This is a genomic window from Halorientalis marina (genome assembly GCF_023028345.1).
Lineage (GTDB): Archaea > Halobacteriota > Halobacteria > Halobacteriales > Haloarculaceae > Halorientalis > Halorientalis marina.
In genome coordinates this window covers 600,995-655,896 of sequence record NZ_CP095487.1, presented here as the reverse complement: position 1 = coordinate 655,896, position 54,902 = coordinate 600,995, and the positions used below count along the sequence as shown (strand labels likewise).

53 protein-coding genes, 2 tRNA genes and 2 pseudogenes are annotated in these 54,902 nt (G+C 65.6%); 18 read left to right on the top strand and 39 right to left on the bottom strand.

All coding sequences use genetic code 11. The features are described 5' to 3' along the window. Positions 1–10 precede the first annotated feature (10 nt). The 6 genes and pseudogenes from MUG96_RS24105 to MUG96_RS24100 all read left to right on the top strand — a co-directional run bounded on the left by MUG96_RS24105 (position 11) and on the right by MUG96_RS24100 (position 4,419). Entirely contained in the window at positions 11–133 is a 123-nt protein-coding gene (locus tag MUG96_RS24105; RefSeq protein ID WP_256465427.1) for a hypothetical protein, read from the top strand. 91 nt (positions 134–224) lie between these two features. Continuing rightward, positions 225–1,157, top strand: coding sequence for an ABC transporter ATP-binding protein (locus tag MUG96_RS03530; protein WP_246986545.1), 933 nt, complete (start codon positions 225–227; stop codon positions 1,155–1,157). A 113-nt stretch (positions 1,158–1,270) separates the two neighbouring features. Beyond that, positions 1,271–1,537, top strand: a pseudogene (locus MUG96_RS03525) (ABC transporter permease); the annotation flags it as partial. A 41-nt stretch (positions 1,538–1,578) separates the two neighbouring features. Then, the gene (locus tag MUG96_RS03520) at positions 1,579–2,352 is read left to right on the top strand and encodes an ABC transporter permease (protein ID WP_246986543.1); all 774 of its coding nucleotides are present in this window, start codon (positions 1,579–1,581) and stop codon (positions 2,350–2,352) included. 1,419 nt (positions 2,353–3,771) lie between these two features. After that, complete coding sequence (locus MUG96_RS03515) at positions 3,772–4,296, top strand: hypothetical protein (RefSeq protein WP_246986541.1); 525 nt, start codon at positions 3,772–3,774, stop codon at positions 4,294–4,296. Beyond that, positions 4,297–4,419, top strand: coding sequence for a hypothetical protein (locus MUG96_RS24100; RefSeq protein WP_256465426.1), 123 nt, complete (start codon positions 4,297–4,299; stop codon positions 4,417–4,419). 442 nt (positions 4,420–4,861) lie between these two features. Here the strand turns inward: MUG96_RS24100 and MUG96_RS03510 are convergent, their stop codons facing one another. Both MUG96_RS03510 and MUG96_RS03505 read right to left on the bottom strand, forming a co-directional pair. Then, positions 4,862–5,896 carry a tyrosine-type recombinase/integrase gene (locus tag MUG96_RS03510; RefSeq protein ID WP_246986539.1) on the bottom strand — a complete coding sequence of 345 codons (1,035 nt, stop codon included), beginning with the start codon at positions 5,894–5,896 and terminating at the stop codon, positions 4,862–4,864. 3 nt (positions 5,897–5,899) lie between these two features. Further along, complete coding sequence (locus tag MUG96_RS03505) at positions 5,900–6,421, bottom strand: hypothetical protein (RefSeq protein WP_246986537.1); 522 nt, start codon at positions 6,419–6,421, stop codon at positions 5,900–5,902. A gap of 54 nt (positions 6,422–6,475) precedes the next feature. Here MUG96_RS03505 and MUG96_RS03500 point away from each other — a divergent pair. Both MUG96_RS03500 and MUG96_RS03495 read left to right on the top strand, forming a co-directional pair. After that, a pseudogene (locus MUG96_RS03500) lies at positions 6,476–7,003 on the top strand (ABC transporter permease); the annotation flags it as partial. Positions 7,004–7,094: 91 nt separating this feature from the next. Further along, positions 7,095–7,286 (top strand): hypothetical protein, encoded by a 192-nt coding sequence (locus MUG96_RS03495; RefSeq protein ID WP_246986535.1) that lies wholly within the window; start codon positions 7,095–7,097, stop codon positions 7,284–7,286. On the opposite strand, the gene MUG96_RS03490 is transcribed toward MUG96_RS03495, so the two are convergent. Continuing rightward, positions 7,283–7,918, bottom strand: a complete 636-nt coding sequence (locus MUG96_RS03490) for a hypothetical protein (RefSeq protein ID WP_246986533.1) — start codon at positions 7,916–7,918, stop codon at positions 7,283–7,285. The genes MUG96_RS03495 and MUG96_RS03490 overlap by 4 nt on opposite strands. 104 nt (positions 7,919–8,022) lie before the next feature. Here MUG96_RS03490 and MUG96_RS03485 point away from each other — a divergent pair, with 104 nt between their 5' ends. Next, positions 8,023–9,114: an SDR family oxidoreductase gene (locus tag MUG96_RS03485; protein ID WP_246986531.1), complete on the top strand. Its 1,092-nt coding sequence runs from the start codon at positions 8,023–8,025 to the stop codon at positions 9,112–9,114. Positions 9,115–9,181: 67 nt separating this feature from the next. Here the strand turns inward: MUG96_RS03485 and MUG96_RS03480 are convergent, their stop codons facing one another. Together MUG96_RS03480 and MUG96_RS03475 are read right to left on the bottom strand one after the other, a co-directional pair. Further along, positions 9,182–10,603, bottom strand: a complete 1,422-nt coding sequence (locus tag MUG96_RS03480) for a cytochrome P450 (RefSeq protein WP_246986529.1) — start codon at positions 10,601–10,603, stop codon at positions 9,182–9,184. Positions 10,604–10,657: 54 nt separating this feature from the next. Next, positions 10,658–11,362, bottom strand: coding sequence for a hypothetical protein (locus MUG96_RS03475; RefSeq protein WP_246986527.1), 705 nt, complete (start codon positions 11,360–11,362; stop codon positions 10,658–10,660). Between the two features lie 103 nt (positions 11,363–11,465). Here MUG96_RS03475 and MUG96_RS03470 point away from each other — a divergent pair, with 103 nt between their 5' ends. Then, positions 11,466–12,572 carry a THUMP domain-containing class I SAM-dependent RNA methyltransferase gene (locus MUG96_RS03470; RefSeq protein WP_246986525.1) on the top strand — a complete coding sequence of 369 codons (1,107 nt, stop codon included), beginning with the start codon at positions 11,466–11,468 and terminating at the stop codon, positions 12,570–12,572. Between the two features lie 79 nt (positions 12,573–12,651). Here MUG96_RS03470 and MUG96_RS03465 read toward each other — a convergent pair whose 3' ends face one another. The 9 genes from MUG96_RS03465 to MUG96_RS03425 all read right to left on the bottom strand — a co-directional run bounded on the left by MUG96_RS03465 (position 12,652) and on the right by MUG96_RS03425 (position 20,814). Continuing rightward, entirely contained in the window at positions 12,652–13,941 is a 1,290-nt protein-coding gene (locus MUG96_RS03465) for an MFS transporter (RefSeq protein WP_246986523.1), read from the bottom strand. Positions 13,942–14,324: 383 nt separating this feature from the next. Next, the gene (locus MUG96_RS03460; RefSeq protein WP_246986521.1) at positions 14,325–14,873 is read right to left on the bottom strand and encodes a PIN domain-containing protein; all 549 of its coding nucleotides are present in this window, start codon (positions 14,871–14,873) and stop codon (positions 14,325–14,327) included. Next, entirely contained in the window at positions 14,866–15,495 is a 630-nt protein-coding gene (locus MUG96_RS03455; RefSeq protein WP_246986519.1) for a DUF7437 domain-containing protein, read from the bottom strand. The genes MUG96_RS03460 and MUG96_RS03455 overlap by 8 nt, the downstream gene beginning before the upstream one ends. 367 nt (positions 15,496–15,862) lie before the next feature. Next, complete coding sequence (locus MUG96_RS03450; protein ID WP_246986517.1) at positions 15,863–17,080, bottom strand: right-handed parallel beta-helix repeat-containing protein; 1,218 nt, start codon at positions 17,078–17,080, stop codon at positions 15,863–15,865. A gap of 333 nt (positions 17,081–17,413) precedes the next feature. After that, a tRNA-Ala gene (locus tag MUG96_RS03445) sits at positions 17,414–17,485 on the bottom strand. A gap of 96 nt (positions 17,486–17,581) precedes the next feature. Next, positions 17,582–17,890, bottom strand: coding sequence for a 30S ribosomal protein S10 (gene rpsJ / locus MUG96_RS03440; RefSeq protein WP_246986516.1), 309 nt, complete (start codon positions 17,888–17,890; stop codon positions 17,582–17,584). Between the two features lie 3 nt (positions 17,891–17,893). Further along, the gene (tuf, locus tag MUG96_RS03435) at positions 17,894–19,159 is read right to left on the bottom strand and encodes a translation elongation factor EF-1 subunit alpha (protein ID WP_246986514.1); all 1,266 of its coding nucleotides are present in this window, start codon (positions 19,157–19,159) and stop codon (positions 17,894–17,896) included. 168 nt (positions 19,160–19,327) lie between these two features. Then, on the bottom strand, positions 19,328–20,281 hold the full coding sequence (locus MUG96_RS03430) for a homoserine dehydrogenase (protein WP_246986512.1): 954 nt from the start codon (positions 20,279–20,281) through the stop codon (positions 19,328–19,330). Beyond that, positions 20,278–20,814: an amino acid-binding protein gene (locus tag MUG96_RS03425; RefSeq protein WP_246986510.1), complete on the bottom strand. Its 537-nt coding sequence runs from the start codon at positions 20,812–20,814 to the stop codon at positions 20,278–20,280. Before MUG96_RS03425 ends, MUG96_RS03430 begins: the two co-directional genes overlap by 4 nt. A 391-nt stretch (positions 20,815–21,205) precedes the next feature. On the opposite strand from MUG96_RS03425, the gene MUG96_RS03420 reads away from it, so the two are divergent. Then, positions 21,206–21,436 carry a hypothetical protein gene (locus tag MUG96_RS03420; RefSeq protein WP_246986508.1) on the top strand — a complete coding sequence of 77 codons (231 nt, stop codon included), beginning with the start codon at positions 21,206–21,208 and terminating at the stop codon, positions 21,434–21,436. A gap of 16 nt (positions 21,437–21,452) precedes the next feature. Here the strand turns inward: MUG96_RS03420 and MUG96_RS03415 are convergent, their stop codons facing one another. Together MUG96_RS03415 and MUG96_RS03410 are read right to left on the bottom strand one after the other, a co-directional pair. Then, positions 21,453–21,680, bottom strand: coding sequence for a hypothetical protein (locus tag MUG96_RS03415; RefSeq protein WP_246986506.1), 228 nt, complete (start codon positions 21,678–21,680; stop codon positions 21,453–21,455). Between the two features lie 193 nt (positions 21,681–21,873). Continuing rightward, entirely contained in the window at positions 21,874–24,063 is a 2,190-nt protein-coding gene (locus MUG96_RS03410; RefSeq protein WP_246986504.1) for an elongation factor EF-2, read from the bottom strand. 136 nt (positions 24,064–24,199) lie between these two features. On the opposite strand from MUG96_RS03410, the gene MUG96_RS03405 reads away from it, so the two are divergent. Further along, entirely contained in the window at positions 24,200–24,949 is a 750-nt protein-coding gene (locus MUG96_RS03405; RefSeq protein WP_246986502.1) for a DUF5781 family protein, read from the top strand. Positions 24,950–24,961: 12 nt separating this feature from the next. Here MUG96_RS03405 and MUG96_RS03400 read toward each other — a convergent pair whose 3' ends face one another. The 10 genes from MUG96_RS03400 to MUG96_RS03355 form a co-directional block, all read right to left on the bottom strand. Continuing rightward, positions 24,962–25,480: a DUF6114 domain-containing protein gene (locus MUG96_RS03400; RefSeq protein WP_246986500.1), complete on the bottom strand. Its 519-nt coding sequence runs from the start codon at positions 25,478–25,480 to the stop codon at positions 24,962–24,964. Between the two features lie 2 nt (positions 25,481–25,482). After that, the gene (locus MUG96_RS03395) at positions 25,483–26,238 is read right to left on the bottom strand and encodes a DUF6114 domain-containing protein (RefSeq protein ID WP_246986497.1); all 756 of its coding nucleotides are present in this window, start codon (positions 26,236–26,238) and stop codon (positions 25,483–25,485) included. 97 nt (positions 26,239–26,335) lie between these two features. Beyond that, positions 26,336–26,944: a hypothetical protein gene (locus tag MUG96_RS03390; protein ID WP_246986495.1), complete on the bottom strand. Its 609-nt coding sequence runs from the start codon at positions 26,942–26,944 to the stop codon at positions 26,336–26,338. Positions 26,945–27,136: 192 nt separating this feature from the next. Then, the gene (locus MUG96_RS03385; protein ID WP_246986492.1) at positions 27,137–29,323 is read right to left on the bottom strand and encodes a PKD domain-containing protein; all 2,187 of its coding nucleotides are present in this window, start codon (positions 29,321–29,323) and stop codon (positions 27,137–27,139) included. A 173-nt stretch (positions 29,324–29,496) separates the two neighbouring features. After that, on the bottom strand, positions 29,497–29,985 hold the full coding sequence (locus MUG96_RS03380) for a DUF6114 domain-containing protein (protein ID WP_246986490.1): 489 nt from the start codon (positions 29,983–29,985) through the stop codon (positions 29,497–29,499). Between the two features lie 58 nt (positions 29,986–30,043). Continuing rightward, positions 30,044–30,760 carry a DUF6230 family protein gene (locus MUG96_RS03375; RefSeq protein WP_246986488.1) on the bottom strand — a complete coding sequence of 239 codons (717 nt, stop codon included), beginning with the start codon at positions 30,758–30,760 and terminating at the stop codon, positions 30,044–30,046. A gap of 399 nt (positions 30,761–31,159) precedes the next feature. Continuing rightward, the gene (locus MUG96_RS03370) at positions 31,160–31,774 is read right to left on the bottom strand and encodes a 30S ribosomal protein S7 (RefSeq protein WP_373222085.1); all 615 of its coding nucleotides are present in this window, start codon (positions 31,772–31,774) and stop codon (positions 31,160–31,162) included. A 2-nt stretch (positions 31,775–31,776) separates the two neighbouring features. Next, a complete protein-coding gene (locus MUG96_RS03365) occupies positions 31,777–32,205 on the bottom strand; it encodes a 30S ribosomal protein S12 (RefSeq protein ID WP_246986486.1) in 429 nt (142 codons plus the stop codon). A gap of 79 nt (positions 32,206–32,284) precedes the next feature. Further along, complete coding sequence (locus MUG96_RS03360) at positions 32,285–32,548, bottom strand: hypothetical protein (protein WP_246986484.1); 264 nt, start codon at positions 32,546–32,548, stop codon at positions 32,285–32,287. Between the two features lie 152 nt (positions 32,549–32,700). After that, positions 32,701–32,907, bottom strand: a complete 207-nt coding sequence (locus MUG96_RS03355; protein WP_246986482.1) for a cold-shock protein — start codon at positions 32,905–32,907, stop codon at positions 32,701–32,703. A gap of 147 nt (positions 32,908–33,054) precedes the next feature. Here MUG96_RS03355 and MUG96_RS03350 point away from each other — a divergent pair, with 147 nt between their 5' ends. Further along, positions 33,055–33,324 (top strand): DUF7571 family protein, encoded by a 270-nt coding sequence (locus MUG96_RS03350; RefSeq protein WP_246986480.1) that lies wholly within the window; start codon positions 33,055–33,057, stop codon positions 33,322–33,324. A gap of 100 nt (positions 33,325–33,424) precedes the next feature. On the opposite strand, the gene MUG96_RS03345 is transcribed toward MUG96_RS03350, so the two are convergent. The 7 genes from MUG96_RS03345 to MUG96_RS03315 all read right to left on the bottom strand — a co-directional run bounded on the left by MUG96_RS03345 (position 33,425) and on the right by MUG96_RS03315 (position 42,303). After that, positions 33,425–33,844 (bottom strand): hypothetical protein, encoded by a 420-nt coding sequence (locus MUG96_RS03345; RefSeq protein WP_246986478.1) that lies wholly within the window; start codon positions 33,842–33,844, stop codon positions 33,425–33,427. A 187-nt stretch (positions 33,845–34,031) separates the two neighbouring features. Continuing rightward, positions 34,032–34,457, bottom strand: coding sequence for a NusA-like transcription termination signal-binding factor (locus MUG96_RS03340; protein WP_246986476.1), 426 nt, complete (start codon positions 34,455–34,457; stop codon positions 34,032–34,034). Positions 34,458–34,463: 6 nt separating this feature from the next. Next, positions 34,464–35,711, bottom strand: coding sequence for a DNA-directed RNA polymerase subunit A'' (gene rpoA2, locus MUG96_RS03335; protein ID WP_246986474.1), 1,248 nt, complete (start codon positions 35,709–35,711; stop codon positions 34,464–34,466). Between the two features lies 1 nt (position 35,712). Beyond that, on the bottom strand, positions 35,713–38,682 hold the full coding sequence (locus tag MUG96_RS03330; RefSeq protein WP_246986471.1) for a DNA-directed RNA polymerase subunit A': 2,970 nt from the start codon (positions 38,680–38,682) through the stop codon (positions 35,713–35,715). Continuing rightward, entirely contained in the window at positions 38,683–40,509 is a 1,827-nt protein-coding gene (gene rpoB / locus MUG96_RS03325) for a DNA-directed RNA polymerase subunit B (RefSeq protein WP_246986469.1), read from the bottom strand. Between the two features lies 1 nt (position 40,510). Beyond that, a complete protein-coding gene (locus MUG96_RS03320; RefSeq protein ID WP_246986467.1) occupies positions 40,511–42,076 on the bottom strand; it encodes a DNA-directed RNA polymerase subunit B'' in 1,566 nt (521 codons plus the stop codon). Beyond that, a complete protein-coding gene (locus tag MUG96_RS03315; RefSeq protein ID WP_246986465.1) occupies positions 42,076–42,303 on the bottom strand; it encodes a DNA-directed RNA polymerase subunit H in 228 nt (75 codons plus the stop codon). Before MUG96_RS03315 ends, MUG96_RS03320 begins: the two co-directional genes overlap by 1 nt. A gap of 327 nt (positions 42,304–42,630) precedes the next feature. Here MUG96_RS03315 and MUG96_RS03310 point away from each other — a divergent pair. The 5 genes from MUG96_RS03310 (at position 42,631) to MUG96_RS03290 (ending at position 45,474) form a co-directional block, all read left to right on the top strand. Beyond that, positions 42,631–42,703: transfer RNA gene (locus MUG96_RS03310), tRNA-Asp, on the top strand. A 138-nt stretch (positions 42,704–42,841) separates the two neighbouring features. Next, complete coding sequence (locus tag MUG96_RS03305; RefSeq protein ID WP_373222101.1) at positions 42,842–43,285, top strand: group I intron-associated PD-(D/E)XK endonuclease; 444 nt, start codon at positions 42,842–42,844, stop codon at positions 43,283–43,285. A 22-nt stretch (positions 43,286–43,307) separates the two neighbouring features. Further along, positions 43,308–43,964 (top strand): hypothetical protein, encoded by a 657-nt coding sequence (locus tag MUG96_RS03300; RefSeq protein ID WP_246986461.1) that lies wholly within the window; start codon positions 43,308–43,310, stop codon positions 43,962–43,964. Positions 43,965–44,108: 144 nt separating this feature from the next. After that, positions 44,109–44,417 (top strand): winged helix-turn-helix transcriptional regulator, encoded by a 309-nt coding sequence (locus MUG96_RS03295; protein ID WP_246986459.1) that lies wholly within the window; start codon positions 44,109–44,111, stop codon positions 44,415–44,417. A gap of 103 nt (positions 44,418–44,520) precedes the next feature. Continuing rightward, positions 44,521–45,474: an AAA family ATPase gene (locus tag MUG96_RS03290; RefSeq protein WP_246986457.1), complete on the top strand. Its 954-nt coding sequence runs from the start codon at positions 44,521–44,523 to the stop codon at positions 45,472–45,474. Positions 45,475–45,486: 12 nt separating this feature from the next. On the opposite strand, the gene MUG96_RS03285 is transcribed toward MUG96_RS03290, so the two are convergent. From MUG96_RS03285 to MUG96_RS03255, 6 genes are all read right to left on the bottom strand, one after another. Then, positions 45,487–47,172 (bottom strand): DUF7519 family protein, encoded by a 1,686-nt coding sequence (locus MUG96_RS03285; RefSeq protein ID WP_246986455.1) that lies wholly within the window; start codon positions 47,170–47,172, stop codon positions 45,487–45,489. Beyond that, positions 47,169–48,605 carry a DUF58 domain-containing protein gene (locus MUG96_RS03280; protein WP_246986453.1) on the bottom strand — a complete coding sequence of 479 codons (1,437 nt, stop codon included), beginning with the start codon at positions 48,603–48,605 and terminating at the stop codon, positions 47,169–47,171. Before MUG96_RS03280 ends, MUG96_RS03285 begins: the two co-directional genes overlap by 4 nt. After that, positions 48,602–49,330, bottom strand: coding sequence for a DUF7269 family protein (locus tag MUG96_RS03275; protein ID WP_246986451.1), 729 nt, complete (start codon positions 49,328–49,330; stop codon positions 48,602–48,604). The genes MUG96_RS03280 and MUG96_RS03275 overlap by 4 nt, the downstream gene beginning before the upstream one ends. After that, positions 49,327–52,491: a transglutaminase TgpA family protein gene (locus MUG96_RS24205; RefSeq protein WP_308220116.1), complete on the bottom strand. Its 3,165-nt coding sequence runs from the start codon at positions 52,489–52,491 to the stop codon at positions 49,327–49,329. Before MUG96_RS24205 ends, MUG96_RS03275 begins: the two co-directional genes overlap by 4 nt. Positions 52,492–52,674: 183 nt before the next feature. Continuing rightward, complete coding sequence (locus MUG96_RS03260; protein WP_246986449.1) at positions 52,675–53,778, bottom strand: aminotransferase class V-fold PLP-dependent enzyme; 1,104 nt, start codon at positions 53,776–53,778, stop codon at positions 52,675–52,677. Between the two features lie 77 nt (positions 53,779–53,855). After that, entirely contained in the window at positions 53,856–54,884 is a 1,029-nt protein-coding gene (locus MUG96_RS03255; protein ID WP_246986447.1) for a fumarylacetoacetate hydrolase family protein, read from the bottom strand. Positions 54,885–54,902 lie beyond the last annotated feature (18 nt).

Here is a 54,902-nt window from a genome sequence, read left to right as displayed (position 1 = left end):
TGTGCACGACATGAGCATCATCTCATATCAATGTGTCGACCGGGAAGAAAGCTTCCAGCACACGAAAATAACCGACTGCGGCGGGACGGAACCGACCACGGACCGCCGGCAGTCCGTCGCGTGGGACCCGTGACGGACAGTGAGCGTACCCGACCGTGGCCCGGAAGCGACGCTCGGCCGGCGGAGAACGTTGGGCTTACACGCCCACGTGCCGTCGTTCGGGTATGTCGCTGTCCATCCGCGCGTCGGACCTCGTGAAGGACTACGCGGACGTGCGCGCGCTCGACGGGCTGGATCTCGAAGTCGAGGCCGGGGAGTTTTTCGGCCTGCTCGGTCCGAACGGCGCGGGCAAGACGACGTTCATCAACATCCTCGTCGGCCTGGCGGAGCGCACCGCCGGCGAGGCCGAAGTCTTCGGGTACGACGTCGACGACGACTACCGCCAGGCCCGGGACGCCATCGGGCTCGCGCCACAGGAGTACAACGTCGACCGCTTTTTTCCGATCCACGAAGTGCTCGAACACAAGGCCGGCTACCACGGCATCCCGCCGGGAGAGGCCAGCCGGCGGGCACAGGAGGCGCTCGATACCGTCGGGCTCGCGGAGAAAGCAGACACCCGCTTCGACTGGCTCTCCGGCGGAATGAAACGCCGGTTCATGCTGGCTCGCGCGCTCGTCTCCGACCCCGACCTCCTGATCCTCGACGAACCGACCGCCGGCGTCGACGTGCAGCTCCGGCGAGACCTCTGGACGATCATCAACCGCATGAACGACGAGGGGACGACGATCCTGCTCACCACCCACTACATCGAGGAGGCCGAACGGCTCTGTGACCGCGTCGCCATCATGGACGAGGGCCGGAAAGTCGAGGTCGCCAGTCCCGGCGAACTGATGGACCGCGGAACCGACCGCATCACCATCGACCTGCGCGAGCCGCCGACGACCGCGCCGGACCTGTCGCTGTCGGGCGTCCACGACGTGCAACTGTCCGGCTCGCAGGTGGTCGTGACCGCCGCCCGCGGGAGCGCGCTCGTCCCCGACCTCGTCCGCGAACTCGACGAGCGAGGCTACGAGGTGGCCGAACTCGACATCGAACGCGCCTCCCTCGAAGAGGTGTTCGTCGACGTGACTCGCAAGGAAAGCGAGGTGAGTGCATGAGCGACGAGCACGGGCCAGACGACACCAGCGAGCGGCGTCCCGACGGCGGTACCGCCGCGGGCGAGACCGTCAGTGGTGCGGAGACCCCCACGGAGTCGGGCGTCCTCGACCGGCTGTTCCCGGCGGGCTTCCGGACGCTCTGTCGCCGTGAAGTGTTGCGGTTCGTCCGCCGGCCGCGCAACACCTTCCTCCCGCCGGCGATCACGAACGTCCTCTACTTCGCCGTCTTCGGCGTCATCCTCGGTGGCCGCATCGACGAGATCGCCGGCTTCTCCTATATCGTCTTCATCGTCCCCGGCCTCATCGTCCTGGGCACCATCTCCAACGCCTTCGAGAACGCCTCCTTCTCGATCTTCCACGGCCGCTGGAACGAGTACATCCTAGGACAAAGCACTCAAATTTTATTCAAATTGAGGCACCAATGAGCACCAACAGACAGTTCATACAACTGAAATCACTCGTCAAGCGTGAAATACTGAGGTACGTCAGACGGCCATACAATACGTTCCTACCCCCGATAATCACCAATTCTCTATACTTCTCTGTGTTCGGTGTAATACTTGGCAGTCGGATTGGAGAAATTGCAGGTGTGAGTTATCTTCAGTTCGTTCTACCGGGCTTGGTAGTCCTTGGCTCAATCTCAGACGCCTTTGAGAACGCTTCCTTCTCGATCTTCCACGGCCGATGGAACGAGTATATCAATGAGGTAACTACTTCTCCAATGTCTTATCAGAATATGGTGCTGGCATACACTATTTCCAGCACACTCCGGGGGTTCATTACTGCTTCATTGATTGTCGGTGTTGGATTGATATTTACCTCTATTCCAGTGTCAAATCCGTTTTATCTGGTTGCGTTCCTACTTGTGATTGGAGTCTTATTCAGCGGGTTCGGCGTGATCGGCGGGCTTTGGGCCGATGATTTCGATTATCTGACCGTGATGAACCAGTTTATTCTCCGACCGCTGGTTTTCTTCGGCGCGGTATTCTACTCGCTTGAGATACTGCCCCCGCTGTGGCGACAAGTGTCTCTGCTGAATCCGATGGTGTATATGGTTAACGGCGTTCGGTTTGGGATGATTGGAGTAACCGAAATTAATCCAAACGTCTCATTGATTGTGTTGTCCGTAGCCGCTGTTGTTGTGATGTTCGTGAACTTCCTGCTGTTCAAGCGTGGGTATGGACTAGTAGAGTAGCACATCTTCAGCGCGGGTGTGGAGTACCGTAATCTATGGGCCTGTATCCACGGCGACTGAGGGGGCGAGCGCGGTCGTGACAACGATGGTCGGGTAGGGTGGTCATACATTACGCAACTCAGCGCACAAAAAATAGCGAAATAGCGGGATTTTAGTCACCAATCCACGCCATTCCACATTCGCAGTATTAAGATTTTTGTGTCATAAATCGAGCGTTATGTTATGAACATAATGTCTGGCCTATCCACGATATTTCTATTTGCTGGGTTGGTTTGGCTATTTCTCGCCTTGTGGGTAGCGAATGATGCCAGTAAAAAAGGGAGATCTGCTTCCTTTTGGTTTGTAGTAACTCTTATTCTCGGTATAATTGGTATTCTTATATATACAATTTCTACCAGTTCCGAATCTCCCCACTCAAAAATAGAGTGCAATGAATGTGGAGCAACAAATGTGGGCAATCCGAATTTTTGTCAAAATTGTGGGTGTGAGATAGAAGTACAACCAGAAAAAGAGAATGAAACAGAGGTAGTAGAAATCGGTCCAAATGACATTGGACTCGCTTCTATCACTTGTCCACAATGTGGTGTGAAAAATTCAAAGCGAGTTAATTACTGTGGTGTGTGTAATGTCCAATTCAAGAAAGTAGAGACGTGAGAGTCCCTACAACGCCGTCCGACTGTACGACGAGCTGGAGACTGTAGCACAACGCCGACTCGATCTGTGCGCGGCAGGCTGGCGGGGGGGCGGCTGACTACTCTCCCTCCCTCCGGTCGGTCGAGAACAGCACAGCCTACCGCACAGCACTACAATTAACTCTCCTTGCGACCGGAGGGAGCGGAGAGTACAGCAATACAGAATACAGCAATTATAACAACAATAGCTAATACTGTAACTAATGCTGTGTTGTAGCTGTATAATGCCCCCACCCGTGGTGTTCGGCAGTACTGGTAGAACAAGCCCTGAGTGTTGATTTGGCTGGCGATAATTTTTGATTCTTTTTTATAGGGGGTGCCGAATCGGACACTTAAACCCGAAATTCTGCCCACGCGATACCGAGAAAACACCAATCCTTGGAGCGATTACTATCAGTAACCATCGAAGCGGAACAAGCGCGGTGCAGTCGGGGGAGTCAATGCCACGGGAGCAGAGTTCGATCTACTGCCGGAACGAAATTGAGCGCGCCTGCCGCTTCGCTACTGCCGAGGCGAGCGCAGTTGCGGCGCGGTGCGTGGCGAAAGCCCGGCGCGGTGCGTGGCCCGGAACGTGGAGGTGGGTGGGCTTGGTGCGGTAGCGGTATGACACTCGATCTATCTGCGAAGCCAGCGCGGTCGCAGTAAGAGAGAAAGCAGGACCGTGGAGGTAGATGTGCTGGGTAAAATGTCGAATAGATTGATATGCCTGTAATTAACAGTATTTTGTATGCTCGGGAACAATCTTGGTAATGAAGTGGTACAACTCATAGATGAGTGGATACCAGAAGACAAACACGAAAATGAATACGGATTTCAACAGGAATTAGAGGGTTATTTAGACATTCAACTGAATGAAAAGAGCAATTCAGGAATGCACCCCGGTCTTGGTGGTGGCACTGGTGGAGAGGTTCCGGTCTGGCGTGAACGTGGAAAATCTGACGCAGATCTCGTTGTAGATGATAGCATCGGGATCGAGATGAAAAAAGATCTCAAAAACCGGGACATAAACCGACTAAGAGGTCAAATAGAAAAATACAAAAAAGAATTCCCTGTGGTGATTGCGGTTGCTTGTGGGATCTCAGATATGAGTGGTTGGAGAGAATTACAAAATGATTATCAAGGTATGGGGGCGGTCGGAATGAGTCAAAGCGAGGTGCATTTTATACATAAGAAAAAAGATAACTTCGGAAAAGACCCATCCGAAATCAATCGGGACAACAGTGGACCCTTTGGCGGAGGAGGTCTGATTTAAATGTCAGAATTGGAAGCAGAAGGAGGATTGCCTGATTGGATCGTTGCGACACTAATGCTGATTTTCTTAATCGGTGCAGGGATAGTTCTGTATCTTGATATCGATCTCTTAGGGACTTTCTGACTGCATTTCTGAAATTTACAATCGCAATAGGGCAGTAGGATACACCAAAATATGGTCAAATATGGCCCGATTTATTCCGTTGAGTTACTGGAACGGTATTTGGCTACCCCCTACATTGCCGTTAGAGGTTCTGTATGTAGATAATCACAAGGCCTTAGAGAAAACCATAGTTTGATGGCATTGAACGCGGCGCTAACGATAGTCTTAGCGATTCGGGATTTCCGTTAAGCCGCTACTTTTCGATTTGAGTCTGTGACCAGTGGGGGTTGAACATCAATTGTTTAGCTGCACGGGATTAAGAGATCTCCCGATTCTGTCGATTTCTGTGCGCTCCGGTGTGTCAGACGTATTAGAACAGCAGTCTGTTCAATATGATAGCCGTCTAACGCCCTTAGAGTAGCGTAGAAGTCCTGTGCCAGCCTTAGGCCGCTGGCCTGACAGTCTACGTTTCGTCCGGGCTTGGATCAAAACCACGACTCGCTTCTTTGGCTTCGTCTTCCGACATATGCAGGTAGATGAGAGTCGTCTCAAGTTCTTCGTGACCGAGCAGTTTTTGCAGTTTCCGAATGTCAACTTCCTCAACCAACTGCATAGCGAAAGAGTGCCTAAGCGTATGAGCAGTGATTTTGTGTTGTTTACGCCCGTCCGAGTATTCAGCGGTTATTTCTTGAAGTCCTGCGTTATCAGCCGCTTGTTTAATCATCTGGTTGATATAGTCGCCGGAGATGTGCTTACTGTCATTGGTCGGAAAGAGATAATCAGACTCGTTGGCATAGGTCATATTGTCGCGCTCGTGATTCAGCCAGCGGTCAAGATGAAAGCCGAGATAGTCGGGATTATAGGCAACAGTCCTACCCTCGGGCGATTTCATCGGTGGAATGTAGATTGATTCGTCGTCCCGATCAATATGCCTCGGATTCCGAATTTTACACTGTGCCAGTTCTTCGCGTCGGAATCCGCAGTTGAAAAGCAACATTATGATAAGTTCGTTCCGGCGCTTGGGCTTCGGGACGTTCTTTTTCAGCTTATTGACTTCAGAGCGGTCAAGATAGGCAAATTCGTCGTCCGTGCTGTCAGACATTGCCTGCTTCTTTTTTGTGTCGCCACGTAGCCGCTTCTTGTACTTCTTTTTCAGATTATCGTATGGATTATCCGGTATATCAGGTACTTCTTCCCCTTCCTCTTCTTTTTCTTCGGCTATTGTCCCCATTGCCTGATAGAATTTGGAGATAGCGGAAACTCGTTGGCTGATTGTCGAAGGAGCCATATCGTTTCGATCTAACTGTTTGATGAAACGCCTCAAGTCGAGATTATCGGCTTCCCAAGGACTCTTATCGCGGTTATCCGAAAGCCAGTCTGCCCAATTCTCGACGTGGCGACTGTATCGGTCGAAGGTTGATTGAGAAAGCTTGTCGCTATCACTATCATCGACACTTTCGGCTTCCCATTCTTCAATGAGATATGAATCAGTAGCCATACGTTATTCCTCTCTACACCACGCTATCTGCCCCTCATCAAGCGTAAACGCTTCATTGACCGTGGCAGTTTGTGTCTGAAGTTTTAACAGAGTCTCGCTAACTCGATCTCGGTCTTCATCAATCTCCTCGGCTATCTGCTCGGCTGTCTTCCCGTCCGGCTGGTTCGCGTCAGACTCTTTGGGCAGGCAGTCGAACACTCGATTCTTCAAGTCCGCCTTGGCTTCGGCTGTTACTTCTTTTTCGACGTTTGTAAGCCGGTCGTCAAGGTCAGATACGGTGTCGTTAAGCCCCTCAAGAGCGTCAAGCACCTGATTCAGAGCCTCGGCTTGGACAGCGCCGGTATCAGATTCTTCGGCTTCAACTGCCGTCTGTGTCGCCTGTGTGTCGTCTGAAATCTCGTTATTGACTGCGTGCCGGATTAGTTCTGAGAGGCTACGAAAGGTGTCTGAGTCTTCTACTGCTTGTTTCCAGTCGTTCTTAGTTTCCGGATCGACGGTCAGATTGACGCGCTTTCGGTCGGGCACTGTGATTACACAGATACAGGCTATATGTATAAAACTTGTGTAAAACAAAGCAGGAACGAGTACATCCACGAGGTGCTGACCTCGCCGCTTCCCTACTCCTCGATGGTGCTGGCCTACGTGCTCTCCTCGGCACTCCGGGGCGTCCTCGTCGGCATCATCATCGGGCTGGTCGGGCTCGGCTTCACGCTGCTCGACCCGAGCATCCAGTCGCTGACTATCGCCCAGCCGCTCTACCTGGTGGCGTTCATGCTCGTCGTCAGCCTGCTGTTTGCCGGCTTCGGCGTCGTCGGCGGCCTCTGGGCGCGTGACTTCGACTACCTGACCGTGCTGAACCAGTTCATCGTCCGCCCGCTGGTCTTTTTCGGCGGCGTCTTCTACTCGCTCGACATCCTCCCGCCGCTGTTCCGGACGCTCTCGCTGCTCAATCCCATGGTTTACATGGTCAACGGCGTCCGCTACGGCTTCCTCGGCTACTCCGACGTGGAACCCAATGCCGCCCTGCTCGTCCTCTCGGGGCTGACCGTCGCCGTCGTCGCGCTCGACATCGTCCTCTTCCGTCGCGGTTACGGCCTGGTCGACTGAGGCCGGTGCCGGTCGCTCCGGGCCGGCCCGGACCGTGACCACGCGAGTAGCGGGGCGGGTTTGATGTGTTTCAGGTCCGTACGAGGGTGCAATGAGCGTCGTCCTGGGGTTCAACCGCCGGAACGTCGGCGCGCTGGTCGCGGTGACGCTCGTGCTGACGGTCGGGTACGTCCTCGCCTCCGACCCCGTCGTCAGGTACGGCGCGTGGCTGGTCGTGTTCGCGGTCTGGATGGCGTGGTTCGTCCTCGCCGGGATCGAGTGGCTCCACAACGCCGACTTCTAGTCCTCGACGACCACGTCCTCCGGGTCCGCGACGGTCACGGCCCCTTCGATGGCGTCGTCGGCGACGAGCAGGTCCTCGGCCGCGTCGACGTGGACCGGCGCCCGCCGGTCGACCGACGACGCCTCGACCCCGTCGGCGACGGCACCGTCGGCCGCCTGTAACACGTCCTCGACGTCGACGGCGGTCACGTCGGTCGCCACCGCGCCCTGCGAGAAGCGCACGTCCTGCGCCGAGCGGACCCGGAGGTCCGCCCGGTCGTCGACGCCGCCCTCGATGCGGACGTCCTCGACGCCCTCGGCGACGACGCGGTCGGTCTGTTTCGTCACCACGTCGTGGCGGGAGTCCTCTATTTCGAGGGTCCCGTCGACCGCGTTGGCCCGGACCAGCACGTCCTCGCAGTCCCGCACGGCCGCATCGTCGCCGTCGTCGACCACGCAGTCGCGTGCGGGGTCGGGCAGGGACGCAGCCGGGCCGCGAACGCGGAGGTCGCCGGCGTCGGAGACCGTAATCTCGCCCCCGACGGCGCTGCGCTCGACGAACACGTCGCCCGGGTCGACGAGCCGGAGGTCGGCGGCATCCGTGACGATCACGTCCGCGACGTCGTCGTACGTCGAGCGACCGAACCCGAACATCACTCCGAGTTGTATCGCCCGCGAGGTAAGCTTTGCCCGGAGGCGTTGTATTCGCCGAGTTGCGGGCGAAACCTATTCCCGTGCCCCGGTAGTCACGTGTCCCCATGACGACCGTCTTCCTGACAGGGTTCCCGGGGTTTCTCGGGTCGGGGCTGATCGAGCGCCTGCTCGACCGGTACGACGACACCACGGTGACCTGTCTCGTCCAGTCGAAGTTCCGCGAGGAGGCCGAGTCGCGAGCCGCCGACCTCGCCGACGACCCCGACCGGATCGACTTCGTCGAGGGTGACCTCACCGCCGACCGGCTCGGCCTCGCCGAGGAGGCCTACGCCGACCTGCAGGCCCAGACCGTCGAGGTGTTCCACCTCGCGGCCATCTACGACCTGGCCGTCGAGCGCGAGCCGGCCCGGCGGGTGAACGTCGCGGGGACCCGGCGGATGCTCGAGTTCGCCGCCGGCGTCGACGGCCTGGAGCGGTTCCACTACGTCTCGACGGTCGTCGTCGCGGGCACCTACGACGGCCGCTTCACCGAGGACATGCTCCAGGAGGGCCAGCAGTTCTGTAACTACTACGAGTCGACGAAACACGCCGCGGAGGTGCTCGTCCAGGAGCGGATGGACGACCTGCCGGTCACGGTCTACCGCCCGGGCGTCGCCGTCGGGGACAGCGACACCGGCGAGACCCAGAAGTACGACGGGATGTACGAGTTCGTCGAGTTGCTCGCCGACCAGGGTTCGACCGCGGTCGTCCCCACCGTCTTCGGGTCGAGCGGCGCGGAGTTCAACGTCGTCCCCCGCGATTACATCGTCGACGCCATCGGCTACCTCTCCGGCATCGACGAGTCCGAGGGAAAAGTCTACCACCTCGCGGACCCGGACCCGCCGACGACGGCCGAACTGATAACGACGCTCGGGGCGGCGATGGGGAAGACACGGACGTTCGTCCTTCCCATCGTTCCGAAGGGTATCACCGAGGGGATTCTCTCGTCGCTCGCTTACATCAGCGACGACGCCGCGGAGTTCGTGCGTGCTGGCGGGCTGACGTACTTCGACTGGCCGCCCTCCTTCGACTGCTCGAACGCCGTCGAAGACCTGGAAGGGTCGGGCATCGAGTGTCCGGACTTCGGGGACTACGCCGAGAACCTCGTCGAGTTCTACGAGGCCAATCCCGAGGTCGGCAGCGAAGCGATGCACTGAGTGCGCCGGGGCGGCGCAGGGTCCGCTGCCCGGACCCGTCGCCCGGCCCCCGCACCGCGCCGACCGGCTACCGCTCGGTGACGAGGAACTCCTGGCCGGACTCCATTCGGAGGGTCATCTGTGGCGAGGTGGGCGGTTCCGCCCCGTCGTTCTCGCCGAGCCAGTAGAGCTTGTAGTTCCGGCCGATGGTCGCCATCGTCAGTTTCGCCTCCAGCAGGGCGAACTGGCGGCCGATACAGATGCGCGGGCCGCCGCCGAAGGGGGCGTAGGCGAAGTCGGGGAGTTCCTGCCGGAGGTCGTCCTCCCACCGCGCGGGGCGGAAGGTCTCGGGGTCGTCGAAGAACCGCTCGTCACGGTGAATCTCCCGGATCGGGACGTGGACGACGTTGCCCTCGGGGATGCGGTAGCCGTCGACGGCCACGTCGGTGTCGGCTTCCCGCGGGAGCATGTACACCGGCGGGAACAGCCGGAGGGTCTCGGTGATAATCCGCTCGGTCACGTCCAGGTCGTCGAGGTCGTCCATCGTCGGCGGCCCGTCGAGGTCGTCGACCTCGTCGTGGAAGCGTTCGTACACCTCGGGATTGTTCGCGAGCGCCCAGAAGGCGAAGGTCAGGGTGGTCGTGGTCGTGTCGTGGCCGGCGAAGATGATGGTGACCATCTGGTCGCGCAGGCGCTCGTCGGAGAGCATCGCGCTGTCGGTGACGCCGGCCTCGCGCAGGCCGACGAGCAGGGAGAGCAGGTCGTCGGCCTCGGAGGGGTCGGTGATGGCCTCGCCGCGTTTCTCGTCGAGGAGTCGGCTGGCCTCCGCCTCGAGGGTCTCCTTTGCCTTCTTGAACCGGTATCGAGCGGGCGTCAGCAGCCACTCCGGGAGGGCGTAGGAGGTGGGCACGAACCAGTCGTGGAGGTGCTCGGCGGCGTCGCGGATGCGCTCGTCGCCGTCGACGGCGAGTTCGCGGCCCAGGACGGTCGCGAAGATGACGTCGAGAGTCATGTCGGTGAACGCCTGCTGAAGGACGAGGCGGTCGCCGTCGGTCCACCGGCGGGTCCGTCGGCGCACCTGCTCGACCATCCCGTCGGCGTAGCCCATCACGCTCTGTCGGGTAAAGAGGGGCTGGAGCACGTCGCGTTGCTGTTGCCACTCCTCGCCCTCGACGGTGAGCAGACCCTCACCGAAGGCGATGCGGAAGTCCTCGCTTTTCCGGAACTGGTCGCGGTCGGTCAGCAGGACGCGTTTCATGTGGTCGGGGTGAGAGAGGCCGATTACGTCCCCCTGGCTCGGCACCCGTGTTCGCACCACGTCCCGCTCGGCGAAGGCGCGCTCGATGAAATCGAGCGTGTCCCACATCTGCCGGACGAAGTGTAACTGTGACGGCCCGAGGTTCGGCGGGTACGGCGGCAAGGGCAGGTTCGAAACGTCCGTTCCCGGCCCAGTCCCGTCCGACTCCCCCGCGCTCGATCCCCCAGTCTCCTGTTCGTGCTCCGTCGCCATACCCCATCCATCGCCGGCCGCGTAAAAATAAGTCCGGGGCCTGACGCGCCCGATTTAGGTGCGCAACGCCGCAGTGACCGTTCCGAGTTGGTCGCGGCCGTGTGCGAGCAGTGCGCGCGGGAACCGCCGTCGTGAGGTCCGCAGGGCCTCCTCGAGGGCGGGCGTCGCCTCCGTCTGGACGCCCGCGCCGTGCCCCGAGAAGACACGTTCGGGTTCGAGGTCGCCGAGCGCGTCCCGCGGCGGCGACAGCCGGCGCATCGGCATGATACCCAGCCGTTCGTCGTCGACCGTGAAGTAGGGCGCGCCGCCGACCGACTCCGAGCAGACGAGCGTCTCGCCGTCGGACAGCGCCCACTCCTGCCAGAAGTCGCTGTCGCTGTGTGCGACCTCGATCAGTTCGTACGCGCCGAGGGTCGCCCCGTTCTCGATCCGGCCGACGGGGCCGTCCACGCGGTCGGCGACGCCGGTCATCCGCGCGGGGAGGTACACCGGCACGTCGTGGCGGGCCGCGACCGCCGGGGCGTCCCGGAGGTGGTGGTTCGAGAGGACGACCACACCCCGTACCTCGCCGAACTCGGCGATCAGGTCGTCGATCCCGTCGGCGTCGACCGGGTCCACCACCCAGACGCCCTCGTCGGTCGCGAGCGCGTGGCTGGCCCGCTGCATCGTCTCCTCGGGATGGGGCACCCAGCCGACGCCCCCGTCCCAGCGGTCGATCGTCGCGAACTCGCTCGCGGGTTCGGTCACCTTCGCTGGCATACGCCCACCCTGGAGCCGGACCGGTAAATCCCCACCGACGTGGGCGACGCGTCGGGACGCTCCCGACGAAAGACACAGGGGCGTCGCCGCCCCGAGTCGACCCGTGCGCCTGCTCGCCACCACGAACCGCGGGTTCGAGTCGGTCAGCGCCGGCGAGGTCCGGGAGCTGACCGGCGCGGCCGTGACAGTCGAGCGTCCCGGCCTCATCGGGTTCGACGGGGACGAGGCCGACCTCACACGGCTCCACTGCCGGGCGCGGACGCTCAACCGCGTGCTCGTGGAACTGACGGGCGGGGCCATCGAGACGCCGGCCGACGCTTACGATCAGGTGAGAGCGGTCCCCCTCGCCGAGTACGTCGACCCGGACCAGCCCATCGCGGTCCGTGGGAAGCGGATCGGCGAACACGACTTCACGAGCATGGACGTGGCCGAGCGCGTCGGGCAGGCCATCGTCGACGACCTCCGGGCGGCCACCGGGGAGCGTATCCCCGTCGACCTGGACGACCCCGAGGTCGTCTTCCGGGCCACCGTCCGCGAGGATCGGTTCCGGCTGGCAATCGACGCGACCGGTGAGACCTCGCTCCACCGGCGCCCGTACCGCGTCCGCGACCACGATGCCCCGGTGCGGCCGACGATGGCCGCCGCGCTGTGCCGGCTGGCCGGCGTCGACGCCGACACGGCCGTCCTCGACCCCATGTGTGGCTGTGGCACGATCCCCATCGAGGCCGCGCTCCTCGCCGGGAACCGCCCGCTGGCACCCGGCCGGGAGTTCGCACTGACCGACCTCCGGTTTCTCGACGACGGGGCGCTCGAACGGGAGCGGGCGGCGGTCGAGCCGCGGGAACTCGCCGCACCGATCCGCGGCCTCGATATCGAAGACAGGTGGGTCACGGCGGCCCGGGAGAACGCCCGCGAGGCCGGCGTCGCCGACGCCGTGGCCTTCGAGGCCGCCGACGCCACGACCGCCGCAGTCGACACCGAGGCCGTGATCGTCGACATGCCCTTCGGCGTCCGGACGGAACAGGAGGGGCTCGGCACGCTCTACACGGAGTTCTTCGCGAACCTGCGGGATGCGGAGTGGGACCGACTGGTCCTGTTCACGGCCCGGGAGGACCTGGTGCCGTTCGAGCCGACCCGCCGGCTCGATGTGCGTCACGGGCGGCTGGAGGTCGCCGTCCTCGTCGTCGACCGCGACGAAATCGACGGATGAGGACGACCCCGCCGCGGGCTGAGTCGTCGGTCGCGACGGTGTCGGTCGTCGGTAGTGGCGTCAGTCGTCGGTAGTGGCGTCAGTCGTCGGTAGTGGCGTCAGTCGTCCGGTAGTGGAGGTACGCGACACAGCACAGCGAGACGAGGCCGCCGGCCGCCGCGAGGCCGAACATCACCCGGTAGCCGAAGGTCGTGTACACGCGAGCACCGGCGACGGTCTCGTTTGTCCAGTAGGCGTCGAGGATGGCGCCCATGATCGTCGGGAAGACCGCCGCACCCGCGAACCCGACGGCGTTGACCGCGCCCGTCGCCACCCCGCTCGCGGCGCTCCCGTGCCGGTCTTTGATCACCGCGTACCCGAGCGCGTACGCCCCGGCGAGGAAGCTCGCGACGAAAAAGAGCACCCCGACGACGGGCAGCGGCGGCTGACCGGTGACCGCCAGTACCGCGAACGTCGCCGTGTACAGCCCCGCGCCGACCACCATCAGCTCCGTCCGCCGCTCCAACCGGTCCGAGAGCCGCCCGACGACGGGCGGGCCGACGACCAGTCCCACGCTCCCGAGTAGCGTCAGCGTCGACGCCGCCGTCACCGACCGCTCGTACACCTGCGCGACGTACGGGATGCCCCACAGTCCGATGACGGTGATGTTGATACCGGTCGAGGTGAACAGCGCGAGGCCGGCGAGCCAGGTCTCCCGCTCGGCCATGACCGTGCGGACGTTCGCCCCGACCTCGCCCAGCGACAGCGTCGGCGTCGACGGGACGTTCTCGACTGACGGCAATCCGGCGTCCGCGGGCGTGTCACGCGCCAGCAACCAGACGACGACCGCGACGACCAGCCCGAGGACACCGATCCCGAGCAGGCTCCACCGAAGGCCGAGCGTCGAGACGACGATCGCCAGCGGCGTCGTCGCGAGGATGCCGCCAACGCCCGCGATGGCGATCGTCAGCCCGCTCATCGTCGCGAACTCGTCGGGTCGGTACCAGTTCGCACAGAACCGGAGCGTGGCGATGAAGATCACGCTCGCCCCCAGGCCGATAGCCACCCGGGCGAGAAAGGCCACGAGATAGGAGTTCGCCAGCCCGAAGGCGAGTCCGCCGACGCTCATTACGACCGTCCCGATGGTCGCCGTCCGGCGGATGCCGAGCCGGTCGGCGAACACGCCCGCGAGGACCTGCATCGGCGCGTAGATGTAAAAAAACGCCGAGTGGAGCGTGCCCAGCGCCGCCCCGGTCGTGTCGAACGCCCGCATCAGGTCTTCCGAGAGCACCGCCGTCGAGAGCCGGTGGACGTTCACCAACAGGAAGGCAAGCGCCAGCGCGCCCCAGACGATCCACCGCCGCCGGAGTGGGTCCGACCAGAGGTTCACGCCCCCTACGTCAGCCCGCGGATTGAAAACGATAGGGGCGAACTCGTTCCGCCTGACCGGTGGAAACTACGCCGGGAGCAATGACAATCTCCGAGTGCGAACGCAGTGAGGACTCGGCATTTTTCGTCCACGTCCGCGAGAGTGACCGTCTCGCATGGCCCACCAGGAATCTCCGATTTCCGGGGCCGTTTTTGTCGCGAGCAGTTCGCCGACGGCGAACCCGATGAAAGGTGGAGTGGACTCGCGGGGGTTCCGTTACACCGCTTCAAAGAATCCGTTTAATCCCGGTGCCGTCTGTCGGTTATGATGGTGGTCGGTTCAGTGGTACCACGGAAATACTGGTACAGTTGATGGATGTCTCTGCTTCTCTCGGGTACCCTCTTTTACCCGATTCGTGACTCCATGTATTCGATCGCCGTCCAGATATCGATGACGCGGATACGCCCTTCGTAGTACGAGTTCTCAATGACGCCGGCGATCGCTCGTTCAGCGTTCCGGTCGTCCATCAGGATTCCGACGGAGTCGTGCGACGTTGAGCCAAGAAGCATCACGCCGACCGCCGGCAGTTCCGAGTCCGTCTTCCGCAACTCATCAGGATCTGTCTTCTCGAACGTCGCCAACCGCTCGTGAGCCCGGTCCATGACTTCACCAGCACGCGGTCCATCGTGAACCCGGACGCCCGGTTGCACATCACCCACGAGCGTAATCCACTCCGCCGTGTCCGCTCGGTCTACCCAATCAACGCTGATGTAGCCACGCTGTTCGTTCAGTTCTTCGACGACACCGTTACTCAGGTGCAGCTCTCGGTCTTCGGCTCGAACGTACTGAACGACCGTCTGATAAGAGTCGCTTCCCGTCCCACCGATCGTTCGGAGAAAACTCGTATCGAGGACGAGCGCAGTCGGAAACGGCGACGGATGCGGCTCACTCATCGCTGCGCTGGTACGGTGCCTGCTCGATTGCCCGGTCGTGGACATCGACCTCGAACCTGCTATCGTCGAGCGTCGGATCGTGATCTTTCACCACAGCGATGATCCGCTCGATTGCCTGTGTGACCGCGATAGCCTCCGCGGCAGGGACACCGAGGTCGTCTGCGACGCCGCGGCGCGTCGTGTTGCCTTGGAGGTATTCAATCGTCGCCGTAACGGCGGGTGCGAGGGCTGCCTTCCCGTGACGGTCAACGAACAGTTCGAGGTCGTCATCGACGCTTGTGGCCCCATAGACGGCAACGATGACCGGGCCGAGTTCGAGCGTCGTTTCGTCCGTCCAGTTGCCGCTTACAGGTTCGGCACGCCAGAGAGCCGATCCATCTTCGTACTCGTCGAGTTCCTCTGCGACTGCCAACTCGGCCAGCATGTTGGCGTACTTGTAGGCGGTACTCTTCGAGAATTCCTGGCGGTCACGGGCTGCGGTGACCGTCGTCGGGGAGTTGATCAAGAGATCCGTGTAGAGCCGGGCGAGCTCGGGGACTCTCAGCAGTTCTTGGAAGACGAAAAATCCGTGGGCCGTGTGCCCCGAGTCCGAAGGGCGGGTGGTAGGTGGGGCGTCAGACATAGTTTATAGTACGCGAACTATGGTCTAAAGCGTTTCGGAGAACGCGCTCTTGACTCGGTCAGGGGACCTGTCGATACCCCTCAATCCCGATTGAGTATCCCCTCTGTCTCCGTGTCGTGGAACACAGATCAAAGCCAGTGATGACCTCCGTCACGACTCGTAACGAATTCTTTTCGAGTTCAGCAACCACATGCTCAGAAGACAGTAGAAGGGCTAAATCGTCCGAAAATGAAGGATGAGGTGGAAGTGGACTCGCGGGGGTTCCGTTACGCTGTTTCAAAGAATCCGTTTAATCCTGGTGCTTTCGGGTGGTTAGTTGGAACGGCAGTACAATGATAGAGAGCTAAAAATAAGGAGCAGATATTATTCAGGGGGAACCATTACCTTTGTTCGAGTTTTTGCCTGGTGGGTTTCGCAGGAACGGCTCGTACGTGACATTTCCAACAACATCACTTCGTTTGTCGTCGTCAGCGTCCTGATTGAAGTCTGCTTCCTCCGGGCCTTTCCGACTACCCCACCAGTTATTCTTCGCGTCGATGACGGGGTCGTCCGACGGGTCCCGGCTGCCGCCGTCAGTCCCATTCCTGTTGTTAAGTCCAACTGCGACGAGGAACTGGTTCGCTCGGAATTTGACACCACCACCGTCGCCATCGATTTTGACTGCTTCTGGCAGAATCGTCTCAGCACTCGTGATATTCTCAATTACGTTGTGATTGACGACCGTGTCAGCCGTGGACGGCGACGCGATGTTGATCCCCTGTGCGAAGGTGAAGCCGAAATCGACGCCATCACTGGGATCCGAATCGGTATCATCGGCGGCAGTGAGGTCCCTGATTTCGTTGTTGTTGATATCGACGCCGTCGGTCTCGTGCTGGACGACGATACCGAGCGGCGCAATGTCGCTTTCGACGTCGCGGATTACGTTGTTGTTGACCGCCGTGTTCGTGATCGTTCCCGGAGTAGAACCATCCGCATCAAAGAGAATCCCGTTGACTGTCGGGAATCCAGAATCATCGGTCGTCTCTTGATCGAGATTTTGGATGACGTTGTTCGAGATCTCGATATCGTCGTGGTCACCCTGTCCGACGATGATTCCGGTCACGCCGAGACGTCCAGTCGGTCCGACATCTTCGACTGTGTTGTCTTCGATTGTCGCGCCGTCGTAGTCCGTTTGAACTTTGATGCCGAGAAGGCCGTCAGGATTCGTGACGGTGAACCCCGCAAACGTAACGTCGTCGGCCTCGATACTGACTGCCGCGCCGGTACCACCGTCTCCTTCGATAGTCGGATCGGCGTCTGTTTCAATCGTGACGCTGACGTCGACAGTTACGGGATCATACGTTGCAGAGTCCGTCACAACGAGCGTATCGCCGTCACTTGCGCCGTCAATCGCATTCTGAAGCGCATCGCCGCCACCGGAGACGGTGGTCGTTGCGGCTGCCGCAGTACCGACGCTTCCAAGACTGAGAGCGGTGACAGTCGTTCCGGCACCCAAGCCTCGAAGCACCTGTCGCCGGTCGAATTTCTCTCTCAGTTCGTCGGATGGGTCGGGCCCGTCGTTGTTAGTTGAAGGTTTGCGTGTCATGATTTCCACCCACACCACCATCGAGTGGGCATCATACTTGTTGGTTGATTATTATTTTAAAGTGGTGGTGTTCAGAGAATATCGTTCATTTCCGAATCGCAAAATACGATGGTGAGTTAGGAGCGTTTCTAAATTTGGCGACCGCTCCTACCTGTTCCGTGTCTGATTCACCCCTCAGTGGCCGACTTATTATCTCGTCTGTCTCTGAATCCCAGAATGCGAATCGCAGGCCAGCGATGATTCGCACCACGAATCGTGACGAATTGCAGCCGATTTCGTTACGACCCCGCGTAGAATGGCTGAAGTTGCCGAAAACCGGAGGAAAGAAGTGAGTGGACTCGCGGGGATTTGAACCCCGGGCCTCTTCCTTGCGAAGGAAGCGATCTACCGCTGATCTACGAGCCCGCACGCAGTCGTTGTCGAGGGCGTCCCTTAATCTCGTCGGTCGCCGCTGGAGCGCAGGAAGACTGCGCGTGAGACGGCGGTCCGGCCGACGGCGGCTTAGTCCTCGAGGACGATCTCGATAGAGACGTCGTTCGGGACCTGAATCCGCATCAGCTGGCGGAGCGCGCGTTCGTCGGCGTCGATGTCGATCAGGCGCTTGTGGACGCGCATCTCCCAGTGCTCCCACGTCGCGGTCCCCTCACCGTCAGGGGACTTCCGGGTGGGAACTTCCAGCGTCTTCGTCGGGAGCGGAACGGGGCCGCTCAAGGCGACGCCGGTCTTGTTCGCGATCTCCTTGACATCCTCGCAGATGTCGTCGAGGTCCTCGGGACTCGTACCGGCGAGCCGAACGCGTGCCTGTTGCATGCGTTATGGCTCGGTGACGCTCAGGACCTTGCCGGCCGCGATGGTCTGACCCATGTCGCGGATGGCGAAGGAACCGAGTTCCGGGATCTCCTCGGACGGCTCGATGCTGAGGGGTTTCTGCGGGCGCACGGTGACGACCGCAGCGTCGCCGGACTGGATGAAGTCCGGTTCCTCCTCGGCGACCTCGCCGGACGAGGGGTCGATCTTCTTGTCGATGGACTCGATGGTACACGCGACCTGTGCGGTGTGTGCGTGGAAGACCGGCGTGTAGCCCGCCGTGATGACGGAGGGGTGCTGCATGACGACGATCTGTGCCGTGAACGTCTCGGCGACGCTCGGCGGGTCGTCGGCCGGCCCACAGACGTCACCGCGGCGGATGTCGTCCTTGCCGACGCCACGGACGTTGAACCCGACGTTGTCACCGGGTTCGGCCTTCGGAATCTCCTCGTGGTGCATCTCGATGGTCTTGACCTCGCCGGAGACGTCCGAGGGCTGGAACGAGACGTTGTCGCCCGTGTTCAGGATACCCGTCTCGATACGACCGACCGGGACGGTCCCGATGCCGGAGATCGTGTAGACGTCCTGGATCGGGAGCCGGAGGTCGGTGTCCGTCGGCGGCGACGGCGCGGGCAGGTCGTTGAGGGACTCGAGGAGGTTCGGCCCGTCGTACCAGGGCGTGTTCTCCGAGTCCTCGGCGACGTTGTCGCCCTCGAACGCCGAGATCGGGACGAAGCTCGCGTCCTCGGTGTTGAAGCGGACCTGCTGGAGCAGTTCCTTGACTTCCTCGACGACGCGGTCGTAGTCGTTCTCGTCGTAGTCGACGAGGTCCATCTTGTTGACGCCGACGATGAGCTCGTCGATGCCCAGCGTGCGAGCTAGGAAGACGTGCTCCTGGGTCTGTGGCTGGACGCCGTCGTCCGCCGCGACGACGAGCACGGCGTTGTCGGCCTGGCTCGCGCCCGTGATCATGTTCTTCACGAAGTCACGGTGGCCGGGACAGTCGACGATGGTGAACTCGTACTCGTCGGTACTGAACTCCTGGTGGGCGATGTCGATGGTGACCCCGCGCTCGCGCTCCTCGGCGAGGTTGTCCATGACGTAGGCGAACTCGAAGCCGCCCTTGCCCTTCTCTTCTGCTTCTTCCTTGTGCTGTTCGATGACGTGCTCGGGTACGCTCCCCGTCTCGTAGAGGAGGCGTCCGACCAGCGTACTCTTCCCGTGGTCAACGTGGCCGATGATGGCCAGGTTCTGGTGGCGTTCGTCGCTCATTGATTATCTCACGCGCAGAGGCGCTATATCGGACTCTTTTGGTGGAGGCAGTTAAAACGATTTCGATAGGAAGCGTTCGTCGTCCCGTCGCCGTCCTGCGTTTTGGGAACCCGTATCACGGACGGCGCGCTCGTGTCGGCGGGGCCCGGGCCGTCTGCCCCCGCGGCCTCAGGGTTCGGGCAGTCGGTTGACGTCGGCGAGCACCGCGGAGGCCGTCTCCGGGCCGCCGGCCCCGCGGCCGCTGAGGTTGAGCCGGCCCGCGTTCTCGGTCTCCAGCTGAACGATGTTCGTCGTCCCGCCGACCGCCAGGTCCGCGTGTTCCGGAAGCAGGCGCGGCCCGACCCGGACGGTCTCGCCGGTCACTTCGCCGATGAGCCGGATCGTCCGGCCGTCCTCGTTGGCAAGTTCCAGCGCGCTCCCCGGCACGTCGGTGATGCCGTCGATTTCAGCGTCCGCGCGCGTGTACGTCCGCTCGCCCCGTGCGAGCACGTTCGCGAGGATGACACACTTCAGCGCCGCGTCGATCCCCTCCACGTCGAAGGTCGGATCGGCCTCGGCGACGCCCATGTCCTGAGCCTCCGCGAGGACGTGCTCGTAGCCCAGCCCCTCGGCGGCCATCCGCGTCAGGATGAAGTTCGCCGTCCCGTTGAGAATACCCCGGGCCGCCGAAATCTTCCCGGGCCCGTAGTCCTCGACCGTCCCGAGGACCGGAATGGCGCCGCCGACCGTCGCCTCGAACCGGACCTGCCCGGCGCTCTCGGCTTCCAGCGCTCGCACCTCGTCGTACCGCTCCGCGACCGGCCCCTTGTTCGCCAGCACGGCGTGGCGGTCCCGTTCCAGCGCCGCCCGAACGTGGCCGAAGCCCGGCTGGGCGTCGTCGAGCGTCGTCGGCGTCGCCTCGACGAGCGCGTCGTACGGGCCGTCGACCGCCGCGTCCGGCTCCGCGGCCCCGACCTGCCCCTCCTCGCGCTTCCGTTCGAGGGCCGCGTCCACGTCGACCCCGTCGGCGTCGACGACGGCACTCGACGAGTCCCCGAGCGCCGTCACCGTGTGGCCGTACGCCGCGGCGAGTTCGGCGACCGAACTCCCGACCGCGCCGGCACCCAGCACGGCCAGTCTCACGCTTCACCACCTCCGGTGAGCGGTTCGATCACACGGAGGTCCTTCACCGCGGCCACCTCGCGGACGGCCGCGAGGACGGCGTCGCCCTCCCCGCTCTGGGTCGCCAGGCGGAGCCGCGCGCTCGCCGTCTCGTCGGCCCCTTCGGGCGCAGTTAGCGACACGTCCGTCACCGAGGCGTCCGTCCCGTCCTGAATCGCCGAGAGCGTATCCGAGAGGTCCGTCCCGATCAGATCGCCGGCGAGCACGAGCGTCAGCTCCTCGCTGTAGCGCTCCGCGCCCGCCTGGATGACGTTGACCCCCGCGTCGCGGAGCCCCTCGACGACGGCGTCGAACCGCTCCGGTGTCGCCTCCAGGTCGACTTCGACGGGGATGTGGCCCCGCGGTGTGACGTTCCCCCGTTCGTGGAAGATCGAGAGCAGGTTCCCACCGTTGTCCGCGATGGGTTTCAGCGCGCGCAGCAGTTCGCCGGGCTCGTCGACGAGTTCCAGCCGCACCGTGTAGGCGCGGACCTCGTCGCCGTGTCCGTCGCTCATGCCTCGTTCACCTCCCGTCGACCGGAAACGACCCCTTCGGTCATGGATACGAATGGCGAACCCGCGCCTATAAGCCCACCTTTTTCCCGCTCGGGTTCGCGCTCCGCGCGAACCACTCGCGGCAAAAACGTGGGCGAAAAAGGCCGAGCGCGAGCGAAGCGAGCGCTCGGTGTCCACGTGAGTGACCGCAGGGAACGAACGTGGTTTCGTCAGAGCTTGCTCTGACGGTGAACCGCGCCGCTACGCGGCGCGGATGCTGGTGGACTGAGTCGTGCGCACACCGTGTCCCCACCGGTGAGTGAGCCGTAACCACGTGGTAACGGTCCCGGGAGCATCCCGAAGGTACGTTCATCCCCTACCGGTGAGTAGGACCGTCCTACCACGAGTACCGATGAACCTTGATGGGCTGTCGGACGACGAGATGGATAGACTCGCCGGACTCACGGGACTGGGCTGGACCGGATCGCTCCTGCTCTATTTGGCTGCGGTAATCGGCACCGGAAACGGGGTCGTCACGAAACTGGTCGCCAACCCCCGAGGGCTGCTGTACGTCGGTGCCGTCCTCTTCGTGTTGACGGCCGGTCTCGACCATCTCGTGACCCACGCCGGGAGCGAGGGATAACTGGCTCGCCGGCGCGCTACGGCAGGAATTTCCCGTAAAACTCGTCGATGCGGGCGTTGTACTCGGCGGCCCGCTCGGGGTCGCTCCCCCACGGGTTCCGCGAGAAGTAGTACATGCTGGCGAGGACGACCCCGACCGTCACCGCGAGTTGCTGGTCGGCGGTGGCGGCGGACAGCACGAAGGTCGTCGCTCCGGCGATCAGCCCGCCGATGACGATGTCGACGACCTGGTAGAGCACGGACATGTGACGATGTAGCGGTCCGACGGAGGTACGTCTGGGGGAAGCAGAGTGCGGAGAGAAGGGGACGTTCGGGCAAGCATCCGCGGCGCGTAGCGCCGCGGTTCACGCGAGCGGCGCCGCCGCTCGCGCCTTTTTCGCCCACGTTTTTCAAGGGGCGGTTCGCGCGGAGCGCGAACCCGACGCAGAAAAAGGTGGGTTAGAAGTAGTCGATGGCCTCGGGCAGTTCCGTCTTCATGCCCTTGCGCTCCCGGATTTCGGTGATGGTCTCGGGCTGCAGGTTGTCGGCCATGACCTGGAAGCCGGCGTTCTCGGTGTTCCAGGAGGCACGCCCCTCGGTCGCGGAGCGGATGTCGCTGGAGAAGCCGATCATCTCGTCGACGGGCGCGATGCCCTCGACGACCATGAGGTCGCCTTCCTGGTACATGTCGTCGACGCGGCCACGGCGACCCTGAATCTCGCCGGAGGCGGCGCCCATGTGGTCGTTGGGCACGTCGATGCGGACCTCCTGAATCGGCTCCAGCAGTTTGATGCTGGCGTCGATCAGGGCGTTGTGGACGGCCTCCCGAACGGCCGGGATGACCTGTGCCGGACCGCGGTGGATGGCGTCCTCGTGGAGCCGAGCGTCGTGGAGACGGATGAGCGCGCCCTCGACCGGCTCGGCGGCGAGCGGGCCGTCGTCGAGCGCCTCCTCCAGCCCCTCGACGACCAGTTCCATCGTCTCGTTGAGGTGCTGAATCCCCTTCGTGTCGTCGATGAGGATGTTGGTGCCGTGCATCGTCTCGACGTTCTGAGCGGTGTCCTTGTCGAGACCGGCTTCCATCAGGGCCTCGCGCCGCTCGAGTTCGGGCATATCCATCGAGGCGTCGCCCATCTTGATCGTCTCGACGACCTCGTCTTCGAGGGGTTCGATGGAGATGTAGAAGCGGTTGTGGCGGTTCGGGGAGATCCCCTCGACCTCGCGGCTCGCCTCCTGGGGCGCCTCGCGGAAGACGACGATGGGTTCGCCGGTGTTGACCGGGATGCCCTGGTTGCGCTCGATGCGCTGGGTGATGACCTCGAGGTGGAGTTCACCCTGTCCGGAGATGAGGTGTTCGCCGGTGTCCTCGTTGATCTCGATCTGGATCGTCGGGTCCTCCTTGGAGACCTGCTGGAGCGTCTCGATGAGCTTCGGCAGGTCGTCCATGCGCTGGGCCTCGACGGACTTGGTGATGACCGGCTCCGAGATGTGCTCGATGGACTCGAAGGGAGTCATCTCGACGGAGGAGACAGTCGAGCCCGCGATGGCGTCTTTGAGGCCGGTGACGGCGGCGATGTTCCCGGCGGGGACGCGGTCGACCTCCTCGCGCTCGCCGCCCATGTAGATGCCGACGCTCTGGATGCGGTTCTGACCGGCAGTCCCGGAGACGTAGAGCTCCTGGCCCTTCTCGATGGTGCCGGAGAACACGCGGCCGGCGGCGATCTCGCCGGCGTGGGGGTCGATCCCGATGTCGGTGACCATCAGGACGACCTCGCCGTCCTCGTCGACCATCTCCATCGTCCCGGCGATGTCGGAGTCGGCGTCGCCGCGCCAGATACGCGGGATACGACGGGGCTGGGCGTCGACGGGGTTCGGGAAGTGCTCACAGACCATGTCGAGCACGACGTTCGACAGGGGCGTCCGCTCGTGGAGTTCCTGGCGCTTGTGGTCCTGTTCGAGGTCGATGATGTCCCCGAAGTTCATCCCGGTCCGCTGCATCGACGGCATGGAGACCCCCCACTTGTAGAGCGCAGAGCCGAAGCCGACGGTGCCCTCCTCGACGGAGACCGTCCAGTCCTCGTCGATGTCCTCCATCTCCTCGGTCATGCCGCGGATGAGTTCGTTCACGTCGCGGATGACCGCGGTCAGCCGTTCCTGCATCTCCTCGGGACCCTCTTCGAGCTCGGAGATGAGGCGGTCGACCTTGTTGATGAACAGGGCTGGCTTGACGCCCTCGCGGAGCGCCTGCCGCAGGACCGTCTCGGTCTGGGGCATGGCACCCTCGACGGCGTCGACCACCACCAAGGCGCCGTCGACGGCACGCATCGCGCGGGTCACGTCGCCCCCGAAGTCGACGTGGCCCGGCGTGTCGATGAGGTTGATGAGGTGGTTGGTGTCCTCGTACTCGTGAGTCATCGAGACGTTCGCCGCGTCGATGGTGATCCCGCGTTCCTGCTCGTCCTCTTCGGTGTCCATCGCGAGTTGCTCGCCGGCGGTGTCGTCGGAGATCATGCCCGCACCAGCGAGGAGATTGTCGGTGAGTGTCGTCTTGCCGTGATCGACGTGCGCGGCGATGGCGATGTTCCGGATGTTCTCCGGCTCGTCCATCAGCCGTTCGCACTCCTGTACGATCTTCTTGCGTCGGCCCATTATACTCCTCCATATCGGAAGGAGGGTCAAAAGTGAAGTGGTTTGCCCCGGCCCGCCGAACGGCTGGGAAACCGCCCGCAGGCGGCCACGAACCCCCGCAAGAGTCATACGGACTGGCACCGTATCAGGGAAGGACATGGACGTACGCGTGCGGAACAGTGGGCCGACGGAGCCGTTTCTCGGTGCGCGTGCCCTCTTCGAGACCGAGTACGACCTGACCAGCCCGGTCACCGTCGAGGTCACCGAGGACCCCGACGAGCGGACCCGCGTCAGCCACACCGACGACGGCCACCTGCTGACGATCTCCCGGCAGGCCGCCACCAGCGCGATGGCACGCGAACTCGCCCTCCACGAGTTCGCCCACATGCACCGCCACGAGCGCAGCCACCCCTCACACACCCAGTCGACCGAGGAAGCCATCTATCTCGCCCTGGCCGGCCGCAGCGTCGAGCGCCGCAAGCTCACCCACTGCTACCAGATCGCGAACCACATGAAGGACATCTACGCCGACGACATCACCCTCTCGGTCGCGCCCGCGGACAAACTGGTCGCCTTTTTCGAGTCCAGCCTCGCCGCCGCCGTCGCCGACCGGCCCGCCGACCCCGCCGCCTGGACCCGCCGAACGCCGGCCAGCGACCCCGAGATCACCGCCGTCAACGCCGCCTTCGCCCTGGCGCTGGTCGAGCGCCACGACCTGGTCGGGACCGACCACCGGCTGTACGACCTCGCACACGCGGCCGCCGCCGACGCCCCCGACGTGCGCTTCGAGCGGTTCAAACGCCACTTCCGCTCGCTGGTCGAGGACCCCGACGAGAGCGAGTACCGGAAAGCCCTCGTCGACGTCACCCGCGAGTACGCGACCGGTGCAGAGCAGGCCGCCGACTGAGTGTCCGCTCGATCACTCCTCGGCCGCGTCCACAGCGTTTGCGGCTCCCACGTCGTCACCGCTCGCGCCTGTTTCTCCGTCGTCGGCGTCGTCGACTGAGACGTCGTCGACGGTGCCGTACTCGGCTTCGATTTCCGCGACGGTCGGCGGCCGCCAGGCGAACGCGAGGAGGCCGCCGACGCCGCCGAGGAACGAGCCGACGAGGTAGCCCCCGAGCGCGCCGAACACGGAGAGGACCGACACCAACATCCCGGCGAGCCCGACGACCGACGAGACGCGCGGGAACGTGAGTGCGCTCAACCCACAGAGCATGAGCAGGACGGCGAAAAGCAGGGCCGAACCGGTGAAGGAACCGACGGCGAAGGGGAGTATCCCGGCGGCGACCACGGGGATGAACCCCATCGCCAGGCCGGCCAGGAGGAGAAGCGTTCCTCCCCAGAACGGACGAAACTCCCGCCAGAGCCCGAAGTACGCCCACGCCTTCCGCAGCCGTTCCCGTCGCCCGGTCGGGTCGGAGCCACCATCGGACATGGTTACAGCTCGAACCGGTCCCGGCGGTCCATCTCGTCGTCGAACTCGAACCCGGTCTCGATCTCGTCGTCCGCGTCGTCGTCCGACTCGTCGTCGGCCGTCTCGTCGTCCGAGCCGTCGTCGACCGCGTCAGCAAGGTCCACACCGTCCGCGTCGTCGGCGGCGTCCGGAACCAGGTCGAGCCCCGGTTCGGGGTCCGCCGCTCCGTCCGTGACCGGCTCTGTCCCGTCGCTCTCGGCGTCGGCGTCGGTCTCTCGATTGTCCTGGGTCTGCCAGACGAAGCCGCGAGAGTCCTGCCAGACGAAGCCGCCGGCCCCCTGCCAGATGAAGCCCGACGCCTCGGCGAGCGTCGCAGTCTCGTAGCCCTCCGGCGGGTCCCAGGCGTAACAGAGGATGCCGCCGGCCGTCCCCACGATCATCCCCACGAACATGCCGCCGAGGGCGCCGAACAGCGACAACGTGGAGAACACGATACCGAGCGTCCCGAAGACCGTCGAGAAGCGGGGTTTCGCGAGGGCGGCGATGCCACAGAACGCGACCGCGACGGCGAAGACGAGCCCGATGACGGTGACGGTCCCGCCGATGAGCAACAGCTCCGAGGCGAACTGTGCCGGGACGTACGCGATCATCAGCCCGCCGAGAAGCAAGAGCACGGCACCGCCGAGCGGACGGGGTTCGCGCCACCGGCGGAACGTGGCCCGTGGGTGCCTGACCCACTCGGCGAGCGACGCGCCACCACCGGACAACGGGCCACTCATTCCGCCGAAGGTCGCACCTCGACCCGCTTTTGTCTTTCGACACTTCCGGTCCGGCGAGCCGCGGCGGCCAACAGCGGAGTGTCGGTCGTCATCGGCGTCAGCCTCCACCGACCCGTCGACAGGGGCCGTACTCGAAGGTGCCGTCGTCGTCGCGGTCCCAGCAGGCGTGGATCATCAGGTTCGAGGACGTGAGCGTGTCAGCCGTCAGGTAGTGGGCCCGGATGTCGGCGTCCTCGAACGTCGCCCCGCCAGTCGAGCGTATCTCGAAGGCGGACCGGACGTCGCTCCCCTCGTCCTCGATGGCGAAGTCGTCGAAGGTCGCCTCGCGCGATTCGAGCGCCGAGGTCTTCAGCAGGATCGCGTTGCCGTCGACGGTCCCCCGGTTCGTCAGGAGAAAACGAAGCCGTCCGGAGAACACCGGCGTTCCCCGCAGGTCGATGTCCTTGAACGCACGCAGGTTCTCCAGTTGCGTCCCCTCGAGTTCCACGAGCGCCTGCGGGTACGCGTCCTGCTCGGACGTGTCCCCGACACCCGGATACAGGACGAGCGAATCCGACCGGATCTCGTCGGCCGTGATCCTGAAGCCGCCGATCCCGGCCAGTGGTACTGCGTAGGCGACACCCGTCGACGTGATCAACAACCCGGCGAGCGCCCACGCCGCGATGGACGCACCCGTGCCTCTCGCGATCCGTTCTCTGTCGTACATACTTCTCCCGAGCGACCCCACGCGGGCGGTCCCTTCCCCCTGCCCGGCAGTGCGTGGCCGCGTCACTCCCCTCAAATCACGCTCTCTCCCTTAACCTTGGCCCGTTTATAGGAGGGGTTTTATATTCGGCCGGGAGAGCGGCTGAGATGCCGTTTTTTATTTCGTGCTGATTTCGGAGAATGGAATGGAGGCCTACGAGACGGTGATCTCGACGGTGGCGGTGTCGCTTTTGCCACCGTCGTCGCTGACGGTCACCGTCACGGTGTACGTGCCCGTCGACCCGTAGCTGTGAGTCGGCGTTGGCCCCGTGGCGGTCGAGTTGTCGCCGAAGTCCCACTGGTAGGAGAGCGAGGCATCGTCCTGGTCCGACGAGCCCGTTGCGTCGAACGCGATGGCTTCGCTCGTGTTGACCGCCGTTCGGTTGGCAGTAACCGCGGCCGTCGGCGCGTAGTTGTCGACGATCTCGATATCGATGGTCTCGGTCGTCGAGGCACCGTCGTCGTCGGTCACCGTCAGGAACACCGTGTGGAACCCGACGCCGCTGAAGTTGTGCGTGGCTGTCGGCCCGGTCGCGGTCGTGCCGTCGCCGAAGTCCCACTCGTAGCTCGTGATCGTCCCGTCCGAATCCGACGACCCCGACCCGTCGAACGCGATGGGGTCGCTTTCCTTGGCCGTCGTCCGGTTCGCGGAGATCGACACCGTCGGGGCCACGTTCGTCGTTACCTCGACGGTCACCTCGGCGGTGCTGGTCGCACCGTTATCGTCGGTCACCGTCAGCGTCGCGTTGTACGTGCCCGCCGAGCCGTAGCGGTGCGTGGCTGTCGGACCGGTCGCGGTCGTCCCGTCGTCGAAGACCCACTCGTAGCTCGTGATCGTCCCGTCCGAATCCGACGACCCCGACCCGTCGAACGCCACCGCCTCGTCGACCTTCGCCGACGTCCGGTTCGCCGTCGCCGAGGCGCTCGGCGGCTGGTTCTCGGCGACAGACACCGTCACGGTGTCGGAACTGGTCGCGCCGTCGTTGTCCTGGGTCGTCAGCGTCACCGTGTACTCGCCCGCGCTGGCGTACCGGTGGGTCGCGTCCGGCCCGGTCGCGGTCGTGCCGTCGCCGAAGGCCCACTCGTAGCTCGTGATCGTCCCGTCCGAATCCGACGACCCCGACCCGTCGAACGCCACCGCCTCGTCGACCTTCGTCGACGTGCGGTTGGCCGAAATCGAGGTGGCCGGCGCGTCGTTGGCCTCAATAGAGACCTCGACGGTGTCGGTCGCCGTCTCGCCGGAGTCACTGATCACCGTCAACGTCGCCGTGTACGTCCCCACCGAGCCGTAACTGTGTTCGGCCATCTCGCCCGTGGCGGTCGTGCCGTCGCCGAAGTCCCACTCGTAGCTCTCGACGAAGCCATCCGGCGCCGACGAGCCGACGCCGTCGAACACGACCAGCTCGCCCGGATTGGCCGTCGTCTGGTTCGCCGAGGCGTCGGCCGTCAGTTCGCCGGACGTCGACGTCACCTGGATGGTCACCACGTCCGAACTCACGGCGCCTTCGTTGTCAGTGACGGTCAGCGTGGCAGTGTAGGTACCGGTGCTGTCGTAGGCGTGACTGACGCTCTGACCCGTCGCGGTCGTGCCGTCGCCGAAGGCCCACTCGTAGCTCACGATCGAGCCGTCGACGTCGGTCGACGACGAGGCGTCGAACGTGACCTGCGAACCGGGCTCGGCGGTCTGTGGGCTCGCGTTCGCGTCCGCGAACGGCGCGTCGTTGTTCTCGACGAACGAGGGCTCGCCGTCACACGGGCCGCGCTCCCAGGTCCCGTCGTTGTTCGAGTCGTAACACACGCCGAGCGCGAGGTTCGACAGTTCCACCGAACTCGCCGTCAGGTAGTGCGCCTTGATGTTGACGCTCTCCAGTCGCGCTCGGTCGTTCGCGAAGATTTCGAACGACGAGTCGACGCTCTCGTTACCCGAGTCCTCGATCACGAACCCGTCGAACTGTGCATCGTCCGCCGTCAGTGCCGACGATTTCAACAGCACGTCCCCACTGTCGATGTCGCCACGGCCCGCCAGCCGGAACCGAGCCGTCCCGGAGAGCCCCGGGACCGTGCTCACGTCCAGGTCCTTGTACGCCTCGAGGTCCGTCAACTGCGTGTTCGACAGTTCGATGACCGTCTGCGGGTACGCGTCCTGCTCGGACGTGTCACCGACCGACGGATACAACGCGAGGCTGTCGGCTTCGACGACGCCGATAGAGGCGTTGAACCCCCCGAAACCGGCGAGCGGTACTGCGTAGGCGACACCGGACGATAAAAAGACGAGCCCGATGAGAGCCCAGACGGCGATAGCTGCGCCTGCCCCCCGTGCTACTCGTTGGCGGTCGTACATGTGTGATAGCCGCAGCCACCCCCTGTCCCCCGACGAAAGCGTGGCTGTCTGTTACACACAATCCGGCTCTCCAACTTAACTTTTTCCCACTGCAAAAAAACGCGAAAAAATGGGCTGTCCGGCCGGAAACCGCGTCGGGTGTCGCGCCGATGCCCGGCGAGACGTGCTGACGATTACTGGTCGCCCTGCCAGCTGAACTGCACGTCCTCGTTGCTCGACCCGCCCATACTGCTCGTGCTGCCGGAGGAACTCCGGTTCGGGTCGGGATCCTGCCAGGCGATGCAGAGGTTCCCGCCGGCGATGCCGAGCAGCATGCCGACGAACAGCCCGCCGAGCGCGCCGATGATCGAGAGGATCGAGAGCGCGATCCCGATGACGCCGAAGATGGTGGACACCTCCGGTCGCGCGAGCACGAACACCCCGTCGAGGAAGACGAGGACGGCGAAGATGAGCCCGATGACGGACTGGGCCCCGCCGATGACCGCGAGTTCGGTCGCGAACTGCAGGGGAACGTACCCGATCACGATCCCGGCGAGGATGAGCAGCGTCCCTCCCCAGAAGGGGCGGCCCTCCCGCCACGAGTTGAACCTCGCCAGTCGGTCGTCGATGCGTCGCCGGATCGGCTCCGGAACCACGTGCCAAAGGGTTGATTTCACGGACATGGTATCGTTGTATCCTGTTGTCGTACGAAAAAATTGGTTAGTTGGTAGTCGTCAGACGTTACGACGAGGCGCTACCGTAGTCGACCCGGTCAGTGTACTGACCGTTGTCGTTGGTGTCCCACTGGATTTCCAGCGCGAGGTCGGGCAGCGTGATCTGACTCGTCGTCAGGTAGGTCGCGCGAATGTTCGGCTGCTCGAGGATCAGGCCCGGACCGGAATTCGCATTCAGATCGAGGCTCTGGCGCGTCGCACCGTACTCGTTCGGTGCCGCGCTCGGGTCCGTGGAGGCCGTAATCGTGAACGTCTCACGGATGTTATTCGAGTTCTGCTCGTTGATCGTCAGGCCGTTGAACGTGGCCGACTGGGCGCCCAGCTTGGGCGTCTTGAGCAGAATGTTGTTGGTGCTCACTTTCGTGCCGTTGTTCCCGGCGGTAATCACGAGCCGCGCGTTCCCGGCGGAGTCCGGGAAGCCGGTGAATTCACCGAGGTCGAACTCCTTGGTGAGGCGCAGGTCCGTAATCGTGGTGTCCGTCAGCTCGACGACACCCTGCGGATACTGGGACGCGTTCGACGCGTCGTTGGGTCGGTCTTGCGCACCAGCCGGATACAGCTTGAGGTTCTCGCCTTCGATTTCTGTCGCACTAATCGTGAAGCCACCGATCCCGGAGATCGGAAGTGCGAACGCCGTGCCGGTGCTCAGGAAGAGCATACCGACGATGGCGACCACACCGAGCGACGCTCCGGTGCTCTTTGCTAGGATGCTTTTGTCGTACATGGATTCTCACTCTCGTGTCTGCACGCGTGGTCGACAACTCGTCACAGTTCGCCCCCCGAAAAGCCGGCACGCGTGCGGGTGCCGACCCCCAACACCACGGGAATCACGCGGCCTCGGACTTCTCCCCAAGAAGCCCGACACAGCGTGGCTGTGGAGACCCACAGCGGGAGGTTCCCCCTCGTCTCGTCTGTCGTACCACGACATCGTGTTCAAGCACGGTTTTGTCCCTCAGTGTTTCCCCGGACATAGACGGGCATTTATTACAGGCAGTCGTGTCGTGGTGTGAAGTCGCGAGGAGCGACGCCCGTCAAACCACCCGAGGGCGCTACGATTGTGAGAGACAGTGCTACCGCTCCGACGCAGTGTGAGTAAAGAACGGGAAAAACGACGGGCGAAAGGTTACCGCGCGGCGGCGGCGACGCGCTCTTTCTCCTCTTTCTGATTGACGGCGTAGGCCTGGACGTCGTTGTTGGCGGCGCCGACGAGCTGGTCGGCCAGCGCCTGCTCGGCCTCGGTCGGCGATTTGAAGGAGTCGCCGTGGACGCCCTCGGCGATGAACTTCAGGGCCTGGTCGACACGGCGCTGTGGTGCCACGTCGACGGCCTTGGGGACGGAGATGCCACCGTACTTCAGGCGGACCGTCTCCTCGCGGGGTGCGCTGTTCTCGACCGCGCGCACGAGCACCTGGACCGGGTTCTCGTCGGTCCGCTCGTGGATGATCTCGAAGGCCTCGCGGGTGAGCCGGGTCGCCTGCTGTTTCTTGCCGGTGTTCTCTTCGGTCTGCATCAGTCGGTTGATCAGCCGCTCGACGATACTGATCTCCGACTTCTTGAACTGTTTCGAGGAGTGGCGACCCATCGTGTGAGCGATGGGCGTCACCGTAATGTAGCGCTCGGTGGAGGGGTCGGTGTACTCGATGTCCTCGACCGACCACTCGTCGAACAGTTTCGCGGCGGCGCCGTCCTCGTCTTCGGTGCCGGCAGGCGCGTCCGGCTCGGGTGCGTCGCTCGACATGATTAGCGCACCGGTTTCTCGGCGTTCCCGCGAACCAGTTCGATCAGCGAGACACCGTTGACTTTCTCGACCTTGTAGTTCACGCCCGAGAGGTCACCCATCGCGCGACCCTTCGCGCCACCGATCCCGGCGATGGTGACCTCGTCGTGTTCGTCGATAAAGGAGATCGCACCGTCACCCGGACAGAAGGCAGTCACCTGTTTGCCGTTCTTGATGAGCTGGACGCGGACGCACTTCCGGACCGCGGAGTTGGGCTGTTTGGCCTCGACGGCCGTCTTCTCCAGCACGATACCTCGACCCTGAGGGGCGCCCTCGAGGGGATCGGACTTCTCACGAAGCCCCCGCTCGCGGCGCGCGTACTTCGAGTCGGACCACCGACGGTTCTGGCGGTCCTTCTTGAGTTTTCGCGCGGCGTATTTGCCGTTCGCCATAGTACCCGTCCGTACCCTATCGAGGTACTTAAGCGTCCCTTTTCGGAACCGCCGCGTGTCGGCGGCACACGTCGGTCGTTCACTCCTCGGCCAGCCGAATCGCTCGAACGATCACGTGCATCAGGACGATCCCGCCGCCGACGACGAGCACGAACTGGGCGAGCACCACGAACACGACCCCGAGCGGCGAACCGCCGCCGCCCAGCATGAACACGACCAGAAGCGGGACGAGTGCGACCGCGAAGACGGCGACGACGAGTTTCGCGAGCGGGATCGCCTCGGCGAGGACCCGGTCGGTGTCGATCCGTCCGTCGGCGGTGATGAAGGGAGTGGAGGGCGACATCTGTCCCCCATTCTCGGGGCCCGCTCATGGACGTTGTGGTCCCCACCGACACCGACTCAGCCCCCGTCGCCGGGTCGTGGAGAGCCGCGGCTCGTCGGTGTGACGGTCTGAAAGAACGAAATCGACGCCTGTCGCGGATGCGACGGCGAGCGTTACTTGCGGACGAGGTTCGCCGCGCGGGGTCCCTTGGGGGACGATTCGATGTCGAACTCTACTTCTTCGCCCTCTTCGAGGTCCGGCCCGCCAACGTCCTCCATGTGGAAGAACACGTCCTCGTCGTCGTCGAGGTCGCCGTCGTCAGTCGAGATGAAACCGTAGCCGCCTGTGTCGTTGAAGAAATCAACCTTACCGTTTGCCATTACAAACAGTAATAGGACCGAACATGGGATAACCCTTCCGAGAGTCGCGGTACCACGACCCGCTGCCGGCGGCGTGGTGCCGGCCGCCGTCGGTGCCGGCGGGGGCAGGTATTTACCGCGGCGGCGCTTCGGTGGCTGTGCATCGCTATGCAACCGTGTCACAACTGCCAGACGGTCATCGACGAGTACATCCTCGACAAACGACTGGAACCGCTGCGCGACCTCACGGTCGACGACTTCGGCCTCTGTGCGGACTGTGTGACCATCGTTGCGGATGCGTGCGTCGAGTGTGGCGGTGCGGTGTACGTCCCCGACGGCGAGTCGGAGACGCCCGACTTCTGCCCGGCGTGTCGAGCCGACCGCATCGAGCGGACCGGCCACGACCCGGGCTGGCATCGGGACTCCGCGTCGGCCTGATCGGGTCGTCGCTCACGGTTTCTTCGAATCGACAGCCTCCTGCAAAGTACCCGCCGTACACAGCACTACCGGTCGCGCCGAGCGGTCCGAAATAGATGCGCTATGCGGCTGCGGTTCCCTTCTGCGGGTGCAGTCCGGGTCGGTGCTGGCCGCCGGCGACAGCCCGCATTGTCGTCGTCCGATTGACGAAGTAATTGACCGTATAGAACCCACCACCAGTCGACCGGATCGCTCGCTCGGCAAACCCGATTTCGAGGTGCACCCAGTACCCGTCGTCGTGCTGGGTCACGTTCGTCCGGACGACGTTCACGGTCACTGGATCGAACCAGCCGTCGACTTCCTGATTCCACTGGTAACTCCGCTCGAAGTCGCTCACATACGTCCGGGCGGTCGAAGGCGACAGTGTGTCCGGACGGTCAGGGAGGCGCTTCTGTTGGGGATAGGCCACCGGAACCGTGCCGGCGACGATGACGAGGAGAACGACACCGATAGCCAAGGCGAGTTCCCTCTCCCTGTCCATACTAGAGGAAACGTAGCGCTGGCAATTATTCCGTTTCAGCCGAACGCCGGGCACACGAACACGGGCATCCGCGCCGCGAAGCGGCGCGGTTCACCGAGCGCGAGCGAAGCGAGCGCTCGGCCTTTTTCACGCACATTTTTGCCGCGAGTGGTTCGCGCTTCGCGCGAACCCGAGCGGCAAAAAGGTGCTAGGTCAGTTGCACGTCGTCCACGTCGAAGTGGCGGCTGGCGAGCAGCCGCGCCGCGTCGATGTTCTTCCCGTTCGAGCCGATGGCGACGCCCGTGTCGTCGTGGTCGACCTCGACGTAGGCGATCCGGTCGTCGTTCTCGCTGATCGTGACGTTGTAGACCGCCGCGGGCGCGAGCGCGTTCGCGACGAACGCCTCGGCCGTGTCGGCGTCCTCGACCAGTTCGATGTCGGTGCCGAGTTCGGCCTCCATCTTCTCGACCGTTCGGCCGCTCGGACCGATGGCCGCGGCCATCTCGCCGGCCTTGACGACGAAGAGCACGCGGTCGTACTCCCCGTCGACCACGCAGTCACGGATCGTGACCCCAGCCTCGTCCTCGAACAACGCGATGTACTGCCGCGCACGATCCGAGAGCGTGACCGTCATACCGCGTCAGTCGGCCCCTTCACCGTCCCGCGCGGGGCCCGACCCCATCCGCAGGTTCACGTCGCCGGTGCCGAGCTTGATCGGCTTCCCGACGATGACGTTCTCGGTCACGCCGTTGAGGTCGTCGACCTCCCCGTGGATCGCCGCATCGAGCAGGTGGTTGACCGTCACCTCGAAGGCCGCCCGGGCCAGCACCGAGTCCTTCGAGCCGGAGATACCGTGGCGGCCGATGGACTCGATCTCGCCGTTGTTGGTCATGATGTCCGCGACCAGCATCAGGTGCCGGACGTTCACGTCGTCCAGCCCCTGCTCTTCGAGGGTGTTCATCGTCTCCTCGATGATCGCCTCGCGGGCCGCCTCGATCCCGAGATTGCGGTGGATCTCGTGGATGTTGTTGCAGGTCGTCCGCGAGGCGTCGACGCCCTCGATGGAGAGGACGTTCCCGAGTTCCGACCCCTCGGTGTAGAGGACGAACTCGCCGTCCTCGCTGTCGTCGGTCTCCTCCTTGCGGATGACGACGCGGTCGATGTCCTCGATGCCCTTGAAGACGATCTCGCGAAGGTCCTCGACCAGCTGAAGCAGTTCCCGGTAACTGGGCTGGTCCGGCCCGAACTCGATGATCGTCTCGTCGAGCTGGACGACCTCGACGCCGAGGTTCGACTCGATTGTTTCGGAGATCTCCTCAACGACCGCGCCGAGGTCGTCGACCGTCGGCCACCGCTCCCGGAGGGTGTCGGGATTGAGGTCGACGACGACGCGCATGTCCGCCACGTCCGTCGAGATGTCCCCGAGCGCGAGGATCTTCGTCGCCTCGATCTTCCAGACGACCTCGTGGGCGCGCTCGCGGTCGACCGCGTACTCGTCTTCCAGGTGGACCGTCATCATCGGCGTGTCCGGCGTCTTCCGGGCGTCCACCAACTCGATGAGCCGCGGGAGGCCCTGAGTCACGTCGATCTCCGCGACGCCCGCGTAGTGGAACGTGTTCATCGTCATCTGGGTGCCGGGTTCCCCGATTGACTGGGCCGAGACGGTCCCGACCGGGTCCAGCGGGTCGACACGCGTGTCGTTGTACCGCGCCTCGACGGCCCTGGCGATCTCGTCGGCCGCCTCGACGTCTACGCCGCCGCGGTCGTCGATGGTCTCGTACACCTGATTGCGCAGCCGTCGGGGCAGGTCGGTGTCCTCGACGACGGCCTCGATGTCCGCGTCGATGCCCTCGAACTTCTCCGTGGGGTCGTAGTCTATTTCGCTCATGTTAGTCGTCACTCTGGGCCATCCACCACTCGTCGGCGTGCTCCGAGAGGTTGGTCGGCTCGCGTTCCTCGCCGAGGAACTGCTGTTTCTGCGTCTCGTCCGCGAACTCCGCGTCAAGCACGCGGTCGGCGATGCGGTCGACGTCGATGTCGTTGTCCTCGTTCGAGGAGACCTTCACCGGACTGGTACCGTCCTCGCCGAACTCGAACTGGACGATGGTGTCGCTCGTGTCCCGGACGGTGCCGTCGTACTGCGTCTCCAGTTCGGAGAGGGCGTTGATGAGTCGGCGCTGGAGGTAGCCGGACTTGGACGTACGAACGGCGGTGTCGACCAGCCCCTCGCGGCCGCCCATCGCGTGGAAGAAGAACTCCCTGGGTTCGAGCCCGCCGCGGTAGGAGTGTTCCACGAAGCCGTGGGCCTCCGCCGAGAGGTCGTTCGGTTTGTAGTGGCTGAGGGTGCGGTCCTCGTAGCCGCGGTTGATCCGCTCGCCGCGGACCGCCTGCTGGCCGACGGCGCCGGCCATCTGGGTCAGGTTCAGCATCGACCCACGCGCCCCGGACTCGGCCATCACGACCGCGGGGTTGTCGTCGTCGAAGTGGTCCTCGGCGATGTCACCCGCGCTGTCGCGGGCCTTCCCGAGGGTCTGCATGATCTTCATCTCCAGCGTCTCGTCGACGGTACGGCCGGGCAGGGATTCGAGGTCACCCTGCTCGTAGGTCTGGATGAGTTCCTGCACGCGGTCGTAGGCGTTCCCGATAGCCTCGTCGATCTGGGCCTCGGCCTCCGGCGAGATCGACTCGTCGTCGATACCGATGGAGAACCCGAAGTGCATGATCGACCGCATCGCGAGCGTCGACACCTCGTTCACGAAGATGCGCGCGCGCGTGTTTGAGTACACCTTGCAGATGGTGTCGACGATCTCGCCGCCGAAGGCACCGACCGCGTCCTCGTCGATGGTCCCATCGACCATCTGCCCGTCCTCGATGACGACCGTGTCGCCGGCCGAGGACGTGAACTCCAGAGTGAGGTCGTCGGGCAACAGCTCGGAGAACAGCGACCGCCCCGTCCAGTAGGGCTTTCCGTCCTCCTCCCCGTCGGACGCGGCCGCGTCCGACGAGCCCGCACTCGCGTCGCTCGTGCTGACCCCGTCGGGTTCGGGCAGTTCGTCGATGCGCGTCGCCCGCAGCATGTCCAGGGCCTGCGTCTCGTTGAAGTGTGGGTCCGTGTGTGTCAGCAGGTACAGCCCCGAGATGTGGTCCTGGATGGCACCGATGATGTTCTCGCCGAACCGCGGGCTGAGCATCTGCTCCTGGACGCGCATCAGGACGCGCGCCTCCGCCCGGGCCTCCTCGTTCTGGAGGGCGTGCATGTTCATCTCGTCGCCGTCGAAGTCCGCGTTGTACGGCGGACAGACCGTCGTGTTCAGCCGGAACGTCTTGTACGGCATCACGACGACCTCGTGGGCCATGATGGACATCCGGTGCAGCGACGGCTGGCGGTTGAACACGATGATGTCGCCGTCGATGAGGTGTCGCGAGACCTCCCAGCCGGGGTCGACCTTCTCGGCCAGCTCCTCGCAGTTTTTCGGCGTCACCTTCAGCCGACGGCCGTCCGGTCGCTGGACGTAGTTGGCGCCCGGATGTGCCTCGGGGCCGTTGGAGACGTAGCGACGTGCCTCCTCCAGGTTCCGCTCGTTGACGTTCATCGTCTGGGTCATCTCCTTGGCGACCCGGTCGGGCACACCGACCTCGTTCAGGCTGAGCGTCGGGTCCGGGGAGATGACGGTCCGTGCCGAGAAGTTCACGCGCTTCCCGGACAGCGAGCCACGGAAGCGGCCCTCCTTGCCCTTCAGCCGCTGGGAGAGGGTCTTCAGAGGCCGCCCGGAGCGGTGTCGGGCCGGCGGCGTCCCTGAAATCTCGTTGTCCATGAAGGTGGTGACGTGGTACTGGAGCAGTTCCCAGAGGTCCTCGATGATGAGCTGGGGCGCACCGGCCTCGCGGTTCTCCATGAACCGCTGGTTGATGCGGATGATGTCCACCAGTTTGTGGGTGAGGTCGTCCTCGCTCCGCTGGCCGTTGTCCAGCGTGATCGAGGGGCGGGCAGTGACCGGCGGCACCGGCAGGACGGTCAGAATCATCCACTCGGGACGGGAGCGCTCTGCGCTGATGCCGAGCACGTTGAGGTCCCCGTCGGGGATGGCCTCGAACCAGTCCCGGATGTCGGAGGGCATCAGCTTGTTCATGTCCTCCTCGGTGAGGTCCACGTCCAGGGCCTTCTCGATGGCCTTGCGGTCCTCCTCGCGGGGCCGGAACTCGCCGGAGAGGATGTCCTGGATGCGGCTCTGGTCGACGCCGGTCTCGTCGGCGAGTTCGACCGGGGACATTCCCTGGTCGTCCTCGTCGTCCGGGTCCGGCTCCATCGCCGCGGCGATCCGGTCGGGGTACTCCGAGGTCAGCACCTGCTGGACCTCGTAGTACGTGGTCGGCTTCTCGTGGTTGATGTCGTACTGCTGTTCGCCACAGAACGGGCAGTGGTCCTTCTTGCGTGCCTGCCGGATCGCCGCCTTGGTCACGTCGTTGAGGTCGTTCCCGAGTTCCCGCGCGCGGCGCAGGCGGCTGGTGAACTCCTCGCGTTCCTCGTCGTTGAGACAGAGCCGCGAACACTCCCGGCAGGTCCCGCGCAGGAGCCGCCGGATGAGTTTCGCGAAGCCGACGTGGATGACGGGGGCTGCGAGTTCGATGTGGCCGAAGTGGCCGTTACACGACCCGGAGTGTTTCCCACAGGTCTTGCATTCGAGACCGGGGTCGATCACGCCGAGGCGCGGGTCCATCAGCCCCATGTCGATGGGGAACCCGTCGTCGTCGTAGGTGTCGGCCGTGATGACCTTCGTGGCGCTCATGTCGCGGTACTCCTCGGGGTCCATCAGGCCGAACGTCAACTGGCCGATCTCTTTTGGTGCGTGCTGACTCATTTACACTGCGTCCTCCAGTTCGATCCGGGGTGCGATCCCGAGCGCTTTCATCTCGTCGAGCAGGAGCTTGAACGCGTAGGACATCTCGATCTCGTGGATGTCCGTCTCCTCGTCACAGTTCGGGCAGTAGACGCGCCGTTGCTCCACGTTCTCGACGGCGGTCATGCCACACTGACCACAGACGTTGATCCACTCGCGGTCGGACTCGTCCAGGAGCCGTTCCTTGAGCGCCATCGCCGCCCCGTGGCCGATGAGCACGTCCCGTTCCATCTCGCCGACTCGGAGGCCGCCCTCGCGGGCCCGCCCCTCGGTCGGCTGGCGGGTCAGCACCTGCACCGGCCCGCGCGAACGGGCGTGCAGTTTGTTCGAGACCATGTGGTAGAGCTTCTGGTAGAAGATGGTCCCGACGAAGATTTCCGCCTCGATTTTCTCGCCCGTGACCCCGGAGTACATGACTTCCTTCCCGCTGGATTTGAAGCCCTTCTCCTCCAGGCCGCCGCGGAGTTCTTCCTCGTCCTCGCCGGTGAAGGGGGTCCCGTCGACGCGCCGGCCTTCCAGGGACCCGACCTTGCCGCCGAGCATCTCCAGCACGTGGCCCACCGTCATCCGCGACGGGAGGGCGTGGGGGTTGAGGATGAGGTCCGGCACGACGCCCTCCTCGGTGAAGGGCATGTCCTCCTGGGGGGCGATGTGGCCGACGACGCCCTTCTGTCCGTGCCGCGAGGCGAACTTGTCCCCGAGTTCGGGGATGCGCTCGTCGCGCACGGAGACCTTCGAGAGTTTCGAGCCGTCCTCGCCCTCCATGAGCGTGACGGTGTCGACGATGCCGGACTCGCCCGAGCGCATCGTGACCGACGTCTCACGGCGCTTCTGCGGGGAGAGCCCGCCCATGTCGTCCGGTTCCTCGAGGAACCGTGGGGGCGAGGTCTTCCCGAGCAGCACGTCGTTCTCGCCGACCTTCGTCTCGGGGTTGACGAGGCCGTCCTCGTCGAGGTGCGTGTAGGCCTCCTCCCCTCTTGCCCCCCGGACGTCGTCGTCGGGGATCTCGAAGCGGTCCTCCTGGCCGCCCGGATACCGGCGCTCCTCGCCCTCGTAGGTGCGGAAGAAGTGAGAGCGGGCGAGCGCGCGGTCGACCGAGCCGCCGTTGAGCACGAGGGCGTCCTCGATGTTGAACCCCTCGTAGCTCATGACCGCGACGACGAAGTTCTGTGCCGCCGGGCGGTCGTCGTACCCGATCTGCTCGGTGGTCTGTGTCTTGACCATCGACAGCTGCGGGTAGTGAAGCAAGTGCTGGCGCGTGTCCGGCCGGATGCGGTAGTTGGCCGAGGGCAGCCCCAGCGACTGCTTGATCATCCCCGAGCCCATCGTAATCCGCGGCGAGGCGTTGTGTTCGGGGTAGGGAATCATCCCCGCGCCGATCCCGAAGATGAGCTGCGGGTCCACTTCGAGGTGCGTGTGGTCCGCGGTGAGATCGCCCTCCTCGACGGCGACGTAGATGTCCTCTTCCTCCTCGGCGTCGATGAACTCGACGTACCCGCGCTCGACGAGGTCCTCGAAGTCGAGTTCGCCGGCTTTCAGCGCCGCGACCTCCTCCTCCGAGACGAGGGGTTCGCCGTCCTCGACGACGATGAGCGGGCGGCGTGCCCGCCCCGCGTCGGCGTTGACGATGACTTCGTTCGTGCGTCCCTTCACCGAGACGTTGACCATCTCGGAGACATCCCCGCGGCGGCGTGCCTGTCGGATGTCCGCTGCGAGCTTGTGCGGGTCGGGGTGTGTCCCGACCAGACTACCGTTGACGTATACTTTCGCGTCTCGTCCCTTGCTCATGTTAATCGTCCGCTGGTGTCTGCTCGATGGATTCGATGCCCGGAATGCCCTCGACACCCATCGACGCGAGTTCCTGTTTCAGTCCCTGTTCGTCCTCGATGGTCTGTGACAGCTCCATGGCCTGCGCGAAGTTCTTCACCAGCCCACAGTTGGGCCCCTCCGGCGTCTCGGAGGGACAGATGCGACCCCACTGGGTCGCGTGCAGATCCCGTGCCTCGAAGTGTGGCTGACTGCGAGAGAGCGGCGAGCGAAGGCGGCGCAGGTGGGAGAGCACACCCATGTAGTCCGTGCGGTCGACGAGCTGGCTCACGCCCGAGCGGCCGCCCACCCAGTTCCCCGTCGCGATGGGGTGTTCGAGCCGCTCGGTCAGCACGTCCGAGCGAACCACCGTCGAAACCGACAGCTGGCGGTTGCGCATGTTCGCCCGTTCGAGCTGGTACTTCACGTCCCGGGCGAGCTTGTTCAGCGCCGTCCGGAACAGGTCCTTCATGAGGTCGCCGGAGACCTTCAGGCGCTTGTTGGCGTAGTGGTCCTTGTCGTCGGATTCGCGCCGGTCCAGTGCCAGCTCGAAGCAGGCCTCTGCCATCCGACAGAGGTAGTAGGCCTTGTTGATGCGGACCTCCTCCTCGTCGACGCCGTCCTCGTGGAGGTGCGGGAGGAGGTACCGGTCGATGACGTAGTTGGCGCGTTTGAGCTGGTAGTTCTTGCCCTGGCCCGAGGCGACGCGTTTCCCGAGCGTCTCGATGGCTTCCTCGGTCGTCTGGACGTCCGCCTCCTCCAGGTTCTCGAGCATGAACTTCACGATCTCGGGGTCGTCGCTGACCCGGTGGACGATCTCCTCGTCGGATTCGAGACCGAGCGCCCGCACGAGCGTCACGAAGTTGATGCTCCCCGACACGCTCGGGAAGGAGACTTCGAGCAGGCCGTCACGGGTCCGCTCACAGAGCACCAGCGCGCGGTACCCGCGGCGCTGGGAGAAGGTCTTTGCGACCTGAATCTCGTCGCCGTACTTCGTGTCGTACTCGGCGAGGATCTTGTTCGGTGCGAGGTCCTCGCTGGTCATCAGGACCCGCTCGGAGCCGTTGACGATGAAGTAGCCACCGGGGTCGGCGGGGTCCTCGCCGATGTCGATCAGTTCGTTGTCCGTGAACCCGGAGATGTTACACTTGTTCGACCCGACCATGATCGGCATCCGGCCGATCTTCGTCTCGGTCTGGTCGACGACGTGTTCCTCCTCCTCGATGCCGCCCTTGATGATAGCCATCTCCATGAACACCGGCGCGGCGTAGGTGATGTTCCGGAGTCGGGCCTCCTGGGGGTAGAGCAGTTCCTCGCTGCCGTCCGCCTCGCGGACACGCGGCGTGACGACGCGCACGTCGCCCAGTTCGACGAAGACCGGCTCCTCGCCTTCCTTGTCGCCGATGTCGGTCTCGATGGTCTCTTTCTCGTCGACCACTTCCTGCATACCCCGGTCCAGAAAGGCGTTGAACGAACGGAAGTGGTGTTCTGCGAGTCGTTCCCTCGAAAAGTACTCACGCGATATAGTGCGTCGGTTTGCTGTATTCATTATTCCACCACGAGCCGATAGACGACCGCTCGGTCGGTCGTTCGCGAGTTCCGGACGATCTCGATGACGTCGCCCACCTCGGCGCCATCGGGCAGTGCCGAGTCCGTCCGCTTGATTTTCGGCAGGTCTGTACGGTCGATGTCGTACTCCGCGAGCACGTCGTCCAGGTCTTCCTCGTCGAGGATGTTGTGCTCCGGAACGAGTTCGTGGTCGCTTACATCTACCATGTGTTGTGGTCGAGTTGGCTGGAGAAGGTTGCTGTCACGAGATACTACAGCGTCCTTGCGCGGGCGCCTACTAAAACGTTACCAAACGCTGCCGGCAGTCGCTACTCGACCCGGCGTCGGGTCGAGTCGGCGAACCTACCAATCAAGACGGGGACTGCACACATATTGGTTTGGGTTACCACTCGTTACCGAACGGGTGCCGTTTCGGAGCAGTGAATCGAGAGACGGTGAGCGGACGGACGACAACTAATCCCGTGTGAACCGGTGACGCCGCGGGTTCGTTTGGAAAGTCTTAATACTGGAACCCAGAAAGAGGAGGATGCGATTGCCCGGATGGTGTAGTGGCCCATCATACAACCCTGTCACGGTTGTGACGCGGGTTCAAATCCCGCTCCGGGCGCTTTTCCGAACGTGACACCGATGGAGAGCAGAGCGACCGCGTTCGCTGATCACAAACGGTTCTCAACCTGGGGTTCGCCGGGGCCGAGAGATTATATGAGAGTCCGAGGCAGTGACAGCCGTGACGGAGAACAGCAAGATGCGCGGGGACCGCACGGAGGCCGCGGTTCTGAGTTCGTTAGTCGAAGCGGGATACAGCGTTTCGGTCCCGTTCGGTGACAACGATAAGTACGATTTGGTCGTTGACGACGGCGGGACGCTACACCGAGTGCAGTGCAAGACCGCTTGGCAGAACAAGCCCGAAACGATCCGATTCAATACACACTCACAGACGACCAGAGACGGTGTGTATCACGAACAGACGTACGAGGGAGCAGCCGACGCGTTCGCCGTTCGCTACCCGGAAACGGGGGCACTGTACTGGGTCGACGTAGACGACGCGACGGAGCAGAAGATGGAACTCCGGTTCGAGGCAGACATCGACCATCCGTCGATAAACTGGGCCAGCGAGTTCGAGTTCGACGGGACCATCCCGTCTCAGAGCGGACCGGGACGGAGTGCGACCCCGGACCAAAGCGTATAGTGTCGGGGGCCGAAGGGGGAGTATGAGCGGGCGAGACGACGCGCCACAGGAGATGCCGAAGGCGCTGGTCGAGGACTTCCTGGCACAGGAGGCGGGGACGCGGGCATTCCTCGACGAGTTACAGAAACTGGCCGCCGAGGGCCGTCACGCGGCGGTCCGCGACCGACTCCGGGAGTTCGCCGATCACTCGCAGGGCGCGTTCTTCACCGTCGCGCTGTCGCTGGGCGGGACGGCGCAGTTTTTCGCCGACGTCGAGGCACAGATGGACGTCGAGACCGGCGAGAAACTCCGCGACCTGGAGGCGACCTACGGCACGCTGGCCGAGGAGTTCGGCATCGTCCGCACCGAGCAGACCCAGAACCGGCTAAACCCGGTGACGAGCCTGAGCGCGTCGACGGAGTACGAGCCCGAGGAGTCAGTCCCGCTGGTGGAGTACCAGCCCCTCTCGGGGGAGGTACCCCTCTACACGGGGCGGGAGTCGCCAGAGGAGGTCCTGCAGGTGGCGGGCTTTCTCGTCCAGTCGACGACCGAGGCGCTGGAGAGCGCACTGGAGAACGAAAGGCAGGTCAACACGGAGGAACTGAGCGCGCTGATCGACCGCCGGGAGGACCTCGAATCGGAGCTGAGCCGGCTGCGGGACCGGATCGACGAACTCCGGCGGACGCCGGTCGACGACTGACCACCGGGGACGGTCGGGACCACGACCGACGACCCGCGGTGTCGCCCGGAGTCGCGTTCGGTATCGCCGGTCCGGAGTCGGTTGCCGAGACATTTGTAAGAGTTATGTGTCGTGGGCTGATACCGAATCGGAGAGACTGCCAGTATGGTCGACCGACTCCAGAACCAAGTCGAGAAGGAGGAGCGCGATTTGACAATCCTGCGCGCGGTGATCGAGGATGGGCCCATCGGCATCGTGAAGCTGTCGGAACGGACCGGCCTTCCGGAGCACAAGGTCCGGTACTCGCTGCGAATGCTGGAGAACGACGGGTTCGTCCAGCCGACCCCGGACGGGGCGATCCCGGCGGAGGATATCGAGGAGCGCGTCGAGCGGATCAACAGCGGGCTGACGGAGCTGATCGGCCGGCTGGAGAAGCTCCGCGACGACGAAGTCGAGGTCGAAGCGACGAACTGAGCGCGGGCGCCCGATCCACGGAGTAGCGGACCGTTCGACGTCGTTTTTCGACCCTGAAAGGCAGGAACAGGTTTAGGTACCTCTTGGCGCATGTGACGGTACGATGGTCGTCACCGACGCTGCCGAGGAGTGTACGGGGGTCCTGGACGAAGTGCAGTCGGCCGTGATCGCGGACCGTGAGTTCCTCCGGCAGGTCCTGACCGGCATCCTCGCGCGCGGACACGTACTGCTCGAAGACGTGCCCGGGATGGGCAAGACCCTGACCGCCCGGAGCCTCGCGACCGGCCTCGGACTGGAGTTCTCCCGCATCCAGTTCACGCCGGACCTCCTCCCCGCCGACATCACCGGCACCCACATCTACGACGAACACGAGGGGACCTTCGAGTTCTCGCGGGGCCCCGTCTTCGCGAACGTCGTGCTCGCCGACGAGATCAACCGCGCCCCGCCGAAGACCCAGGCCGCGCTGCTGGAGGCGATGGAGGAGGGGCAGGTCACCGTCGACGGCGACACGCACGCCCTCCCCGATCCCTTCTTCGTGATGGCGACACAGAACCCGGTCGAGCAGGAGGGGACGTTCTCCCTGCCCGAGGCCCAGCTGGACCGCTTCATGATCAAATCGAGCATGGGCTACCCCGAACGGGACGGCGAACTCGAACTGCTGGACCGGCGGGCAGACCGCGAGGCACAGGCGCCGACGGTCGAGCCGGTCGTCGACCACGAGACGGTCCGGGCCCTCCAGGACGTGCCCGAGGCGGTCACCGTCGAGTCGGACCTCCGGGAGTACGTCGTCGACCTCGGGCGGGCGACCCGCGAGGACGAGCGCGTCGAGGTGGGTGTCTCCCCGCGGGGCATCCAGCGGCTGTTCGAGGCCGCCCGCGCCTACGCCGTCATCGACGGCCGCGACTACGTCGTCCCCGACGACGTGAAACGTATCGCGCCCGCCGTCTTCACTCACCGACTGGTGTTGACCGCAGAATCGAGCGTCCGCTCGGTGTCCAAGCGCGCGGTGCTCGACGACGCGCTCGATTCCGTGCCCGTGCCCACCATCGAGGACTGAGGGGCGGGGAAGTCACTCCCGCAACGCCGAGACGAGGACGACGACGGTGCCGAAGGCGATGGCGAGGGCGCCGGCAGCCAGCGCCTCGTCGGGAACCGACGGGACGAGCGCGCCGCTGGCGACGAGGAGTTCGAGGAGGACCGCGACGAGCAGTGCGCCGGCGCCGACGGCGAGGCTCCCGCCGACGTGGACGAGTTCGCCGCGAGTCGTGGCGGCGTCGGTCCCGAGTTCCTCCCGGAGGCCGGTGGCGAACTCGCCGGCGTCCCAGACGACCAAAGCGACGACGGCCGACAGCAAGGCGAGTGTCGAGGGGCCGCCGAACAGCGCGAGCAGGAGTCCGAGTCCGAAGACGGCAGTGGCAGCGAGGGCGGGACCGAGCGCGCGGTCGGGCAGGACCGGCGAGCCGACCAGCACCGTCAGCCCGAGCAGGAGGGCGCCGAGGACGACGAGCGAGGCGAAGACCGCGAGGAACGTCGCGGCGACGAGGCCGCCGTCGAGCGCGCCCGCGACCGGCTCGCGGAGCGGCGCCGGGACCGAATCGAGGACGGCCGCGGGAGTGGTGAAAGCCGTGACGACGACTCCCGTCGCGAGCGCGGTGCCGACGGCGCCGACTGGCGGCATCGCAGCCAGCCGGAGGTCGGTCTCGGTGAGTCGGCGGACCCGCCGGCGGAGGCGCTCGCCGACGAGGACGGCGACCCCGAGGCCGAGCAGCGTGAGCAGGACGACCCGCAGGGAGACGGATGTGAGCAGCCCGGTGACGAGTCCCGAGAGCGGCGGGTCGAGGGCGGTCCCGAGCCGTGCGGGGGCGGCGACGCCGGCGCCGAGCGCGAGGACGTAGCCAGCGGTGGCGAGGCCGCCACCGACGAGGACAGCGCGGCCGAGTGTCGCGCGAAGGCGGTCGACGCGGCCCGCGATCTCGGGCCGGCGCCGTGGCGGGAACAGGGAGACGACGGGGAGGGCGCCGACCAGCGCGCGGGCGAGCCAGCCGAGCGCGACCAGCGAGAGCAGGAACGTGAGCAGGGCAGTCGGGCCACGCGGGGCGAGCAGCGCGCGACCGACGGCCAGCAGCGGCTCCGGGCTGTCGAACGCGAGAGCGCCGAGTGCGCCGACGGTCGTCGCCGGCGCCGTGACGGTCGCGACGAGCAACTGGAGACCAGTCAGCGGCACGAGGAGGCCAACGTATCGCATAAACGTGCCAGCGAGCAGGGCGCGCGCCGAGACGGGCGCGGCGGTGAGGACGGCGCCGAAGCTCCCGACGGCGAGCAGGAGGACGGCCGCGACCGCGAGGGAGCCGGCGGCCAGTCCCGACCGGAGACCGAAGGCGACGCCGACGCCGAGTGCCGCGAGAACGAGGACGGCCGCCGGTGCCAGGACCGCACCGCCAAGCAGCCGGACCCGTGGGCGGCCGCTGTCGAGTGCGGCGAGACCCAGCGCGACCGTCGCACCAGCGGCGACGGCGAGGACCGCGAGCGGGAGGCCGAGCAACTGCCCGCCGACGAGCAGGCTCGCCAGGAGCGCGAAGCCGCCGCTGACGCCGCCGGACAGGGAGACGCCGCCAGCGAGGGCGGCGACCCGTGCCCGGAGGCCGCCGTCGGTGAGAGCGGTGGTTCGCCAGTCAGCGTCGCCGTCGGCGTCCGGTGCGGTGGCGTACCCGCCGTCGGTCGCCGTGCCGGCGGACGAGTCGTCGGCGCCGGTCATGCGTTCCACCGCCGGTGGTGCGCGTCGAGCACGTCCGCGAGGGCGATCCCGAGCGGGTCGGTCGGCGACCAGTCGGCCGTCGGGACGCCGAGGGCGAGACACTCCTGCAGCCGCGTCCGACGGGCGAGGTCGAGCACGGACTGGCCGGGCGTCGGCGACCCGTCGACCGGCCGCGTGACGTTCGGACTCAGGAGGGAGACGGCGTGGTCGTGTGCCCGCAACTGCTCGATGGCCTCGACGGGCACGTCGTCGAGCAGCGGCGTACAGAGCACGATTTGCGCGTCCGCGGGCAGGCGTTCCGCGAGGCGGAGGCCGACGGCCGCGCCGTCGACGCTCGGCGCGTCGGCCGGTCCCGACCCGTCGGTCGCGACCGCCTCCGGGGTGGCCGCGGAGTCCTCGTCGCCGGCGTCCGCGTCGGCCTCGGCCACGTCGTCCGCGTCGGCCGCCGAGCCATCGGTCTCGTCGGCCCGTCCGCTGGACGCGGCGTGGGCGGTAGGCACGTCGTCCCGACCCAGCGAGTCGAGGAGGGTCTCCGCACGCCGGCGCGTCGACTCGCCGCGGCCCGGCGGGACCGCCCGCTCGCCGGCCGACGGCACGAGCGGGGTGACGCCGACCTCGTGGCCCTCGCCGGTGAGCGTGACCAGTCCCTGCGCGGCGGCGTACACCGAGAGGTCGGTGGCGGTCGGCCCGCCGCGGGGCGGACTCACGTCGGCGTCGGGCCGGGCGTCGACGACGAACACTATCGAGGCGGCGCGCTCCTCGCGGTAGTTGATGGTCGCGAGGTCGCCGCCGCCGGCGAGGCGGTGCCAGTCGATGCGCGACAGCGAGTCGCCGCGGCGGTACTCCCGGACGGAGTGGAAGGCGACCCCGCGCCCGCCCGTGTCGGTAACGTGTTTGCCAGCGTACTGGATGGTCTCGTCCTGCAACGGGAACTCGTCGAGGAGCGTGTCACAGACCACCTCGGCCGCGCCCGTGGGCTCGACGGTCGTGGTGCCGACGATGGTGCCCGCGAGGCTGCGCCCGCGGACGGTCGCCGCGCCGAACTCGTGGGTGCCACGCGGGGGCAGGAGGTCGTACTCGACGGTGACGGCCTCGCCGGGGCGGAGCGCGGTGCAGGCCCGCGGCGAGCCGTCGACCACGGGCACGTCGGCGGGCGTGTCGTCGACGATCCGGAGGTCCGGGATGGGCGCGTTTCCCGTGTTCTCGACGGTCAGCGCCACCGTGACCGGTTCGCCGGGGTCGCTGCGCTCCTCGCTGACTGTCCGCGTCACCGAGAGCGACGGCGGCCCGAGGTCCGTGACGAACCCGTAGAGGACGTACGCGAGCGGGACGACCGCGACCAGGACGAGCGTGGCGTTGCCGACGTAGAGGCCACAGGCGCTGGCGAACAGGGCGCCGACCAGCGCGCCGTGCCAGCGGGCGACGCGCATCATCGCTCCGTCACCCCCCGGTCGGCGTCGGTCGACCCTGTCGGCGACGGGGGAGTGGTATCGTCGGTGTCGGCGGCGTCTGCCCCCGCCCGCGTCCGCGCCCGGTCGAACCGTTCGGGCCGCCACTCGTCGTCGGACCCGAGGTCGTAGACCGCACGGATGGTCCGGGTGGTCTGACGGTGGAACGCCCCCTCGTCGCTGAGCACGTCCCGAAACCAGACACGGAGGGGGACGGTGGGGGCGTCGGGGCCGCCGACGAACGCCGCGGCCGCGGGGTCGTCGGTCCACTCGCCGGTCTCGACGGCGCGGGCCGCCCGCTCCCAGTCACAGCCGGTCGCCTCCCGGTGGGCGTCGATTGCCAGCCGGCGCAGGTCCTCGCGGACCGTCGCCTCGGCCTCGGTCGTCCGCGTCCCGACCCGCCCGGTCGCTGCCAGCCGCTCGTCGAAGTCGGCCCCGACGGTGGGCGTCGCCGGCGCGTCGTCGCGGTCGCCGGCCGGGAGCGACGGGGGCCGCGGCGGCGTCGTCGACGACCACAGCCCCTGTACGACCGCGATAGCGGCCGCGAGACCGGCCAGCCCCGCCAGGCCGACGTTCTCGGTCACCGCGTCGAGGAACGGCTGGAGCTGTGACCGCGGCACCGGAAAGAGCCCCGGCGCGAGCGCGAGGACGGCCGCGGAGAGCAGGGCGACGGCACCGGTCCCGGCCAGCACGCGGCTCCAGGTGCTCATTGACCGGCACCTCCGTCGTCCCCGTCGGCTCCGTCTTCGGCCGTGGATTCGGCCGCGGTCACGTCGTCGGCGGTGCCGCCGTCTGTCGCCGTCTCGTCGTCGGGCTCGTCGCCGTCGGCCAGGCGGTCACGGGCGCGCTCGGCCGGCTCGACGTAGCCGTGCGGGTCGCGGCGGCCGTACTCGACCGCCCGGAAGGCGTCGGTGAGCGTCCGCACCGGCGAGTCGGGGAAGCCGGCCGCGACGGCCTCCCGGGAGAGTTCGCCCGGCGTCATCGACTCGCGGTCGGCCGCGGGCACCCGTTCCCGGAAGTCCGCCCACGCCGCCTCGATCCGCTCGCGGGCGGTCGGTCCGTGCTGGACCGGCGGCGGGTCGGCGACCTCGGACCCTGTGGCCGGCGCGTCGTCCGTCCCGCGGGGCACCACCGCGGCCCGGGCGCCGCGCAGTGCCGCACGCAGCCGGGCCAGCGCCGCGCGAAGGCGAGCGAGGAGCAGTCCGGCGAGCGCTCGCGGCCCCGGGAGCGCGTCGCGGTCGAGGCCGCGCTCGCGGACGGCGGCGATGGCGGCGCGAATCGCGGCCCGGAGTTCGGTGACGACCGCGCGGAGAGCGGCGGGCAGGCGCCCGAGCAGCCGTTCGCCGCGGGCGGCGAGCGCGACGAGCGCGCCGACGGCGGCGCCGGGGAGCCACGCGGCGAGCGTCGACAGGTGTTCGGTCAGCGAGTGGCCGGCCGCCGTCGCCCGTCGGTGGAGATAGAGGAGGGCAGCGACGAGGCCGAGCGCCAGCGCGAGGAGCGCGCCGGCGGTCAGGAACTGGTAGGGGACCGAGGCAGTCTTCGTGATGCCGGCGGGCGTCGTCACCGTGACCGTCGCGCCCGTGGCGACCGGGAGCGGGACCGTCGCCTCGCCGTCCGGCCCGGTCTCGACGGTCCGGCCGCCGACCGCGACGGTCGCGCCCTCGACGGGGTCGCCGCCGTCGGTCACCGACACCGTGACCGAGAGGCCGGGGAGCGCGAACCCAGCGGTCGAGACGGAGACGTTCGCGAGCGGCAGCGTCCGCGTCCCGTTGGCCGCCCCCCGAGTCGCGGTGATCGTGACCGACTCGGCCGCGGGGAGCGTCGCCTCGACGGTCCCGTCGGCGGCCGTCTCCCCGACGCGTTCGCCGTCGACCGCGACCGTCGCGCCCGCGAGCGAGCGGTTGGCGAGCAGTGTCTCGACGGTCACCGTTTCGCCCGGTTCGGGGTCGCCCGCCACCGTGATCGTCACGTTCGTCGGTACGTCGAAGCGCTCGGTCGTCTCGTTGCCCACCGTGTCGTCGCCGTCCTGTGTGGACGCGGCGCTCGGTACCGACACGGACCGCAGCCGGCCGTCGGACGCGCCCGCGACGGCGCCGCCGCCGAGACCGACGGCCGCACTGCCGGCGCCGCTCCCGGTGCCGTCGCCGCCGCCAGCCGCGTCGCCGTCGGGAGCGGCACCGTCGCCGTCGGTCCGCCGGACCGTCGCGTTCTCGGCGACGCCGACGACGAGTTCCGGGGCGAAGGGGACCGGCGCGCTGACCAGCCCGGACTCGTTCGTGCGCCCGACGCGCTCGCCGTTGAACGACACCGGTACGCCGGCGAGGGGCTGACCGCTGCGCGTCACCTCGACCGTGACCGGACGCCCGGGTACGGGGTCGGACAGTAGCGTGATTTCGGCCACGGCGCCGTCCGTGCCGTTCGGAGCGGTCGCGGTACCGTCGACGTCCGGCGGCTGGCTCCCGTTCGGCGCGTCGGTGTCGTTGCGGACCGACTCGTTCTCGGTCAGGTCCGAGCGGTTCAGATCGCCCGAGCCGTCGCGGCCCGCCTCCTCGGGGAGTTCCGGCACGCCGGAGCGGTCGCCGCCGGGGTCGCGGGCGCGGTCGGTGAACGAGTCGGCGGCACCGTCGGCGTCGGTCGCGGCCTGTGCGGCGCGAGCCTCGTTGGCGAGGCGGCTCCGGGCCGGCGTCGGGTCGAAGCGCACCCAGCCGCGCTCGGGGACGTACACCTCGACCCAGGCGTGGGCGTTCATCGCGCGGACGACGTACTCGTCGTCGCCGACGGCCTGCCCGGTGGAGTAGCCGACGACGTAGCGGGCGGGAATCCCCTCGCTGCGGAGCATGGCGACCATCGCGGTCGCGAAGTACTCACAGTAGCCCCGCTCCATCTCGAAGACGAACTGGTCGGCGACGGACCCGCCCTCGTGGGTCGCCGACAGCGAGTAGGACTTCTCCGATTCGAGCCAGCGCTCGATCCGGACCGCTTTCTCGTAGGGGCTGTCCGCGTCGGCGGTCAGCTCCGTGGTGAACTCCCGGAGGCGGTCGGGCGTCTCTGCCGGGAGCTGCGTGTACCGCTCGCGGATGGCCGCGGGGTAGTCGCGGCCGACGTTCCGGAGCCGTTCGGGGTCGTCGGTTGGGACGCTGCTGACGACCCGGTAGGTTGTGCCGGCCGGGACCCGCTCGTCGGCGCGCAGCGCCCGCTGGGGGGTCGCCGACACGCCCGACAGTCCCCTGACGTCGACCGGTTGCCAGGCCCCCGGGAGCGCCGTTGCCGACTGCCGGAGCGTGACCTCCTGGACGAGGCTCTCGCGGTTCGGACCGACCGTGTCGACGAGCGGGAGGTCCTGCCGGCCCGTCTCGCTGTTCTCCCAGCCGTCGCCGGTGTAGGTGTCGTAGGCCCCGGTCCGCCAGTAGGCGGGCCGTGGGCTCTCGACGAGGAAGTGGGGTTGCGAGGAGCGATTGCGGAGGCTCTCGCTCGTGAGACTCTCGCTCGACCCGACGCCCGTGCTGTCACCGGGGTCGAGCGCGCCGAACCCGCTCCGGCCGCCCTCTCCCGCACCCGGCTGTCCGTCGCCGACGCCCTGCTCCCCGAGCGCGTCGGTCCCCTCCCGCGGAAGGTCGCCCATCGCGCCGCCGACGAGCGAGTCGCCGGGCCCACTGCCCCCGCCACCCGACCGTCCGTTCTCCCCCTGGAGTGCGCGCTCGACGGCGTCCTCGCTGGCGTCCCCAGTGGTGCGGTCGGGGAGCAACGAGCGGCCGGGCGCCTCCTGGCCGATGGCCGGGAGGACCACGGCGACGAGGACGAGCCCCGCGACGACGAGCAGCGCGATGACGGTCCGAGCCGTCTCGCGCGTGGGTGAACCTGCAGACGACATACGTAACCCCGCCGGCGGTCACGGACCCCACGCGACCGCCGGCCGTTCGTACCCGTACCAGCCCGAGGACACTGTTAAGCGTTCCCCGGAGATTATCACGGGCGATACTGCCGTGGGATAAACGGGGTGGCGAGCGGGTTGTCGGGCGGGGGAGGGACGGAGACGAGCGGCAAAAGCCGGCCCTCAGAGCGCGTCGAGCAGGCGGTCCACGTCCTCGGCGGTGTTGAAGACGTGGACGGACGCGCGGACGGCGTCGGGGTCGGGGATGGAGCGGACGACGATGCCGGCCTCGCCGAGGCGGGAAACGAGGGCGTCGGGGTCGTCGGCGGCGAAGGTGACGAGTCCGGACTCGTACTCGCGGGGCGAGAGCAGGCGGTCGCCGAGCCCCGCTTTCAGCCGGTCGGTGAGACGTTCGATGCGGGCCTGAACGGTGTCGAGGCCGACGTCGGTGATGGTGTCCATCGCCGTCGTGGCGGCGGCGTGGGGAGCCGGCGAGACGGTGCCGATCTCCAGCTGGCGGGCGCCGGCGTGGAGTTCGTAGTCGGCGCCGCTCCCCTCGGCCACGCCGCGGTAGCTCGTTCTGGGGGGTTCGAGCGCGTCCGCGAAGTCCGGGTCGAGAGACAGGAAGCCCGCGCCCCAGACGCCGAGGAGCCACTTGTGGCTCGCGGCGGCGACGGCGTCGGCCCCCCACGCCTCGACGTCGATGGGGTGCTGGCCCGGGGACTGGACGGCGTCGACGATGACACGCGTGTCGTGGTCGTGGGCCACGTCGACCACGCGCTCGATGGGGATTCGAGTCCCGTAGTTCCAGGAGAGCGCGCTGAGACAGAGCACGCGGGCGTCGGCGACCGCGTCTTTCAGTGCGTCGAAGTCCACGCGGCCGCGCTCGGTTTCGAGGACGCGCGTCTCGATGCCGACGACGTCGGCGGCCCGCTCCCACGGGAGGATGCCGGCGGGGTGTTCGAGGTCGGTGTAGACCGCCACGTCGCCGGGGTCCCAGTCGACCGAGGCCGCCAGCCGCGAGAGACCGTCGGCGGTGCTCTGGGTGAGCGCGACGTTCGGCGCGTCGGTGCCGAGGAAGTCGGCGATGCGTTCACGCTGTGTCTCGAAGGCGTCCCACGCGACCTGATAGGGGTCGCCGGCAGCGTGGGCCTCGTACTCGTGGCGTTCGAGGAAGTCGGTCGCGGCGTCGACGACGTGGCGCGGGCTCGGCCCGCTCGCGCCGGTGTTCATGTACGTCGTCTCCGCCACGGCAGGAATGTCCGCACGTAGCGCTTCTGGGTCCATAGCGGGCGTTCGGGAGCCAGCGGTTTGAATCCAGCCGTCCCGTGTTCGCGGCTCGCGAGGGCGCGCCGGCGGCAGTCTTACTGCGTGACCACCGTGTTCGTCAGCGTCCCCAGTCCCTCGATGCTGATGGAGACCGTGTCGCCGTCCGACAGGAACTCCCCGATTTCCAGCCCACAGCCGGTGCCGACCGTGCCACTCCCGAGCACGTCGCCGGGGTACAGCGTCTCGGCCTCGGAGACGTGTTCGATGATGTCGCCCCAGGAGTGGCCCATCTCGCCGACGGTGCCCTCGGACCAGGTGTCGGTCTCGCCGTCGGACCGCTGGTCCGACGAGCCGCCGCTCGCGTCGCTCGCGGCGGCGCCGTCCTCCCCCTCGACCACGATCTCGAACTCGGCGTTCGGGAGGTCCACTTCGTCGGGCGTCACCAGGTGCGGGCCCAAGGCGTTGGCGAAGTCCTTCCCGCGGGCGGGGCCGAGCCGCCCCTCCATCTCCTCGCCCTGCTCGTCGCGGGCCGAGAAGTCGTTGAACAGGGTGAACCCGGCGATGTACTCCGCGGCCTCGTCGGCGCTGATGCCGGTGCCGCGCTTCCCGATGACCGCGCCGATCTCCAGTTCGATGTCCATCAGATCGGAGTAGGCGGGCCACTCGACCGTCGCGCCGGGGCCGACCACCGAATCGGCGTTGCCCTTGTAGCAGACGGGAATCTCGTACCACACGTCGGGTACCTCCCCCATGCTGTTGCGGACGTGCTCCTCGAAAGCCATGTAGTCCCGGAGGGAGTTAGGCCGGGGAAGCGGTGCCATGAGGTCCACCTCGTCGGGGTCGTACCGCAGGCGTGCGCCGTCGGGGCCGGTCTCGGCGTCCGCATCCGGGACCGTCTCGGCGACCGCCCGGGCGGCGTCGAAGGCACGCTCGCCGCGCCGGAGGAACCCGAGCATCTCCGGGGGCGCGTGCGCCTGGGCGATTTCGACCGGCGCAGCCTCGCCCCGCTGGTCGAGGACGTGCGCGTAGCCGGCGGTGGTGTCGAGTACTGTGCCTTCGTGGGCAATTCCGAGACGCTGGACGCGCCCCACGTCGGTGTCGACGGCGAACGTCGCGAGTCGCATGAGCGAGTAGGCGGGCGG

What these genes read in the sequence shown, in the direction of transcription:
- MUG96_RS03515 (WP_246986541.1), top strand. Translation starts at nt 3,772, where the DNA reads ATGCTCGGGAACAATCTTGGTAATGAAGTGGTACAACTCATAGATGAG.
- MUG96_RS03345 (WP_246986478.1), bottom strand. Translation starts at nt 33,844, where the DNA reads ATGGACAGGGAGAGGGAACTCGCCTTGGCTATCGGTGTCGTTCTCCTC.
- MUG96_RS03260 (WP_246986449.1), bottom strand. Translation starts at nt 53,778, where the DNA reads ATGGACCCAGAAGCGCTACGTGCGGACATTCCTGCCGTGGCGGAGACG.
- MUG96_RS03405 (WP_246986502.1), top strand. Translation starts at nt 24,200, where the DNA reads ATGGACGTACGCGTGCGGAACAGTGGGCCGACGGAGCCGTTTCTCGGT.
- MUG96_RS03530 (WP_246986545.1), top strand. Translation starts at nt 225, where the DNA reads ATGTCGCTGTCCATCCGCGCGTCGGACCTCGTGAAGGACTACGCGGAC.
- MUG96_RS03385 (WP_246986492.1), bottom strand. Translation starts at nt 29,323, where the DNA reads ATGTACGACCGCCAACGAGTAGCACGGGGGGCAGGCGCAGCTATCGCC.
- MUG96_RS03510 (WP_246986539.1), bottom strand. Translation starts at nt 5,896, where the DNA reads ATGGCTACTGATTCATATCTCATTGAAGAATGGGAAGCCGAAAGTGTC.
- MUG96_RS03495 (WP_246986535.1), top strand. Translation starts at nt 7,095, where the DNA reads ATGAGCGTCGTCCTGGGGTTCAACCGCCGGAACGTCGGCGCGCTGGTC.
- MUG96_RS03400 (WP_246986500.1), bottom strand. Translation starts at nt 25,480, where the DNA reads ATGTCCGATGGTGGCTCCGACCCGACCGGGCGACGGGAACGGCTGCGG.
- MUG96_RS03475 (WP_246986527.1), bottom strand. Translation starts at nt 11,362, where the DNA reads ATGCCAGCGAAGGTGACCGAACCCGCGAGCGAGTTCGCGACGATCGAC.
- rpoA2 (WP_246986474.1), bottom strand. Translation starts at nt 35,711, where the DNA reads ATGAGCGAAATAGACTACGACCCCACGGAGAAGTTCGAGGGCATCGAC.
- MUG96_RS03520 (WP_246986543.1), top strand. Translation starts at nt 1,579, where the DNA reads ATGAGCACCAACAGACAGTTCATACAACTGAAATCACTCGTCAAGCGT.
- MUG96_RS03395 (WP_246986497.1), bottom strand. Translation starts at nt 26,238, where the DNA reads ATGAGTGGCCCGTTGTCCGGTGGTGGCGCGTCGCTCGCCGAGTGGGTC.
- MUG96_RS03455 (WP_246986519.1), bottom strand. Translation starts at nt 15,495, where the DNA reads ATGTCTGACGCCCCACCTACCACCCGCCCTTCGGACTCGGGGCACACG.
- MUG96_RS24100 (WP_256465426.1), top strand. Translation starts at nt 4,297, where the DNA reads ATGTCAGAATTGGAAGCAGAAGGAGGATTGCCTGATTGGATCGTTGCG.
- MUG96_RS03375 (WP_246986488.1), bottom strand. Translation starts at nt 30,760, where the DNA reads ATGTACGACAAAAGCATCCTAGCAAAGAGCACCGGAGCGTCGCTCGGT.
- MUG96_RS24105 (WP_256465427.1), top strand. Translation starts at nt 11, where the DNA reads ATGAGCATCATCTCATATCAATGTGTCGACCGGGAAGAAAGCTTCCAG.
- MUG96_RS03380 (WP_246986490.1), bottom strand. Translation starts at nt 29,985, where the DNA reads ATGTCCGTGAAATCAACCCTTTGGCACGTGGTTCCGGAGCCGATCCGG.
- MUG96_RS24205 (WP_308220116.1), bottom strand. Translation starts at nt 52,491, where the DNA reads ATGTCGTCTGCAGGTTCACCCACGCGCGAGACGGCTCGGACCGTCATC.
- MUG96_RS03480 (WP_246986529.1), bottom strand. Translation starts at nt 10,603, where the DNA reads ATGGCGACGGAGCACGAACAGGAGACTGGGGGATCGAGCGCGGGGGAG.
- MUG96_RS03305 (WP_373222101.1), top strand. Translation starts at nt 42,842, where the DNA reads ATGCGCGGGGACCGCACGGAGGCCGCGGTTCTGAGTTCGTTAGTCGAA.
- MUG96_RS03365 (WP_246986486.1), bottom strand. Translation starts at nt 32,205, where the DNA reads ATGGCGAACGGCAAATACGCCGCGCGAAAACTCAAGAAGGACCGCCAG.
- MUG96_RS03320 (WP_246986467.1), bottom strand. Translation starts at nt 42,076, where the DNA reads ATGAATACAGCAAACCGACGCACTATATCGCGTGAGTACTTTTCGAGG.
- MUG96_RS03285 (WP_246986455.1), bottom strand. Translation starts at nt 47,172, where the DNA reads ATGACCGGCGCCGACGACTCGTCCGCCGGCACGGCGACCGACGGCGGG.
- MUG96_RS03485 (WP_246986531.1), top strand. Translation starts at nt 8,023, where the DNA reads ATGACGACCGTCTTCCTGACAGGGTTCCCGGGGTTTCTCGGGTCGGGG.
- MUG96_RS03295 (WP_246986459.1), top strand. Translation starts at nt 44,109, where the DNA reads ATGGTCGACCGACTCCAGAACCAAGTCGAGAAGGAGGAGCGCGATTTG.
- MUG96_RS03425 (WP_246986510.1), bottom strand. Translation starts at nt 20,814, where the DNA reads ATGAGCGACGGACACGGCGACGAGGTCCGCGCCTACACGGTGCGGCTG.
- tuf (WP_246986514.1), bottom strand. Translation starts at nt 19,159, where the DNA reads ATGAGCGACGAACGCCACCAGAACCTGGCCATCATCGGCCACGTTGAC.
- MUG96_RS03390 (WP_246986495.1), bottom strand. Translation starts at nt 26,944, where the DNA reads ATGTACGACAGAGAACGGATCGCGAGAGGCACGGGTGCGTCCATCGCG.
- MUG96_RS03410 (WP_246986504.1), bottom strand. Translation starts at nt 24,063, where the DNA reads ATGGGCCGACGCAAGAAGATCGTACAGGAGTGCGAACGGCTGATGGAC.
- MUG96_RS03255 (WP_246986447.1), bottom strand. Translation starts at nt 54,884, where the DNA reads ATGCGACTCGCGACGTTCGCCGTCGACACCGACGTGGGGCGCGTCCAG.
- rpsJ (WP_246986516.1), bottom strand. Translation starts at nt 17,890, where the DNA reads ATGCAACAGGCACGCGTTCGGCTCGCCGGTACGAGTCCCGAGGACCTC.
- MUG96_RS03415 (WP_246986506.1), bottom strand. Translation starts at nt 21,680, where the DNA reads ATGTCCGTGCTCTACCAGGTCGTCGACATCGTCATCGGCGGGCTGATC.
- MUG96_RS03330 (WP_246986471.1), bottom strand. Translation starts at nt 38,682, where the DNA reads ATGAGTCAGCACGCACCAAAAGAGATCGGCCAGTTGACGTTCGGCCTG.
- MUG96_RS03275 (WP_246986451.1), bottom strand. Translation starts at nt 49,330, where the DNA reads ATGAGCACCTGGAGCCGCGTGCTGGCCGGGACCGGTGCCGTCGCCCTG.
- MUG96_RS03490 (WP_246986533.1), bottom strand. Translation starts at nt 7,918, where the DNA reads ATGTTCGGGTTCGGTCGCTCGACGTACGACGACGTCGCGGACGTGATC.
- MUG96_RS03350 (WP_246986480.1), top strand. Translation starts at nt 33,055, where the DNA reads ATGCAACCGTGTCACAACTGCCAGACGGTCATCGACGAGTACATCCTC.
- MUG96_RS03370 (WP_373222085.1), bottom strand. Translation starts at nt 31,774, where the DNA reads ATGTCGAGCGACGCACCCGAGCCGGACGCGCCTGCCGGCACCGAAGAC.
- MUG96_RS03340 (WP_246986476.1), bottom strand. Translation starts at nt 34,457, where the DNA reads ATGACGGTCACGCTCTCGGATCGTGCGCGGCAGTACATCGCGTTGTTC.
- MUG96_RS03460 (WP_246986521.1), bottom strand. Translation starts at nt 14,873, where the DNA reads ATGAGTGAGCCGCATCCGTCGCCGTTTCCGACTGCGCTCGTCCTCGAT.
- MUG96_RS03315 (WP_246986465.1), bottom strand. Translation starts at nt 42,303, where the DNA reads ATGGTAGATGTAAGCGACCACGAACTCGTTCCGGAGCACAACATCCTC.
- MUG96_RS03355 (WP_246986482.1), bottom strand. Translation starts at nt 32,907, where the DNA reads ATGGCAAACGGTAAGGTTGATTTCTTCAACGACACAGGCGGCTACGGT.
- MUG96_RS03420 (WP_246986508.1), top strand. Translation starts at nt 21,206, where the DNA reads ATGAACCTTGATGGGCTGTCGGACGACGAGATGGATAGACTCGCCGGA.
- MUG96_RS03290 (WP_246986457.1), top strand. Translation starts at nt 44,521, where the DNA reads ATGGTCGTCACCGACGCTGCCGAGGAGTGTACGGGGGTCCTGGACGAA.
- MUG96_RS03360 (WP_246986484.1), bottom strand. Translation starts at nt 32,548, where the DNA reads ATGTCGCCCTCCACTCCCTTCATCACCGCCGACGGACGGATCGACACC.
- MUG96_RS03300 (WP_246986461.1), top strand. Translation starts at nt 43,308, where the DNA reads ATGAGCGGGCGAGACGACGCGCCACAGGAGATGCCGAAGGCGCTGGTC.
- MUG96_RS03280 (WP_246986453.1), bottom strand. Translation starts at nt 48,605, where the DNA reads ATGATGCGCGTCGCCCGCTGGCACGGCGCGCTGGTCGGCGCCCTGTTC.
- rpoB (WP_246986469.1), bottom strand. Translation starts at nt 40,509, where the DNA reads ATGAGCAAGGGACGAGACGCGAAAGTATACGTCAACGGTAGTCTGGTC.
- MUG96_RS03450 (WP_246986517.1), bottom strand. Translation starts at nt 17,080, where the DNA reads ATGACACGCAAACCTTCAACTAACAACGACGGGCCCGACCCATCCGAC.